This window comes from Muricomes intestini, assembly GCF_004346165.1.
Taxonomy (GTDB): Bacteria; Bacillota; Clostridia; order Lachnospirales; family Lachnospiraceae; genus Muricomes; species Muricomes intestini.
This window is the reverse complement of the sequence record NZ_SLZZ01000025.1, coordinates 1-45,241: the sequence shown is the minus strand read 5'-3', so window position 1 is coordinate 45,241 and position 45,241 is coordinate 1. Positions and strand designations below refer to the sequence as shown.

Below are 45,241 nucleotides of genomic sequence, written 5' to 3'. Positions count from 1 at the left end.
AGGAATTTCGAGTTAAATCGACATCAAAACCAATACATATTTAATTCAAATCAGGCAGTTCTTGACTTGCCAGACACAGAAAAATTTACGCCCTCCCTGTCTTAACAACTTATTGGCAATAAATCTGCAGAGCATCACGGAGAAATTCGGCACATCCTTCTTCAATGTCATCGTAATATTTTTTGAAACGTGGGTCTGCCACATAAGTCTGGGCAAGACCAAGATGGGCTTCCTTTGAGTAATGATTCCAGGAGTATTCCAGCCATTCTCTGTGCATGGCACATACTTGCTGTGCAAGTTCACTTGAAGGGTCTCCCTGCTCAAAGGCAATTTTTAAAGATTCATTGATTTTCCGGGACAGTGCCTGAGCACTTTCATATTGCTCGGCTGTCAGCCCCAACAATTTGGCATTACTGTCATCTATAACAGAATCACCGTATTTTTCACGAATCTCTTTGCCGTACTGTCTTTCATTTTCATCCACCATTTTTTGCTTAAAACTTTCAAACTTTTCCCTATCGCTCATTACTATTTCTCCTTTCGATGCAGCTATGGTCTTTTCCACACTGGCAATCAACGCCTCTATCTGCGTCCTTTTTGCCTTCAAGGCCAGGAGATGACTCTGCAGCGCAGCAATACCATCATAATCTTTTGCGCTGACAATTCTTTTGATTTCATCAAGCGGCACTTCAAGTTCGCGGTAGAATAAAATCTGCTGCAAAAGATCCACTTCCTTTTGTCCATATACCCTGTATCCGTTGCTGCTTATCCGTTGAGGTGTCAACAATTCTATTTGGTCGTAATAGCGCAGGGTACGGGTGCTGACCCCGGCCAGTCTGGCCAGCTTATTGATACTGTACTGCATATGAGAGCCTCCTTTACTTGTATTGTGGAAATAAAAGTGTGTTGTTCATTTACTGAACTAATAAGAGCATAGACTATTACGCAACGTAAAGGTCAATAGTTTTTAAAAAAAGGAAGCAACATATTTGCTGCTTCCCTTAATAGTGGACCTGGCGGGAATCGAACCCGCGTCCAAAAACCTATCCCATGTACTTCTACTATCATAGTCAGTTCTTTTTCATTCCCTCTGCCGTACGGGAACCAACACCCTTACGGTTTCAGTAGCTTCATGATACGCCTATCGGTTCAAAGCTTTGCCGATATCGTTTCCCACATAGTTGGTGCCAGATTCCTAAGGTGCGGGTACCTCAGGGCTGACATGCAGCATTTAGGCTGCAGCTAATTCGAAATTATCGTTAGCGTTTAATTTTAAGTTTGCGATTTGACGCATCAGCCTGCGGATAGCTTCTCCATCTTCAAGATCCCTGTCGAAACCAGTACAAGCCCTTGTATGATGTTCAAAGATACGTGGCAATACCCACACTTCTCTACATATTCATTTTATAAAAAAGAGATTATAAAGTCAAGGTATTCGTAGTAGTTCATATTTTTTTCATAATCAACGGGTTTCTTTATTAAGTTTCTGTGATAATATATAATAAAATGGTAACTGCTCAGAACCAAGCAGACATATTAAAAAATAATTCGTGAAAGCTTGCTTTCTAAGGAGAATTTTTTGATATATCTATTTGGTGAGAGCCAAACAGCGAGAAAACCGTAGTTTTCGAGCTTGGTTCTGAATAGTTACATAAAATGTAAAAAAGAGAGGTTATTGATATGCCGACAACATATGCACATTATAAATTTGGGGGAGACGTCATCAGCGCCCTTCCAAGACCGCTTCAGCGTGCGGTAGAAAATAACAGAGAATTGTTTGATATCGGTCTTCACGGGCCGGATATTTTATTTTACTATAATGCAATTGACAAGTCTAATCCGATAATTCAGCAGGGACACGCAATTCATAAAAAGCCAGCGGCTGAGTTCTTTAAGCGGGCGGAGGATATTCTGAAAAGAGAAGAGGATACTGCAGCGGCCAGAGCATACATATATGGATTTATATGCCATTTTGTTCTGGACAGCGAATGTCACAAGTATATTCAGAAAATGATGTATGTCAGTGGACTTACACATTCAGAGATAGAAAAGGAATTTGACAGGTACCTGCTGACGGAAGACTATATCAACCCGCTGCGTTATCTTGCCACAAATCATATTCATCCAAGTCTGGAAAATGCACAGGTGATTGCACCGTTTTTTAATAATCTGCCGGCAGAGACAGTAAGGAAGTCGTTAAAGGCTATGATATTTTATCATAAGCTGCTTTTGGCACCCGGGAAGAAAAAGAGAAAATTATTGTTTACAAGTATGAAACTTTTGGGTAAATATGAGACCATGCACGGGATGGTGGTAAATGAAGAGCCAAATCCAGAGTGTGAACAGTATTGTCTTTTGCTAAAAAAGCTCTATGCAGGAGCAGTGACGATAGCGGCAGATTTGATTGTTAAGTTTCAAAAATCATTATTCCAGGGTGTTGAACTGCCTGTACGTTTCCAGGAAACTTTCGATGCGGGAAAACACTGGAAGGAATTGCCTCTATAAACAGAAGATATATGATAAAATAAGAAAGGCACCTCAACTATATGAGACTGCTCTGAGAATATAACAATTACACAAGGAGACTAGAATGGAAGATTTCGTAAAATTAGAAAACGTTACCAAGGTATATAAGACAGGAGAAGTGGAAATCCGTGCAGTGGACGGGATAGACTTTGCAATTAAAAAGGGCGAGTTTGTAATTATTGTAGGGCCCAGTGGTGCGGGCAAGACAACTGTCCTGAATATTCTGGGAGGGATGGATTCTGCAACAAGTGGAAAAATCACGGTGGATGGGGCGGACATCACAAGCTGCAACGCGAAACAGCTGACAGGTTACCGGCGGGAGGACATCGGGTTTGTATTCCAATTCTATAATCTTGTTCCGAATCTTACAGCTTTGGAGAATGTAGAGCTTGCTCTTCAGATATGCAAAGAACCGTTGGACGCTGCAAAGGTGCTGGAAGAAGTGGGTTTGGGAGAGCGCCTGAATAACTTTCCGGCCCAGCTCTCCGGGGGAGAACAGCAGCGAGTGTCCATCGCCCGGGCCCTCGCAAAGAACCCTAAGCTTCTTCTCTGTGATGAACCCACAGGGGCATTGGACTACAATACAGGCCGTTCTATTTTAAAGCTTCTTCAGAATATGTGCAGGGAGAGGGGGATGACAGTTATTGTTATCACACATAATTCAGCCCTTGCACCTATGGGGGATCGGTTGATTAAGATTAAAAACGGAAAAGTTTCGAGCATTGAAGAAAACAAAAATCCTGTATCAATTGATGAGATAGAATGGTAGGTTAAGCACATGAGCAGAAAAGCACTGAGAAAAGATTTTTATATGGAAATCCGAAAAAGTTTGGGCCGTTTTTTGTCCATTTTTGCTATTGTTGCAATCGGAGTCGCATTTTTTTCCGGTATCCGTTCGACTGAGCCGGATATGCGTCTGTCAGCGGATGCTTATTTTGACAGGCAGAATCTGATGGACCTTAAAGTTGTCAGCACATTGGGATTGACTGAGGATGATTTGAATGCTCTGGAAAAGGTGAAAGGGATTAAGAAAGTGGAGGCAGGGTACTCCGCAGATGTTCTTTGCACGGTGAAAGACAGCAGCGAGGTAGTGCATATGTCATCTCTTCTTCCATCTATGAATGAGGTGGCCGTAGAAGAGGGGCGGCTGCCAAAGGCGGCGGATGAGTGTCTGGCGGATGTGGATTTCCTTACAGGCAGCGGCTATAAAGTCGGCGATAAAATTACATTTCAGTCAGGAACAAAGGATGACATAAAGGATACACTGAAAACGGATACCTTTACGATTGTAGGGACAGCGAGCAGTTCCGAATACATTTCATTTCAGCGCGGAAACAGTGCAATAGGTACAGGTGTAGTCAGCGGATTTGTATGTGTGCCGGAAAGCAGTTTTGATATGGATGTGTTTACAGAAATGTATGCCTCGGTGGAGGGGGCGAAAGAGCTGACTGCATTTACGGATGCCTATGACGGCAAGGTGGGGGACACTCTGGATGAGGTAGAAAAAATCCGTAAAGAGAGAGAACAGGCCCGGTACCAGGAGATTGTAGATGAAGCTACGGGAAAATTGAATGATGCAAAGAAAGAGCTGGCAGATTCTAAAGCAGAGGCAAATGAAAAACTGGAGGATGCCAGGCTGCAGATTGAGGATGGAAGACAGCAGATTGAGGACGCCAAGGCAGAGATAGCAAATGGCTATGCACAGCTTGACGATTCCAGAAATCAATTGGTTGAAAAGCAGGCGGAACTGGATGCCGGGTATGAGGAATTAAATACCCAGTCGGATACCTTCAATCAGAAAGCAGGGGAGCTGGATGCGGCAAAGGCGCAGTACGATGCTCTGGCTGGGAGTGGGCAGAACGATGAACAGACGCAGCAGATTCTGGCTGCCATGTCCGCCCAGATTACGCAGGGTGAAGCCCAGATTGAAGCAGCCCGTGCACAAATAGAAGGAGCGAAAGCGCAGCTGGATGACGGACAGCAGCAGATCAATGACGGTTGGAGACAGATTGATGAGGCCCAGGCAGAGCTTGTCTCAGCAGAAGCAGAGCTATCTGCTAAGGAGCAGGAATTAAATGATGCTCAGGCCGAGTATGAGGATGCAAAAGCCGAGGCGGACAGTAAAATTGCCGACGGTGAGAAGAAGCTCCGGGATGCCGAGAAGGATATCAAAAAGATAGAACATGCAAAATGGTATATCACTGACAGAAACGATCTATCAGAATATGCAGGCTATGGAGACAACGCGGACCGCATAAAAGCCATAGGAAAAGTGTTCCCCGTGCTGTTCTTTTTAGTGGCGGCTCTGATTAGCCTGACTACTATGACCCGTATGGTGGAAGAACAGCGGACCTTGATTGGAACGTTGAAAGCTCTTGGTTATGAGCGCCATGCAATAGCAGGAAAATATATTGGATATGCTGCCCTTGCTACGGTAAGCGGCAGTGTGTTGGGAATATTAGTCGGCGAAAAAATCTTGCCATATATTATAATCAGGGCCTACGGAATCATATATCAGCACATGGATGCTATGCGTCTCCCATACAATATGTTTTATGGCCTGGCGGCAGCACTGGCAGCACTGGCTTGTACACTCTTTGCTGCAGTCTTTTCCTGTTTTAATGAGCTGCGGGAGCAGGCAGCGGAGTTAATGCGGCCTCCGGCGCCGAAGCAGGGCAAGAGAGTCTTTCTGGAGCGGATACCGTTCATATGGAAGCACTTAAGCTTTACATGGAAGGCGACAGTGCGAAATTTGATACGGTACAAAAAGCGTTTCTTCATGACAGTTTTCGGTATAGGCGGCTGCATGGCGCTGCTGCTGGTCGGGTTTGGACTGAGGAACTCTATATTTGATATTACGGCCCTGCAATATGGTGAGATTCAGCTATACAGCGGAGATATTATTCTCGACACAGATGCTTCCGAGGCAGAACAAGAAGAAGCATATGATAAATTGAATTCGGATGACCGGGTGGAGGACACTGCAAAGAACCTGCTTCGGCAGGTGGAACTGTCTCATGGAAAGACAACAAAGGATGTATATCTGAATGTGCCGGAAGACACAGATAAATTCTCGGATTTTGTTGTATTTCAGAACCGTATAACGAAGGAAAAATATACACTGGACAATTCAGGAGTAATTTTAACAGAAAAAGTTGCAAAGATGCTGGACGTGAAGGCTGGGGATAAGATTACGATAAAAGATGAGGATAAAGGGGAAGCAGAGGCTAAAGTTCACAGTATCAGTGAAAATTATGTCGGACATTACATCTATCTATCTCCGAAATATTATGAAAAGTTATTTGGCAGCGCACCGGAGTATAATTCGATATATTATAACATGAAGCCAGACGAGATAGACAGTGAGGAAAAAGTGGGAGAAGCTGTCCTGCAGTCCGACGGTGCTTTAAGTGTAAGTTATGCCGGTGATATCCGAAAGCAATTTGAAGATATGCTGAGCAGCATGGATATAGTTGTAGTCGTTCTTGTGATGTCGGCAGGACTGCTTGCTTTTGTAGTACTCTATAACCTGAATAATATCAATATCACGGAGCGCCGAAGAGAGCTGGCAACATTGAAGGTTCTGGGATTCTTTAACAATGAGGTGTCGGCTTATGTGTATAGGGAGAACATTATTCTGACAATCATCGGATCCATAGTCGGAATTTTGCTGGGAATTGTTTTGCACCAGTATGTAATTGTGACGGCAGAGATAGACTCGGCGATGTTCGGAAGAACAATAGATTTCAGCAGCTATATTTACAGCATTTTAATTACAATAGCCTTCTCTGTGTTTGTAAATGGAGTGATGTACTTTAAATTGAAAAAAATTGATATGGTAGAGTCTTTAAAAAGTGTGGAATAGAAGCAGAAAAATTCACATTTTTTACATACTTGCCTGTTATTATACAAAAAACAGATAGGGATGTCATTGGATACTGTGTTGTTGGATAGGAGACGATTTCGATGGAAAAAACAAAGATTTTAGTTGTGGATGACGAGAGCAGGATGCGCAAGCTGGTAAGGGACTTTCTCGCCAGGGAAGGTTATGTTGTTCTGGAAGCCGGGGATGGAATGGAAGCGATGGACCTTTTTTATGCGGACAAGGATATTGCTTTGATTATATTAGACGTTATGATGCCCAAGATGGACGGCTGGCAGGTCTGCAGGGAAATACGTGAGCATTCTAAAGTCCCGGTCATTATGCTCACAGCCCGTTCGGAGGAGCGGGATGAGCTTCAGGGATTTGAGCTGGGAGTGGATGAGTATATATCGAAGCCATTCAGTCCTAAGATTCTGGTGGCCAGAGTAGGGGCCATACTCCGCAGGACGAAAGGGCTGGAAGTAGAGGAGATAATGGATGCCGGCGGTATTGTGATTGACAAGACAGCTCATATCGTAACAATAGATGAAAAACCAGTGGAGCTAAGCTATAAAGAGTTTGAGCTTTTGTCTTATTTTGTAGAAAATCAGGGAATTGCTTTGTCCAGAGAAAAAATATTAAATAATGTATGGAATTATGACTATTTTGGAGATGCACGTACCATTGATACCCATGTGAAGAAGCTGAGAAGTAAACTGGGCGATAAAGGCGAGTACATCAAAACCATCTGGGGCATGGGCTATAAATTTGAGGTAGAGGTATGAGGCATTCCATAAGACGGCAGATGATGGTTGTTTTTGTCGGGCTGATCGTCTTTATACTGGTGATCATATTTGCCGTAAACTCAGGCTTTTTGGAGGAATATTATATTCTCCACAAGCAAGCAGATCTGACCGGCACCTACACTGTTCTCGAGAAGGCGGTCGCAAATGAGAATATTGACACCGATTCTGTTATTGAAAAGCTGACACATCAGACCGAGAGAACCAACATTTCGGCAGTTGTGATGAAGACAGATGGAACCATTATTTTTTCTACGGTAAGAGATAAAGACAGTCCGCTGTACCTGAAACTTTTGGCCTATATGTTTGATAAAAATAAGGACACCGGGAAGATACTGGAAAGCACAGATTCTTATCAGATTTATAAAACCCGGGACTTTATGACTCAGATAGACTATCTGGAAATGTGGGGGGCACTCTCCGATAACACCATTTTTGTCATGCGAAGTCCTCTGGAGAGCATTCGGGAAAGTGCAGATTTGGCAAATAAGTTCCTTGTATATATGGGAATGTTTGCAGTAATCCTTGGAAGTGTTCTGGTGAGTTATTTTTCCAGAAAGATTACGGAGCCTATCAAGGAGCTGGTGGGGTTGTCACAGAGGATGGAAAATCTTGATTTTGAAGCCAGGTATACCAGTGGAGGAGATAATGAAATTGGTGTTCTGGGACAGAATTTTAATGCAATGTCGTCACGTCTGGAAAGAACCATCTCGGAACTAAAAGGTGTAAACAATCAGTTACAGGCGGATATTGAGGAGAAAGAGAAACTTGAGGATATGCGCAATGAGTTCCTGGGTAATGTATCACACGAGCTGAAGACACCCATTGCCCTGATTCAGGGCTATGCGGAAGGACTGAAGGAGGGTGTCAGCGATGACTCGGAAAGCCGTGAATTCTACTGCGATGTGATTATGGACGAAGCAAATAAGATGAACCAGATGGTAAGAAATCTCCTGACACTTAACCAGCTGGAATTTGGCGCCCAGGATCTGGAATTTGGGCACTTTGATATTGTGGGAATGATACAAGGCGTGATTGCAAGCTGTGAAATTCTTATCCAACAGGCAGAGGCCTCTGTAGATTTCATTGCAGATGAGAAAGTTTACGTCTGGGCAGATGAGTTTAAGACCGAACAGGTAATACGCAATTATTTAACAAATGCAATTCACCATGTAGAAAATGAAAAACGGATTGAAGTCAGAGTAATTTCTAAAGAAGAGATAGTGAGGGTGACAGTATTCAACAGTGGGAGACCTATACCGGAGGAGGATCTGGGCAAGCTGTGGGACAAGTTTTATAAAGTGGATAAGGCCCACACACGAGAATACGGCGGAAACGGAATAGGGCTGTCTATCGTAAAGGCGATTATGGACTCTTTTCATCAGCAATATGGTGTGAACAATTTTGAGAATGGGGTGGAGTTCTGGTTTGAATTGGATCGGGAGGCCTCGACTAAAAATTCCTTGAAAAACATAAAAAAGTAAGGTAAAATATTTTTATTCCCGCGAGCAACGAGCCAAATAGAAATGCTTTCATTTCCATCTGGCGACTGCCGCGGGGGTCAAAGACCCTGCAGCTTGCTGCGCTGCAGGTTTGATGCCCCGTCAGTTTGCTGCGGGGTCTTTGACTAAGGCATACAATGTGTCAACAACCAATGGAGGTGTCACGTATGCCTTATTTTGGTATTTGTGTCTTGTTTCTGACCGTCATTGAAGGTGGAAAGAGAGAGGAGAAAGACATGTTTGAAAAAGTGAATGCGATAGTGGAGCTGGTAAACGGTAAAGTGTGGGGCTGGGGGATGATCGTCCTGTTGTTCGGAACACACATATTTCTTACTATCCGTACAGGGTTTATTCAGAAAGCGTCAATTACGAAAGGCATTAAGTTATCCGTTACAAAGGACGAGGGGGCGGAAGGCGAGGTCAGTCAGTTTGGGGCATTGACGACAGCGCTTGCGTCTACGATTGGGACAGGCAATATTATTGGAGTGGGAACCGCGGTTGCAATGGGGGGACCGGGGGCTGTCCTCTGGTGTTGGCTCACCGGTGTTTTTGGTATTGCCACAAAATACGCAGAGTCTTTGATTGCTGTAAAGTACCGGGTGAAGACAAAAGATGGGAGAATGCAGGGCGGTGCAATGTACGCACTGGAGCGGGGCTTAAACATGCGCTGGCTGGGAGTGATTTTTGCGGTACTTGCAGGATTTGCTTCCTTTGGAATCGGATGCGCGACTCAGGTAAACGCAATCGCCACAGTCTGCCAGGAGAATCTGGGAATTCCTCCATGGATTGTAGGAATTGTAATCGCAGTTTTGACAGCAGTTGTTATATTCGGAGGAATTAAGAGTATCGCAAATGTCTGTGAAAAGCTGGTTCCCTTTATGGCAATATTTTATGTGTTGGGCTGCCTGATCATTCTTGGGATTAACTATGATTTTATTATTCCGGCAATTGTAACGATCTGTAAGCTTGCCTTCACGCCTGGGGCTGCGGCAGGAGGCCTTGTGGGCGGAGGCTTGCGTCTGGCTATCCAATATGGTGTGGCAAGAGGCCTGTTCTCCAATGAGTCAGGTATGGGCTCTGCGCCTATTGCGGCAGCGGCAGCTCAGACAAGAAATCCGGTTCGCCAGGCACTGGTATCTTCCACGGGAACATTCTGGGATACGGTTGTAGTATGCCTGATGACAGGTCTGGTGCTTGTTACAACAATTATGAAGAATCCGGCAATCAACGCCGACGAAATAGCCAACGGCGGTGTGCTGACCTCAATGGCATTTGCGCAGATTCCGTACATAGGACCTGTTATTCTGGTAGTCGGCATTATTTCATTTGCTTTTTCTACTGTTTTAGGCTGGGCTTATTATGGTGAACGGTGCGTGGAATATTTTGCAGGAAAGAAAGGTCTGGTTCCTTACCGTGTGCTTTATGTAGTTGTTGCTGCGATTGCACCAGTTGTATCTTTGAACCTGGTGTGGCTGATTGCAGATACACTCAATGCACTGATGGCAATCCCAAATCTGATAGCGGTACTTCTTTTGTCACCGATTGTCGTGAAGGAAACAAAGAAATATATCAATAATCTGGATGCGGTGGATGATACCCCGGTTCCGGTCGTTGAGACGGGGCACGGACAAAGGAAAGCAAAGGGATGAGCAGAGGAAGAGTAAAGGAGTCATGTAACATATGATAGCGGTGATTGATTACGGTGCGGGAAATATAAAAAGTGTGGAGAAGGCATTGCTCTTTTTAGGCCAGAATGTTGTGATTACCAGAGATGAAGAGCAGATTCTGAAGGCCGATAAAGTAATTCTTCCCGGTGTAGGAGCCTTTGGAGATGCTATGGAAAATTTAAATAAGTACAGACTTGACCGGGTAATCCGGCAGGTGTCTCAAAAGGGAATTCCTTTTTTGGGAATCTGTCTTGGGCTGCAGCTTTTGTTTGAAAGAAGCGATGAAGCACCGGGTGTCCCGGGCCTGGGCCTTTTAGAAGGAGAAATCCTGCGGATTCCAGGAGGAGAGGGGATTAAGATTCCTCACATGGGATGGAATTCCCTGCAGCTGGAAAACAATGGAAGACTGTTCAGAGGAATTCCCCGGCAGTCATATGTTTACTTTGTACATTCCTATTATTTGAAGGCGAAAGACGAAGCAATTGTAAAAGCAACCACAGAATACAATGTCCGCATTCATGCTTCTGTAGAAAAGAATAATGTGTTTGCCTGCCAGTTTCATCCGGAAAAGAGTAGTGATGTGGGAATTCAGATACTGAAAAACTTCGTGGAATTGGGCCGGGAGGAATTATAATGTTTACAAAAAGGATTATTCCCTGTCTGGATGTGAATGCCGGCAGGGTTGTGAAAGGTGTTAATTTTGTAGATCTTCAGGATGCCGGAGATCCGGTGGAAATAGCGAAAGCGTATGATAAAGCAGGGGCGGATGAACTAGTTTTTCTGGATATAACAGCCTCCTCTGATAACAGAGACACAGTGGTAGATATGGTAAGAAAGGTTGCCCGATGTGTTTTTATTCCTTTTACCGTAGGAGGAGGGATCCGCACGGTGGGAGACTTTAAAACTCTGCTTCGGGAGGGTGCGGATAAGATATCTATTAATTCTTCTGCAATTAATACACCCGGATTAATACAAGATGCAGCAGAAAAATTTGGCAGCCAGTGTGTGGTGGTGGCAATTGATGCGAAGAAAAGGCCAGATGGGTGTGGCTGGAACATTTATAAAAACGGCGGCAGGATAGGTATGGGTATTGATGCGGTGGAATGGGCGAAAAAAGTGGAAGGTCTGGGTGCGGGAGAAATTCTTCTGACAAGCATGGACTGTGACGGGACAAAGGCCGGATATGATCTGGATTTGACACGGACAATAGCTGATAGTGTCTCCATACCAGTGATTGCATCGGGAGGTGCCGGGACACTGGAACATTTTAAGGACGCACTGACAGATGGAAAGGCAGATGCGGCTCTTGCGGCATCGCTCTTCCATTACAAGGAACTGGAAATCAGGGAAGTGAAGGAATACCTGCGTGGGGAAGGAATCTCTGTGAGACTGTAGTTACTGTTGAAAAAAAGAAAAAGATAGGAGTGTATATTTTATGTCAGGATTAAGCGGCGATTGGTATGAAGCATTGAAAGGTGAGTTTAAAAAACCCTATTACAAACAATTGTTTGTCCGGGTAAATGAGGAATATAGGACACACACGATTTTCCCGCCTGCCAATGATATTTTCAATGCATTTCATTTAACACCTCTAAAGGACGTAAAAGTAGTGATTCTGGGGCAAGATCCTTATCACAACGACGGACAGGCCCATGGGCTTTGTTTTTCTGTGAAAAAAGGTGTGGACATACCTCCTTCTTTAGTTAATATTTATCAGGAGCTTCATGATGATCTGGGATGTACGATTCCTAACCATGGCTGTCTGACAAAATGGGCCGAACAGGGAGTATTAATGCTCAACACAGTACTTACGGTTCGCGCACACCAGGCAAATTCTCTCAGGGGAATAGGCTGGGAAGAGTTTACCGATGCGGCGATTGAAGTACTCAATACTCAGGACAGACCTATTGTATTTATCTTGTGGGGAGGTCCCGCACAGCGGAAAAAATCCATGCTGAATAATCCCCGGCACTTGATATTGCAGGCGCCTCATCCAAGCCCCCTCTCGGCATACAGGGGATTTTTTGGCAGCAAACCTTTTAGCCAGACCAATAAATTTCTGGAGGAACATGGACTAGAGCCTGTGGACTGGCAGATAAAATAAAAAACTTGCAGACAATATACTGTCTCATTGATTCCCGCGAGCAACGAGCCAAGCGGAAATGCTTGCATTTCCATTTGGCAACTGCCGCGAGGGTCAAAGACCCCGCAGCTTGCTGCGGGGTCTTTGACTTTGAAGAAAGATCAGTGGGGCAGTTTTTTTGCGAAAAAAGATAATTGTAACCACTTAGAGCAAAGTGTGAAAACCTGCAGCCAATCTTAAGAAAATCTTCACAAATTGTACTGGGAAATATTTTGTTTTTATAAGTATGATATAGGATAAACGTTGAGAAAAGGAGGGGTTCGGTGAATAAGGTCATTGAAGTCGGGAACCTGTATAAGCTGTATCGGGTAGGGGATTCCATAGTGAGAGCACTGGCCGGCGTGGACTTTGAGATATACGAGGGCGAATTTTGTGCGATAGTGGGTACCTCAGGCTCAGGAAAATCTACACTTTTGAATATGCTCGCAGGCCTGGAGAAACCCACAAAAGGGGAAGTCGTTATCGCGGGACAGCATATGGAGAAGCTGAACGAGGACGGGCTGGTGAAATTCAGACGAGAGAATGTAGGATTTATTTTTCAGTCTTTTCATTTGATAGGAACAATGAATGCACTTGAAAATGTAGCATTGCCGCTGTCTTTTAGAGGCGAGGCTAAGAATATCAGACTGCAGAAGGCGGATGAGATGTTGGATTTGGTAAATCTAAAGAAACATAAAAAGCATCTGCCCAGCCAAATGTCAGGGGGACAGCAGCAAAGAGTCGGTGTGGCAAGGGCACTGGTGGCGGACCCCAGAATCATATTCGCGGATGAGCCTACGGGAAATCTGGATTCCCATACATCAGAAGAGGTGATGAGACTCATGCAGCGGATAGTGCGGGAGAGAAAGAAAACACTAGTGATGGTTACGCATGACGATCATCTTGCCACATATGCAGACAGAATATTTCATATCATGGACGGGAAAATCGTAAAGATTGAAAACAATCATAAAGAGAGGGAGGAAAAGGAACATGAAACTGTTTAAGAGGGGGGTGCAGGCTGCGGTAAGCCTTGCACTGGCAGTAACTATGATAATGCCGCTGGGGGTTCGGGCAGAGGATGAAAAGCCGATACCAAATATAACCATATCGGTGGGAAGAGGCCAGCCAACCCCGAAATATGATGCAGAAGCCTCAGGCCAAACGCTGGAATTTGATGTTGAAAACCAAGGGAGCGTAGATGCCAAAAATGTTAAGATCACACCTGTCATTGAGGATGCTTCTGCCTGGCCTTTTGAGATAGAACAGATGAATAATGAGAAAATTCTGGGAGATATTCCTGCGGGGGGAAGAGCAGCAGAACCGCCCCTTTGGGAAGACCTGAAAGTTCGTTCTGATGTGGAGAGCAAATCCTATAGACTGGATTTTCTCATAACTTATGATGACGGAAAAACACAATATCAGACGCCAAAATATATTTATGTGAGGGCAAAAGCAAAACCGGCGGATTCTGGGCCGGAGCAGCCTGCACAACCAGGACAGCCTGCACAGCCAGATTCTGGCGTACCTGATGAAGGGGATGGGGATTTTTACGGCGGCGGCATTTTCAATAGTGATCCCGTTGCTACAGGCGGGGAGGGTTCAGGGGGACTTTCTGTACCTCGGGTTATTGTGACCGGGTTTAATACCGACCCGGGGACAGTCAATGCCGGGGGTGATTTTAAACTGATTGTCCATTTAAAAAACACATCCACAAAAACTGCAGTTTCCAACATGCTTTTTGACCTGCAGGCACCATCCTCCGGGACGGAAGCAGCCACGGAAGCTCCGGCATTTTTACCCTCTTCAGGCTCCAGTTCAATTTATCTTGACAGTATTCCGGCGGGCGGCACCGGAGATATTTCTATTGCCTTAAATTCCAGGGCCGATTTAGTGCAGAAGCCATACAGCATTGCTATGTCCATGAAGTATGAGGATGGCAACGCGGCTCAGTATGAAAGTTCCTCCAGCCTGGCAATTCCTGTGAAACAGGCCGCAAGGTTTGAATTGAGTGATTTGGAAATTGCTCCGGAATCCATAGCAGTGGGCGAGGAGGCAAACATTACAGGGAGCCTTTACAACACCGGACGTATCAAATTGTACAATGTGAAGGTGAAGTTTCAGGGGAAAGGAATCGATGCAAAAGAAGTTTTCATAGGAAATGTGGACTCAGGCGCCACGGGAACAATTGATGGTATCGTAACTGGGACGAAAGAAAATGCAGGGGATCAGAAATTTAAAATGATTGTGACTTATGAGGACGAGGCCGGAAAAGTTTCAACTACAGAAAAAGAGTTTACCTTGGAAATTACACCGCAGCAGGAGCCTGTGAATATGTCACAAATGACAGATGCTCCTGTAGAAAAAGGATTTCCGGTTATTCTCCTTGTGATAGGATTAACAGCTGCCGCGGTGGTTATTGCTGTGATTTTTATAATCAGAAGAAAAAAGAAAAGGATAGAGTCTGTAGAAGAGGAGGATTTGGCAGATGAGGTGGATCGATTTACTGAGGATGAGTAGCGGCAGCCTCAAACGCAGAAAACTCAGAACCTTTTTGACTGTCCTGGGAGTTGTCATCGGGACAGCCTCCATTGTTGTTATGATATCTCTGGGATTGGGAATGCAGCAGTCCATGTACCGTGAGGTAGAACAGTCCGGCGGAATGACAAGCATTACAGTTACGGGTAAGTTGGAGGGAGGAAATATGTATTACAGCTCGGATGGTAGTTCCGAGCAGGAAGAACCTGATAAATATATTACAGATGATGCCATAAAACAGTTTCAGCAGCTTGAGCACGTGAAAAGTGCCAATCCTGTTTTAGATGTCAGTGCAGTAGCGCTGAAAGGAAAATACATCGGTTATCTTCAGTTGGAGGGTATGACCCCGGAAGCCTTGAAAGAGCGTAATATAGAACTGATTCCAGACGGGAGGCTTCCTAACCCGGACAGTACAGATTTAGAATTGCTTTTTGGAAATGGTGTGCTGACTTCATTTTATGAGAAGGCTACTGACAAAGGATATTGGGAGACTGGGGAGGTGCCTGATATTGATTTGCAAAATGACCAGATGTTTCTGATACTGGACTCAGACAATTATTTTCAAAATCAGTCGGCAGACACCGGTGCGACGGAAGAGGGGAACTCTGACTCACCGCAGACTCCGGCACGTCCCCCAAAGAAATATGTCGTGAAAGGCTGTGGAGTCGTTGCCGGCGATATAGATACTTATACTGCCAATTATTATTATGTTTACTGCGATATAAACAAGCTGGAAGATACTTTGAAGAAAGAGTTCCGGGGCAGAGTGATTCCCGGCCAGCCAACCACAAAATCCGGAAAACCATACAGGCAATTTGTCTATACCTCGGCGACTGTACAGGCAGAAAATCTGGAGGATGTAGATGAATTGTCGGCGGCCATTAGAAATATGGGATTTCAGGTGACAACAAATGCAGAATATATGGACAGCATGAAGAAACAGTTTGCTATGATTCAGGCATTGCTTGGAGGGATCGGGGCGGTATCTCTCTTTGTTGCGGCCATCGGAATTGCAAATACAATGATGATGTCTATTTATGAGAGAACAAAAGAGATTGGGGTAATAAAAGTGCTGGGCTGCAGCCTGAAAAACATTAAGCAGATGTTTCTTTTAGAAGCAGCATTTATCGGACTCATCGGGGGAATCGTAGGAAATATACTTAGCTTTGGGATGTCTTTTATCATTAATCTGCTGACAGGAGGCGGAAGTGCCGTGGAACTGGACGGGAATCTTTCATATATACCGCCCTGGCTGGTACTTGCCTCTATGGCATTTGCTGTGTTCGTGGGAATGGCAGCAGGATACTTTCCCGCACTTAGAGCCATGCGGCTGAGTCCGCTGGCGGCAATACGAAATGAGTAGGAGATAATAAAAGGCTTGCTAAAATATAAATAGGCACTATAGTGCCTGAAATTATGGATTACGTAGTAAACAGTTCGCAAGGCTGAACTGTTATGTTGCATAGAATAAGGTTTTTGCAAAATAATAACTAGGAACAGACTGTGTCGGCTGTGACTCAGTCCTATAGAGAGGAGGAGCATAAATGGATATAAGTGAATGGCTGGGAGAGGATAATCAGCTCGGCATTGATATCTGGAGCCGGAAATATTGCAATGAAGGTGAATCTTTTGCACAATGGCTTGACAGGGTTAGTGGCGGCAGTCCAGCTGTCCGGGAACTGATTCTGGAGAAGAAGTTTTTGTTTGGAGGCCGGATTTTGTCTAACAGAGGATTGGAAAGCTCGGGGCAAAAGACAAGTTTATCCAACTGTTATGTCATGACTCCTCCTGAGGATAATATAGAGGATATTTTTGACAGCGCGAAAAAACTTGCCCGGACATATAGTTACGGCGGGGGCTGTGGAATTGATATTTCCAAAATAAGCCCTCAGGGAGCGAAAATCAATAATGCGGCACAGGAAGCTATAGGTGCAATACCATTTATGGATTTATATTCGCTGGTGACAGAATTAATCGGGCAGAGAGGACGCAGGGGAGCCCTGATGATTTCCCTCAGCTGTTCCCATCCGGACATAGAGCGGTTTATTGATTTAAAAACAGACTTGAGCAAGGTTACAAAGGCGAATGTCTCTGTGCGGATCAGCAAAGAGTTTATGGATGCGGTAAAGAAAAACAAGCCTTTTATGTTGGAATATACCAGGGAAACCACAGCAGAACGGATTGAAAGAGAAGTGAATGCAAGGGTGCTTTTCCGCCATATTGCCGAAGTAAACTGGGATTATGGAGAGCCCGGAGCCCTGTTCTGGGATAGGATTGCAGGATGGAATCTGCTGAGCAATACAGAGGATTTCCAATACGCGGGGGTGAACCCTTGTGCTGAGGAACCTTTGCCTGCAGGAGGAAGCTGTCTGCTGGGCAGTCTTAATTTATCTGAGTTTGTAAAGAATCCTTTTACAGATGAGGCTACATTTGATTTTGGCAGATTCAAAGACTGTATCAGAATATGCATAAGGGCACTCAACGAGGTGCTGGATGAGGGAATGGACCTGCATCCTCTTGAAGAACAGAGAAGAAGCGCGGCGGACTTAAGACAGATAGGCCTTGGCATTATGGGCTTGGCTGATATGCTGATTAAACTTGGGATTGCTTATGGAGAAGAGGCCTCGATCATATTGTGTGATGAGTTTGGATTTACCATGGCGGACACAGCCATCGCCGAATCAGCTCTGCTTGCCGAAAAAGAAGGAGCATATCCAAAATGCTGCGCCGGGGAGATTATTGCGGCTCCGTATTTTCAGGCAAACACAACGAAGGAAACGAAAGAACTTGTAAAAAATACGGACTGCGGAACTCTCAGATTCTTACGGTGGCCCCCACAGGGACTATATCGACGATGCTTGGAGTATCAGGTGGAATTGAACCGATTTATGCTAACTACTATGAGAGAAGAACAGAGTCGCTGTATGGAAAAAATGTCTCTTATAAAGTGTACACTAAAATTGTGGAAACTTACATGAAGGAGCATCAGCTGAAAGAAAGCAGTGCACTTCCGGAGTATTTTGTGACGGCAATGAATCTGGACTATCATCAGAGAATCCGGATGCAAACGGGCAGGAATTTTAAGCTTAAATACAGAGGACAAATTAGAGTCAAATCCCCCCGCATTTGAAAATAATTGTACGATCTGTAAAAGCTGTGGATAGGGCTGGCCATGCGGCTATAATGAGCATTATTCCTCAATCACGTGTATCTCCAGGTAGTCGAAATCAATGGAATCTACAAAATTATCCTGGTAGAACCTGGCTTTGGCATGCTTTTTAAAGTCTGCAATAGTAGAGTCAAGCCAGATAGGTTTGCTCAAGTCAAACTCATAGCAGATAGCATCCAAGGCATTAAAAATTTTATGTGTGCGGGTTTCATCTGTCTCATCACAGATGACCGTATCACGAATTAATTTATTATCCTTAAATTCTTTTCCCCATAGACGGAACATATGATAACCCCTTTCTTTTTAGGATATTTCATAGTATAGCATTGTGAGCACAGGATGTAAATGTTTACGTTTTAATAAAAAACTAGTTTATTTTTGTGTCTGGATGCGTTATAGTAGTATCAAAGCAGATACGTAAGATAATACTTGCAACAGGTACTTACACTGCGATAAATCTATAAAACAGGAGGAATTTAAGATGAAGAAATACGTTTGTGAGCCATGTGGTTACGTGTATGACCCGGAAGTAGGCGATCCGGACAGCGGAATTGCTCCGGGAACAGCATTTGAGGATTTACCGGAAGATTGGATGTGTCCACTCTGTGGAGCATCAAAGGACATGTTTGTGGAAGAAGAATAAATCAAGAGGCATTCAAAGGTGTTCAAAGGGGTCTGACCCTTTTGGGCACCTTTTTCAGAATATTCAGAAAATAGCTCAGCCATGCAAATTTTCAGAACCGCGGAATCGAGATGATGACTGCCACCTGTAATAAATAAAAAGCTGGCAGGACAGACAAGGTTATGATAAAATACGAAGTAGTGACAAGACAAGTGTAAATACGAGGAGGATATGAAAGATGAGAAAGCTACTGGACAGGATTTTCATAGATGGTCTGGGTGGAATGGCACAGGGACTGTTCGCTACCCTGATTGTTGGAACAATTATCCAGCAGGTGGGTATATTTATCGGTGGGGCCCCGGGGGAAATGATGTACGCGGTCGGCAGGGTAGCGGCCGCCCTCACCGGTGCGGGGATCGGTGTCGGTGTAGCACGTAAGTTAGAGGGAAGCCAGCTTGTAGTTGCGTCGGCAGCCACAGCAGGCATGGTAGGTGCTTTTGCAGGTAAATTGCTGGCGGGGCAGGTAATCCAGGACGGCTCAATGGTATTTACAGGGCCCGGAGAACCGTTGGGGGCATTTGTGGCTGCTTATATAGCGATTGAATTGGGCATTCTCATTTCGGGGAAGACAAAGCTAGATATTATTCTGACCCCCCTGGTATCTATTGGGACAGGTTCTGCCGTAGGTCTGTTTGCAGGCCCTCCTATATCACGGTTCATGAACTGGTTAGGCTCTCTGGTAAACTGGGGCACGGAACAACAGCCTTTTCTCATGGGAATTGTTGTGTCCGTACTGATGGGGATGATTTTAACTTTGCCGATTAGTTCCGCGGCACTTGGAGTCATTTTGAATCTTTCAGGGCTGGCGGCAGGTGCGGCTACCATCGGCTGTTGCTGCAATATGGTTGGCTTTGCTGTGGCAAGCTATCGTGAAAATAAAATGGGAGGTCTTCTGGCACAGGGAATCGGGACCTCTATGCTTCAGGTTCCCAATATTGTAAAAAAACCGATTATTTGGCTTCCTGCTATATTGTCCAGTGCAATTTTGGGCCCGGTGGGCACCATGATGCTGCATATGACCAGCAACGCAACGGGATCCGGAATGGGAACAGCCGGACTGGTGGGGCCAATTATGACCTGGCAGGTAATGACTCAGACAGAACCAACGACAATCGTGCTGATAAAGATTCTGGTTATCCAGATTTTTCTTCCAGCTCTGGTAACACTTGGAATTTCAGAATTTATGAGGAAGAAAAAGTGGATAAAGCCAGGGGATATGAAGCTTGAATTATAGGGTTTCCCATAAGGAGGCAGCTATCTGCCTGGTTCTGAACAGTTATAAAAAAAGAATGAATAAGCTGACATTATGTGCCTTTTATGCTATACTGTAGGAGGTTGGAAAGGGGGATTTTTCCAAATTGAGAGGAGAACTGCAGATGCATGATGCTGTCAGGAATTATGAGGATGTAGATAGCTGGAAGACAGTCATTTTTCTATACAATGCAGCACTAAAAGAAGTAGGGATAAAACTGGAGATTCTGAATGATGAATTCCAGCATGTCCATCAGTACAATCCGATAGAGCATATCAAGACCCGCATTAAGACTCCGGAAAGCATTGTGAAGAAGCTGAAGAGGTATGGATATGAGACATCCATAGAGAATATGGTAAAGTATATCAATGACATCGCAGGGGTAAGGTTGATCTGTTCTTTTACATCAGATATTTACCAGCTGGCTGAGATGATAGGAAATCAGAGCGACTTGAAGGTTCTTTCTATCAAAGATTATATCAAGAACCCGAAGGAGAGCGGCTATAAGAGTTACCATATGCTTGTCTCGGTTCCTGTGTTTCTTTCGGACAGTGTTGTGGATACAAAGGTTGAGATTCAAATCCGGACCATTGCCATGGATTTCTGGGCAAGCCTGGAGCATAAGATATATTATAAGTTTGAGGGAAATGCACCCGATTACATCAGTGGGGAACTTAAGGAATGTGCCCAGATGGTTTCTGAGCTGGATGACAAGATGCTGTCACTCAATGAGGCAATACAGGCATGTATTGTAGATGAGGCCGAGCATGCAGATAAAGAACGGCTGGACGAGGTGGCGGAAAATGTAATCGGCGGAAGGCGAATACCCAAAAAGCCGGAAATTACAGAAAAAGAATAAGTAAATAAACACCTTTAAAAGACGAATTTAAGGGTGTTTTTGTTTTTTGGCAGATATCTATTGACAAAACGCCGGTATTGTGATTATATGAACATATGAACAGTTATTCATATATAATTATAAACCGGAGGGATCACAATGGCACAACAAACATTAAATAAAAAAATATTTTCTGAAGAGTATTGCGACAAGGAAATACAACCTCAGGAACATATGTATGAGCCTCGTCCGCATGACCATGAGGAAGACTGCTGCTGTGACTGTTGTCAAGAGGAAGAGGAGTCCATGCATGAATGTGAAGAAGACTGTTGTTGTGACGGCTGCCAAGAGGAGGAGTCCATGCATGAGTACGAAGAACACTCTTGCTGTGGTCATAATGAAGACAAATGCCAGCATAAGGAATCTTTAAAGATTAACTATGAGAATAATAATGCTTTTAAAAATGTCCCTAAGCAGGTATATATAGTTGAGAACATTGATTGTGCGAACTGTGCTGCAAAAATTGAGAGAAAGATTCAGCAATTACCCCAGGTTGATTTTGCAAATCTAACTTTTGCCACAAAGCAGCTTCAGCTGGTGACAAACATTGATGAAGACATTCTTCCAATCATTCAGGAAGTGTGCTCTTCTGTTCAGAGTGAAGTTGTTGTTACTAAAAGAGAGAAGAGGCCTTCTCGCCAGGTAAAAAAACAGATTGATATTTTTAGAGAAAATAAGCGGGATTTTCTGGAAATAGTTATAGGTGCTATTTTTTTCATAGGCGGTTCCATGACTAAATCAGTAAATGGATATCTTTCTCTTGTACTATACTTAATCGGATATATTATACTGGGTGGAAAGGTTCTTCTTACAGCGGCCAAAAATCTGGTCAAAGGGCAGGTATTTGATGAGAATTTCCTCATGAGTATTGCGACTTTGGGGGCACTTGTCATAAGGGAATATCCTGAAGCAGTCGGAGTTATGCTATTTTACCGTGTCGGTGAGCTTTTTGAGGAGATTGCGGTGGCCAGAAGCAGAAGCCAGATTATGGATGCGGTAGATATGCGTCCGGAGGTAGTCAACAAAGTAAACGATGACAAGACAGTGGAAATTCCGGCGGAGGATGCCATGATCGGCGATTTATTGCTGGTAAGACCCGGGGACAGAGTTCCTCTGGATGGTATGGTCATGGAAGGAGAGAGCAGAATTGATACATCTCCGGTAACAGGAGAACCGATTCCCGTTGCTGTGAAAACAGGAGATTCTGTGACATCCGGCTGTGTTAACACTTCAGGATTACTGAAAATCCGTGTGGAGAAGGTCCTGGAGGATTCTATGGTCACCAGAATTCTGGACTCTGTAGAAAATGCAGCGGCAGGTAAACCGAAAATTGACCGTTTTATCACAAGATTCTCCAGGGTATACACGCCCTTTGTAGTAATTTTGGCGGCAGCAACGGCCATTATTCCATCGCTGATAACAGGAAACTGGAATTACTGGGTATATACGGCACTGACATTTCTCGTTATAAGCTGCCCCTGTGCGCTTGTATTAAGTGTGCCCCTTGCATTCTTTTCAGGAATCGGTGCAGGCTCCAAGCGGGGCATCCTTTTTAAAGGCGGAGTTGCCATTGAAGCGCTGGAGGGTGTAAAAGCTATTGTCATGGATAAGACAGGAACAATTACCCAGGGCAATTTTGCCGTACAGGAGGCTATGCCGGAAGCAGGGATGACAAAAGAACAGCTTTTTGCGCTGGCCGGAAGCTGTGAGATGACATCTACCCATCCTATTGCAAACAGTATTGTGACTGCTGCGAGAGAAGAAAACATTCAGCTGAAACAGCCTGTATCTGTAGAAGAGATTTCGGGCAGGGGGATTAAAGCAGAGCTGGAAGAAGGAACAGCGCTTTGCGGAAACCGTAATTTAATGGAAGCATATCAGGTTGATCTGTCAGGATACGAGGATACCACATATGGCACAGAGGTTCTGCTTGCTTTAAATGGAGTATATGTGGGCAGGCTGGTTATTGCAGATGCTATTAAGAAAGAGGCAAAATCGGCTGTGATGCAGTTGAAACAAATGGGAGTTGTCACAGCAATGCTGACCGGAGATGCCGAAAGAAGTGCCGACAGCGTAGCAAGGGAAACCGGAATTGATGAAGTGCATGCAAAGCTTCTGCCGGATGACAAGGTAGAGGAATTAAAAAAAATCCGTACAAGCCACGGAAGTGTTATGTTTGTGGGGGACGGTATCAACGATGCCCCGGTTCTTGCCGGAGCAGACGTAGGAGCGGCAATGGGCAGCGGAGCGGATGCTGCGATTGAGGCGGCAGATGTTGTATTTATGACCTCCTCGGTGGCGGCGATACCGCAGTCACTTAAGATAGCCCGGACAACTGCAGTGATTTCAAAGCAGAATGTAGTTTTTGCCCTTACCATTAAGATTTTGGTTATGCTCCTTGGACTGGCGGGGTTGGCAAATATGTGGATGGCTGTTTTTGCAGACACCGGAGTTGCCATGTTGTGTATTTTGAATTCTGTGAGGATACTTTACAAGAAGATATAACAGACAAAAAACAGGAATTTTTTTATAATGGGAGTCCGGACAGCCGGGCTCCTTACTCTGCCCATTGCTTGACCCGGTGCAATATTTTTCGTATAATAAATTCAAACGGATGTTCATTGGAAGGAGATTCGCTATATGGATAAACTAGAAGTGGAAAACTGCGATGTTGTATGCGTACACGATGATGTCGTGAAGAGGGTTCAGGGGCACATGCCGGTGGAGACAGAACTTCAGGGCCTGGCAGATTTTTTCAAAGTGTTTGGAGACTCTACCAGAATAAAGCTTTTGTATGCTCTCTGGCAGTCGGATATGTGTGTATGTGATCTGGCTCAGACACTGGGTATGACTCAGTCGGCCATATCCCATCAGCTCAGAGTGTTGAAGCAGATGAAGCTGGTGAAAAATCGGCGTGATGGGAGGACTGTGTTCTATTCTCTTGCTGATAGTCATATAAAAACGATTATGAATCAGGGAATGGAGCACATCAGAGAATAGAGAGGAACAAAGGAGTTAGTGTGAAAAATATATTGATATGTGCTGTTTTGGCAGCCTTGCTGCTGACGGGATGTCAAAATGCAGTAAAAGAAGGAACCGGTCAATTAGAGAAAGGAGAGTACAAAGAAGCAGTCAGTACCTTTAAGAAAGCTGTGAAGGAGGAAAAGGGTGCGGCTGAAGCATATAGAGGGCTGGGGATGGCTTATTATGAGCAGAAAGATTACCAGCCGGCCAGGGATGCTTTTCTTCAGGTAATAGATAACGGTGGAGATGTTACCTATGTACTTTATAATCTGGTGGGAGTCTGTTCTATGCACCTGGAGGATTATCAGGGTGCCCTGGATGCCTTTTCCAAGGGAGTTGATTTGGCGGAGAAAAGCGGGGACGCAGACACAAAAGAGCAGGATTATACTGACATTGTCCGGGAAATGAAGTTCAACGAAATCGTGTGCCATGAAAAGCTTCTGGACTGGGAAAGCGCCAGGAAGAAAGCAACTGAGTATGTCAGGGACTATCCGGATGACAAAGAGGCACAAAAAGAGGCAGCATTTCTGAATACCAGATAAATTGTAAAATGAAAGGTAAAAGGGTTTGACCCCTTTTAATGGTATTGTATGGCGGTAGTTGAGATTGCGAAAGACAAGGAGCGGGTACTTCTTGTGGGTATCCAATTGATTGAAAATGAGAAGACTGAGGAGTCTCTGGATGAGTTAGCAGAGCTTGTAAAAACTGCCAAAGCGGAAGTGACAGGACTTGTGATACAGAACAGGGAGGCTATCCATCCCACAACATATGTGGGGAAGGGAAAGCTGCTGGAAATTAAGGACATGCTGTGGGAGACTGAGGCTACAGGGATTGTCTGTGACGACGAACTTTCCTCGGTTCAGCTTCATAATCTGGAAAAGGAGCTGGAATGCAAGGTGGTGGACCGCACACTTTTAATATTGGATATTTTTGCAGCGCGGGCCACCAGCAGTGAAGGGAAGATACAGGTGGAGCTGGCACAGTTGAAGTACCGGGCCGCCCGGCTGGTGGGGCTGAGGGATTCACTGTCACGTCTTGGCGGAGGAATCGGTACAAGAGGGCCGGGGGAGAAAAAGCTGGAGATGGACAGGCGGCTGATCAGAGAGCGCATCAGCAAATTGAAATCAGAACTCAGAGAAGTAGAGCAGCACAGGGAGCTTATCCGCACGTCCCGGGCAGCCTCTCATTTAAAGGTGGCAGCACTGGTGGGATATACTTCTGCAGGGAAGAGCAGTATTGAAAATACATTGACTGGGGCCGGGATTTTAGAGGATGCCATGTTGTTCTCCACGCTGGATACAACCACCCGGGTGCTGGAGCTGGAAGGGAAGCAGGAGATTCTATTGACGGATACGGTAGGATTTATCAGGAAGCTTCCCCATCACCTGATAGAGGCGTTCAAAAGCACTCTTGAGGAAGCAAAGTATGCAGATATTATTATTCATGTCGTAGATGCATCAAATCCACAGATGGACACACAGATGTATGTGGTCTATGAGACATTGCGTCAGCTGGGGGTGGAAGGAAAACCTATTATTACTCTTTTTAATAAGCAGGATAAACTGGAGGCAGCCGGCAGGTTCCGGGATTTCCAGGCGGATTATTCTATCCTGACATCGGCAAAAACAGGGCAGGGACTGGAAGAACTCAAAACGACTCTTTTGGAAATTGTACGCAGAGACCAGATTTATATAGAGCGGCTTTATCCTTTCAGTGATGCAGGGAAGATTCAGCTTATCCGCAGATGCGGACAGCTTTTAGAGGAAGAATACACGGCAGAAGGTATTTCTGTAAAAGCGTATGTCACACAAAAAATATATAGTAAAATATGATAACTATTCAGAACCAGGCTCGAAAACCTGCAGTTTTCTCGCTGTTTGGCTCTCGCCAAATAGATATATGAAAGGCACGAAATGGAAAAGACAAACAACACACTGGCTACAGAGCCGATAGGAAAATTAATCAGAAAATTTGCGGTACCGGCGGTAGTCAGTATGCTGGTAAGCTCCATGTATAATATTGTAGATCAGATCTTTATCGGACAAGGTGTCGGAATGCTGGGAAATGCGGCAACCAATGTTGCATTTCCCGTTACAATTATAGCTACGGCTGTCTCGCTTCTATTGGGAATCGGAAGCGCTGCAAATTATAATCTTGAGGCAGGGGCCGGAAAAGATGAGCAAGCTTCTGAAATAGCCGGGACAGGTCTCACAGCTCTTGTGGTAAGCGGTCTGGTAATTGCAGTTATTATATTGGTGTTTCTGAATCCTCTTCTCCATGCCTTTGGCGCTACAAAAGATATTCTTCCGTATGCCAGAGATTATACAAGCATTACGGCTTTGGGAATTCCTTTTTTTGTACTCACGACAGGAGGAAATCATTTAATCAGGGCTGATGGAAGCCCGATATATTCTATGGTATGTATGATGACGGGGGCAGTGCTCAATACTATACTGGATCCCCTTTTTATTTTTGGGTTCCACTGGGGAATTAAAGGCGGGGCAATCGCCACAGTCATCGGACAAGTGGTATCAGGATTCCTTGTTATACTGTATTTTGCAAAATTTAGGAAAATGGAGCTAAAGACGGCATCGTTTCGGCCAAAGGCTTTACACCTGAAGAGGATCGTTTCACTTGGCATGGCATCTTGCATCAATCAGATAGCTATGGCAGCAGTCCAAATAGCAATGAACAATACTTTGCGTCATTATGGTGCTTTGTCTGCTTACGGAAGTGACATCCCTCTGGCATGTGCGGGGGTTATTTCTAAAGTGAACAGTGTATTCATGGCTATTTGTATTGGAATTTCTCAGGGAAGTCAGCCAATATGGGGATTCAACTACGGAGCAGAGGAGTATGGACGTGTCAGAGAGACCTACAAGAAGTCAGCAGTCACCTGCACCGTAATCGCCACAGTATTTTTTTTGGCTTTCCAGATATTCCCGCGTCAGATTGTGAGCATTTTTGGAACAGGAAGTGAAGAATACTTTCACTTTGCAGAAAGATACTTTAGAATCTTTATGTTTATGACTTTTACAAACGGAATACAGCCAATGTCTTCCGGATTCTTTACATCTATCGGCAAGGCAAGGCTGGGTATTGTAATGTCTCTGACGAGACAGGTGATGTTTCTGCTTCCGCTGATATTTATTTTCCCGATATTCATGGGAATTGACGGTGTCATGTATGCAGGCCCCATAGCGGATGCTGCTGCAGCATTTCTTGCCATTTTCTTTGCTCACAGAGAAACGAGAAAGATGAAAATCCTACAGGAAGCCGCCGTCTAATCCGATGATTTGCCCTGTCAGGTAGGGATGTCTCTCTGCAAGTCCAAGAGCCAGATCGGCCACCTCTTTTGGAGAGCCGAACCGTCCGGCAGGGACCTCATCTGTCAGTGATTGTCGCTCTTCTTCTGTCAGCTGAGCATTCATATCAGTATCGATGACACCGCAGGCGATGGCATTCACCTGAATGTTGCTGGGGGCCAGTTCTTTTGCCAGTGCCTTTGTAAGGCCGTTGACTCCCGCTTTTGTTGCAGAATAGGCTGCCTCGCAGGAAGCACCGGAGGTTCCCCACATAGAGGAAATGTTGATGATTTTCCCTGATTTTTGAGATACCATATGGGGGATGGCTGCCCGGGAACAGTAGAAGACTGAGGAAAGGTTCGTTCGAAGTATATTCTCCCAGTCGGAATCTGCCATGTCTGTGAGCAGCCCGATATAAGATATTCCGGCGTTGTTTATCAGGACATCAAGACCTCTGGCAGATTGCTCAATCTGATGGAAAATTCGCTTCACATCTGCAGAACCGCTCACATCCCCGGGAAGAATCCGGCAGCTTCCTCCTGCTGACAGAATCTGTGTTTGAACCTCTTTCAGTTCGCTTACAGAATTCCGACAATTTATGAAGACTTGATAATCCGCCCGGGCAAAGGCAAAAGCACAGGCCTTTCCGATACCTCTGGATGCCCCGGTGACCAGCACACATTTCTCATGCATATACAAAAAACCCTCTTTCTCATGTTTTATGGATCCTATTATACCATAAACACTAAGCTCGTGAACTACCTCGCTAAGTGATTAGGTGTATGTCTTTCTAGGCTCGGGAAAACCTTGCCAAGTAAGAGCATTATACCATAAGCTCCAAGTTGGTGAAAGGCAATGTTTTTGGTTGTGATTCCGAAGTGTGTATGATATGATTTCTTTAAAAGAGGTCGCACAAAAGCATATGGAGGAACCGGGAAGATGATTGATGAAGCGTTGGAGTTTGCATCAAAGGCACATGAAGGACAGTTCAGGAAAGGAACAAAGAGACCATATATTGTTCATCCTGTGGAGGTCGCAGATATAGTGGCGGCGATGACCAAAGACGAAGAGGTTATATCCGCAGCTGTTCTTCATGATACAATAGAGGATTGTCAGGATGTAACGGAGGAAATACTGGAAAGAACATTCGGAAAGCATGTGGCCTCTCTGGTTGTACAGGAAAGTGAAGATAAATCCAAGACATGGGAAGAAAGAAAGGGCGCTACAATCCGGCGTTTAAAGTCGGCTCCAAAAGAAGTACAGATGATTGCCCTGGCGGACAAGCTGTCGAATATGCGGGATATTGACAGGGAATACCCCACTTTGGGAGAAGAACTGTGGAAAAGATTCCGCATGAACAGCAAATCCGCTATCGGCTGGTATTACAAGGGTGTTCGGGATTCTCTTAAAGAGGATTTCCAGGGCGTTGAGGCTTATAAAGAATACTGTACTCTGGTGGAGAAAAATTTCGGCAAAGAGCCGGCATCGCTGGAGTGGTAATTATATCAAGGAGAAGCTATGAAAAAACAAATTTTAATGATAGGAACCGGTGGGACGATTGCCTGCAAGCGGACGGAGGAAGGCCTGACACCTGCTATCACTACGGAGGAACTCATTGGATATATTCCGGACGTGAAAAAGGTATGTGATGTACACACGCTTCAGGTGTGCAATGTGGACAGTACCAACATGACGCTGCATCACTGGAAATTGATCAGCCGTACAATTGAAGAAAATTATGAGAAATATGACGGGTTTGTAGTCTGCCACGGAACAGATACACTGGCATATACGGCTGCTGCTTTATCCTATATGATACAGAATTCCAGGAAGCCTGTTGTGATAACCGGGGCGCAGAAACCGATTAACGAGGAAAATACAGATGCCAGGACCAATCTGCTGGATAGCTTTATCTACGCTTCCGATGAGGAATCTCATAACGTAAATATTGTGTTTGACGGAAAAGTGATAGTGGGAACCAGGGCAAAAAAGGAGCGTGCAAAGAGTTACAATGCATTTTCAAGCATTAACTTTCCCTATCTGGCTGTCATCAGAGGACAGGAAATACTGCGGTATATACCGGAAGAAGAGTATGTGGAGGATGTGCAGTTTTTTCACGAAATGAGTGACAGTATTTATGTGCTCAAGCTGATACCTGGGCTGGATCCGGAGGTTTTGACATATTTGTTTGGGAAATATAAATGTATTATGATTGAAAGTTATGGTGTGGGGGGTATCCCCGAATATCTCACACAAAAGTTCTATGAAGTTATGGAGGGCTGCCGTGAGCAGGGAAGACTGGCTATTGTTGCAACACAGGTCGCGAGAGAAGGCAGCGATATGACGGTATACGAAGTAGGAAAGAAGGTAAAACAGGATCTGGATTTGCTTGAGACCTATGATATGACACTGGAGGCTGCCATGACAAAAGCAATGTGGCTGATGGCAAGATCTGATATGGATTATGAGGAGATGAAAACAGAATTTTACCGTACAGTGAACCATGATATACTTGGATACAGAAAGAAGAAAAATTAAGGCAGATACGGAGGCGTGAAAGTGAGAAAGACAAAAGTGATATGTTTTGCAAATAACAAAGGAGGAAGCGGAAAATCTACCACTTGCGGCAATGTGGGATATGGTCTGACTCAGCTTGGCAGGAAGGTACTTTTGATTGACGGAGACATGCAGCTGAATCTTTCCTTATCCTTTTTTGATGAGGAGCGGGTTCTGGAATTTGCAAAGGGTGGTAAGAACCTGTACGAAGGAATCAAAAGGCAGGAGGATTTAACCGGATATATTGTTCATTCTTCTTATGATAACCTTGATTTAATTCCCTCTTCAACTTTGATGAGCTCCATAGAATACGAATTATTTACCAAATGGCAGAGAGAATATATTTTGAAGAAATGCCTGGAGAATATCAGGGAATCACAGGGCTATGACTATATTCTTATAGATGCCCCGCCCACACTGGGAGGCTGGGTAATGAATATTCTCTGTGCCTCTGATGAGGTGATTATACCTGTGGAGTCAACTCCCTGGGGGCTGTTTGGCCTGGGAAATATGTTTGAGTTTCTGGAACAGGTGAAGCAGATTGTCCCGGAGCTTAAAGTAGGCGGGATTGTGATTACAAAAGTAGACACCAGAAAGAACTACTTTAAACAGACCTTTGCGGCCCTAAAACAACTAAATGATGTAAAAGTCTTTGATACATATATCCGGGTGGACAGCAGCATTGAATGGTCCCAGGACAATAATGCTCCCGTTATGGCATATAAAAAAGGCAGCAGAAGTGCAGCGGAGTACATGGAGCTGGCAGGAGAGATTGCCGGTGTACCGGATAGAGATACATAAGTAGAAACGGGTGAGTGCATGGATGCAGAATTATTAAAGGAACTGTCGGTAATTACAGAGGAAGAACAGAGAATTTTAGATGGAAGGGACGGGATCGATCAGAACATCTATACCGAAAACAAGGAATGGATTATAGATTGTGAAAAGTTGCTCAAGAAAGGCAAACTGATCCAGGTCCGGCCCCACACCCGTTTTGTTCATTTTCCAAAGCACCGCCACAATTATGTGGAGGTGATTTATATGTGCCAGGGTTCAACGACTCATATATTAAATGGCAACCGGGTTGTTCTGGAGCAGGGAGATCTGTTGTTTCTGAACCAGAATGCAGAACAGGAAATTCTGCCGGCGCAGGAGAATGATATTGCAGTGAATTTTATTATATTGCCGGAATTTTTCAATATGGCGTTTTCCATGATGGGTGCTGAGGACAACATATTAAAAGAGTTTCTGGTTGGTACTCTGTGCGGAAAAAATGAGATGACTTCCTATCTGTATTTCCATGTGGCAGATGTGCTTCCAGTGCAGAATCTTGTGGAAAATATGGTTTGGACTATTTTTTATAACATGCCTAATAAGCGCAGTCTGAATCAGATTACTATGGGGCTTTTGCTGCTGCAGTTATTAAATTATATGGATAAAATGGAAACAGGCAGCAGACAGTTTGACAAGGAACTGACAGGAGCTGTTCTGAGTTATGTGGACGAACACTATAAAAACGGAAGTCTGTCAGAGCTGTCAGAAATGCTGGGCTATGATATATATTGGCTGAGCCGTGAGATTAAAAAGCTGACAGGCAGAACCTACAAGGAGCTTCTGCAGGTGAGACGCATGAGTCAGGCGGCGTATCTGCTGGCAAGCAGTGCTCTGCCTGTAGCCGATATTATACAATCAGTGGGCTATGACAATACAAGCTATTTCTATAGAAAGTTTAAAGAAAAATACAAAATGAGTCCAAAGGAATATAGAGAGAAGGAGAAATTATATGCTAAAGACATTGGCAAAAAGCATCAGAGAACATAAAAGAAATTCTATTCTGACGCCTATATTGGTTTCGCTTGAGGTACTTATGGAGGTTATCATCCCTCTGCTTATGGCAAAACTGATTGATTATGGAATTGACGAAGGAAATATGGGATATATATGGAAAGTGGGAATTTTTCTGTTGCTCGCAGCCTTCCTATCATTGTTTTTCGGGGCAGCGGCGGGAGGAACAGCCGCCTATGCGTCGGCGGGACTTGCAAAGAATCTGAGAACAGATATGTATGCCAACATACAGAAATTTTCATTTTTTAACATCGATAAGTTTTCAGCATCTAGCCTTGTGACGAGAATGACAACAGATGTGACTAATTTACAGAGCGCCTATCACATGATGATCCGTATGGCAATGCGGGCACCGATGATGCTGATTTTTTCTCTTGTTTGCGCCCTCAGGGTGAATGCGAGACTGTCTGCTGCATTTTTAATCTGTATACCGGTTCTCGGCATCGGACTGTATTTGATTATGTCTGGTGTGCACCCAATTTTCAGAAGAGTTTTCAGAACTTATGATAAATTGAATAATGTTGTGCAGGAGAATGTGAGAGGCGTTCGCGTTGTAAAATCATTTGTCCGGGAGGACTACGAGAAGGAGAAATTCCAGAATATTTCCGGCTCTATCTATAAAGATTTCGCAAAGGCAGAGAAGATGCTTGCCTTCAATATGCCCCTGATGCAGCTTTGTATGTATGCGTGCATGCTTGCTTTCTCTTGGTTTGGAGCGAGAATGATTGTGGCAAGTGGCGGGGATGCGGCGAAGGGCTTAAGTACAGGCGGGCTGATGAGTTTGATAACTTACTCCATGCAGATTTTGATGAGCTTGATGATGCTTTCTATGGTTTTCGTTATGCTTACGGTTTCCAAGGCATCTGCGGAAAGAGTTGCGGAAGTTTTGACAGAAGAGAGTAACCTGAAGGACAGGGAAAACCCTGTTATGGAAGTGAAGAACGGCTCTATAGAGTATGAGAGTGTTTCCTTCTGCTATTCAAGAAAGGCGGATAAGAATTGCCTGTCAGATGTTACCTTAAAAATTGCTTCTGGGGAGACAATCGGCATTATAGGCGGAACAGGTTCTTCTAAATCTACTCTGGTACAGCTTATACCAAGACTCTATGATGTGACAGAGGGGAATCTGAAGGTCGGCGGCGTGAATGTGCGGGACTATGATGTGGAGACTCTGCGAAATCAGGTGGCTATGGTACTTCAGAAGAATGAGCTCTTTTCCGGCACCATTAAGGAGAATCTCCGCTGGGGGGATGAGCAGGCGACAGATGAAGAACTGATTCATGCCTGCCGTCTTGCCCAGGCAGATGATTTTATCAGAGAATTTCCGGCTGGATATGATACTTATATTGAGCAGGGAGGTTCCAATGTGTCTGGCGGACAGAAGCAGAGAATCTGTATTGCAAGAGCCCTCTTAAAAAAACCTAAGATTTTAATCCTGGATGATTCTACCAGTGCGGTAGATACCAGAACGGATGCCCTGATCCGCCAAGCCTTCAGGGAGGAAATCCCGGACACTACCAAGCTTATCATTGCCCAGAGAATTTCTTCTGTTCAGGATGCGGACAAAATTATTGTCCTTGATGACGGCAAGGTTGACGGCTTTGGGACACATGAAGAATTGCTTGAAAATAATTTGATTTACCGGGAAGTTTATGAATCTCAGCAGAAGGGAGGAGTCAAAGATGAATAGTGGGAAAAAGCAAAAACTGGATACACAGACATTAAAACGTCTTCTCTCCTACTTAAAAGCATACAAGGGAAGATTTCTCTTTGTACTGATATGTATACTGATAAGTGCAGGGGCAGGTGTGCTGTCATCTCTATTCCTGCAGGTGCTGATTGACGATTATATCACCCCGATACTAGTCCAGGCCGTACCTGATTTCAGCGGTCTGCTGCAGGCAGTAATGATATTAGCCGGCATATACCTGCTCGGTGTGCTGGCCACCTTGTTCTATAACAGGACAATGGCAGTGATATCTCAGGGGGTTTTAAAGAATATTAGGGATGAGATGTTTTCCCATATGCAGACATTGCCGATTAAGTATTTTGACACCCATTCACACGGTGATATCATGAGTCATTACACCAACGATACCGATACACTCAGGCAGATGATGTCTCAGAGTGTGCCCCAGCTTTTTTCATCGGTAATTACACTGGTTGCTGTGTTCTTCGCCATGCTCTCAGTCAGTGTGTGGCTTACTTTGTTTGTTCTGGCGTTCGTAGTGATCATGCTTCTGACTGCAAAAAAGATAGCGGGAAATAGTGGAAAATATTTTGTCCGGCAGCAGATTTCTATCGGAGATGTTAACGGATATATTGAAGAAATGATTAACGGGCAGAAGGTTGTAAAAGTGTTCTGTCATGAAGAAAAAGCGAAAGAAGATTTTGAAAAGAAAAATGAAAAACTATTCAATGAATCTGCAAAGGCATTTACCTATTCAAATATTCTCATGCCGGTCATGGGAAATCTTGGATATGTTTTATATGTTCTGGTAGCTATTGTGGGAGGAGTTCTGGCAATCAGCAAGGTGACGAATATCAGCCTTACTGGTGTGGATGTGCTTACTCTTGGTATGATTGCTTCCTTTTTGCAGCTCTCAAGGAGTTTCTCCCAGCCTATTGGACAAGTTTCTCAGCAACTGAGTTTCATTGTAATGGCACTGGCCGGCGCAAAACGGATATTTCAGCTTTTAGATGAGAAAGGTGAGAGGGATGAAGGCTATGTCACATTGGTCAATGCCAGGTACAAGGACGGTATCTTGACAGAAACAGCAGAACATACCGGAATGTGGGCGTGGAAACATCCACACGAGGACGGTACTGTGACTTATACCGAGCTAAAAGGCGAGGTGAAACTGTTTGACGTGGATTTTGGGTATGACAAAGATAAGACTGTACTTCATGATATTACCGTATATGCGAAGCCAGGTCAGAAGGTGGCGTTTGTCGGTGCCACAGGTGCAGGCAAGACGACCATAACAAATCTGATCAATCGATTTTATAATATTTCAGACGGAAAGATATGGTATGATGGTATTAATATCAATAAGATAAAAAAGGAAGATCTCCGGCGCTCGTTAGGTGTGGTACTGCAGGATGTTAATTTATTTACCGGGACAGTCATGGATAATCTGAAATATGGAAATCTGGATGCCACCGAAGAAGAGTGTATTGCGGCGGCAAAACGTGCAAATGCGGATGGATTTATCCGGATGCTTCCCGATGGCTACAATACAGTACTGTCAGGAGACGGAGGCGGCCTTTCCCAGGGACAACGTCAGCTGATATCGATTGCCCGGGCGGCGGTAGCGGATCCTCCGGTTATGATATTGGACGAAGCAACATCGTCTATAGATACAAGGACGGAAAATATTGTGCAGAGAGGTATGGATGCCTTGATGAAGGGGCGAACTGTGTTTGTAATTGCCCACAGACTTTCTACCGTGCAGAACTCGGATGTCATTATGGTGCTGGAACAGGGGCGCATTATTGAGAGGGGAAACCATGAAGAACTGATTGCGAAAAAGGGCAGATATTATCAACTGTATACTGGAGCCTTTGAGTTATCATAGAGAAAGCAGCCCGAGTAGGGCGGATTTCGAATGTTTTTAGGATTGCGGGAGCACAAAGTGCGGAGCAATCCGTAGGTATCAGGGGGCAAAATACCTTTTGACCCTCGTATCATAATATCAGGAAAAAGAGGACATGCATATGTTTAGGATTTATAATAGACGGTATACTGGAAGTAAATACAAATTACTGGATTGGATTGAAGAATTAATTGAAGAAAAGTGTGAAGGAGATGTATTTTTTGATGTTTTCGCAGGAACCGGCGTTGTCAGTGACAGAATGAAAAGCCACTTTACAAAGGTAATTATGAATGATTTTCTTTTTTCAAATGAAGTAATTTACAAAGCATTCTTTTCGAATGAATTTTATGATGAATCAAAGATTATAGAATATAAGGAAAAGTATCAGAGCCTGAAAGCAGAGGATATAGAGGCTAATTACTTTTCGGATAATTTTGGTGAGAAATACTTTTCAGAAAACGATTCCAAAATAATCGGATATATTCGTGAAGATATTAGTTCGAATAAAGAAGTTTTATCAGACAGGGAATATAATATTTTGTTAGCATCATTGATATTTTCTATGGACAAAATTGCAAACACTGTGGGTCATTATGACGCTTACAGAAAAATAGGCAGGTTAGAAGACCGTTTCATTTTTGAATTGATAAACCCGGAGATCTGTGGCGGCAAATTTGAGATTCACCGGGAAGACGCAAATAAGTTGGCAAGAAGAGTAAAATCGGATGTTGCATTTATTGATCCGCCATATAACAGCCGGCAGTACAGCAGGTTTTACCATGTACTTGAGACAATTACTCAGTGGAAAAAACCAAAGCTGGAGGGCACCGCTCTTAAACCGCCGGCGGAGAATATGAGTGATTACTGCAGAAACTCTGCACCGGAGGTTTTTGCTGACCTTATAGAAAATATTGATGCTAAATATATTGTTGTCACTTACAATAATACCTATCATTCAAAGAGCAGTTCTTCAAGAAATAAGATTACCCTAGAGGAGATACAAGGGGTGTTGGAGAAGAAAGGTAAAACAGAAATACACGAGAGGAAGCATCCATGTTTTAACGCGGGAAAAACGGAGTTTAATGATCATAAAGAGTTTATATTTATTACGAGGACAGGTGTGCATAATGAAGAATAATGTGATCAGATCTCCATTTTTTTATGTGGGAGATAAATATAAATTAATGCCGCAGCTAAAACAACTTATGCCGAAAACAATTGGGCAGTATATTGAACCTTTTGTCGGGGGAGGCAGCTCTTTTTTAAATGCTGAAGGGACCTCGTTCGTATTGAATGATATTGATTCGTATATAGTAGGACTTCATATAGAAATAGGTAAATTTGCAGCAAATCCAGAAGATTTATTCAAACAATTATTTGAAATGATTGATTTTTATGGATTGTCCTGCTCCTACAGAGGGGTTTGTGTGCCGGATGACTTGAAGATAAAGTATGTGAAAACCTATTACTCGCGGTACAACAAAGAAGCATATAATATGCTCCGAAAAGACTTTAATGAAGATAAGTCCGATTTATTAAAACTATATCTGCTCTTAATATATGGATTCAATCATATGATAAGGTTCAATGGAAAGGGTGAATTTAATCTCCCGGTAGGGAACGTGGATTTTAATAATAATGTATACCAGGCTTTAAATAATTACTTGAATTTTGTGGGAGAGCATGAGATTGAGTTTTTTAACATGGATTATATTTCGTTTTTAGAAATAATCAAGTTTGAAAAGGATTCATACGTATTTTTAGATCCTCCTTACCTTATTTCGATGAGTGAATATAATAAGCTCTGGAACGATCAAAAAGAGAATGAATTGTGCGAATACCTTGATGGGCTAAATGATAAGGGAGTTAAATTTGGCATAACTAATTTAATAACACATAAAGGCAAAATAAATCATAGCTTTCTTGAATGGTCAAAGAAATACTGCGCATTTGATGTTAAAAGTAATTATATTAGCTTTAATGATAATACAATTAAGGCAGATTCACAGGAAGTGTTTGTAACAAACTATGTGTGGCAGAAAAGTTTAGTTTTATGATAACCTGAAACGGTAATTTTACAAAAAGAGGAGAATTGCATGGCGATCAACCCTACAGCAAGAAAGATTTTGAAGGCACTTTCCTTTGACGGAATCGAAGTCGAGGCTTCTAGGCACCTGGCGGATTTAAAGAGACTGGATCCCCTGAAGATTTTTTACAGGAAGATAAATTATCCAATATATAACGGGGAGTTTGAAATACCGACCAGAATATTTTTTCCCCATGAGAGTGCATTTGAGAATGGGGGACCTAATCTGTATAAAGTGATGCTTTTTATTCATGGCGGAGGCTGGGTAACGGAGAGCGTGGACAACTATGAGAGAATCTGTGCCAGGCTGGCAAACGCCACGGAACAGGTAGTTGTTTCAATCGACTACAGACTGGCACCGGAGAATAAATTTCCAACAGGATTGGAAGACTGTTATGCAGTTGCAAGAGCTGTTTTTACAAACCGGTTTATCCTGAACACTGACCCGGAGGATATTACGCTGATCGGGGACAGTGCAGGGGGAAATCTGACGGCCGCACTGTCACTGATGGCCAGGGACAGGGGGGAGTTTATCCCAAAGCGGCAAATTTTGATCTACCCGGCTGTTTACAATGATTATTCCGAGAATTCTCCATTTGACTCTGTGAGGGAGAATGGGACAGACTATCTGCTGACAGCAGGAAAGATGCGCGATTATATAGATTTTTACGCAGGAAGCGAGGAGGATAAAAAGAATCCCTATTTCGCCCCTCTGCTGGAGGAAGATTTGTCAAATCAGCCGGACACTTTGATTATTACAGCGGAGTATGATCCCCTCAGGGATGAAGGAGAAGCGTATGGACTGAGGCTTGAGGAGGCAGGAAATCATGTGGAAATCAGGCGGATAAAGGATGCCTTGCATGGTTACTTCGCTCTGGGAATTAAGAACTTCCATGTGAAAGAAAGTTTTGATTACATTAACCGGTTTCTGGGAAATGAGCCGGAAGGGGAGGTGTAACAGGTGCAGCAGACGAGAGAATATTGGCGGAAGCTGGACAATGCGGCAAAGTTGTACTCGGCGACCAGTAATAAAAAGGATACACGGGTGTTTCGGTTTTATTGTATATTGAAAGAGGAAGTGAATCCGGAAAAGCTGCAGGAAGCTCTTGATAAAACTTTGAATATTTATCCGGTGTTTTTGTCTGTTATGAGGAAAGGGATGTTCTGGCACTATCTGGAAAAGAGCGGACTCAGACCGGCAGTGGCAAAGGAACACAGGGAACCCTGCAGTAATTTGTATGTGAGGGATAAAAAAGCTCTTTTATTTGAAGTGACTTATTATGGAAAAAGGATTAATTTTGAAGTATTCCATGCATTGACTGACGGCACAGGGGCCACTGAATTTTTGCGGGAATTGGTAAAGAACTATTTATATTTAAGCCATAAAGCTGATGGCCTGTCTGATGTGGTCTTAAGAGATGAGAACATGACAGTCCAGGATCAGGAAAATGACAGCTTTTCTAAATATTATTCGGAGGTAAAAAGGACAAAGGATAAAAAGCCCGGGGCAATTCAATTGAAGAAGCTCCGCAAAGAAGCGGGTATGCTTCAGATAAATGAAAGAGTGCTCTCCGTGAAGGCTGTACTTTCCCGTTCCAGAGAGCTGGGAGTCTCTATGACGGTATTTCTGGCAACTGTATATATGATGGCAATTCATCGGGAAATGTCCAGGCAGCAGGAAAAGCATCCGGTGGTTCTTATGGTGCCGGTCAATCTCAGGAAGTTTTTTCCTTCGGATTCCATGCTGAATTTCTTTAACTGGATTGAGCCTGGGTATGACTTCAGCAGGAATGAGAAGAGCTTTGAAGCGGTACAAAACCGGGTAAAGGAATACTTTGAGACAGAGCTGACAACAGAACGTATTGCAGAGCACATGAATGAACTGATTGCTCTGGAAATGCATCCTGTTCTCAGACTTGCTCCGCTGGAACTGAAGAATCTGTGTATTAAGGCGGGAGCACATTATGCGGAAAAAAATGTGACGGCTATATTCTCTAATATGAGTGCGGTTCATATGCCGGAAGAATATATTCCCTACATTGACAGGTTTGGTGTTTTTACCAACACACCTAAGATGGAGCTTTGTATGTGCTCCTTTGGGGACAAGCTTTCTCTGGGATTTACCTCCAGATATGACACGGAGAATATTCAGCGGAATTTTTACCGGATTTTGAAGGAGCAGGGAATTCAGGCGGAGAAGGTTGAACCGGAATATCCGCAGCCGGATGTGCCGCGGGAATTGGAAATCAAAATCTTTCGTATCTATTCCTTTTTATGCCTGGCTGCCGCAGTGGCCTTTGTGGCGGTGGATTTCAGCTTTCATCCCCAGGTACGCTGGCCACTGTTTACCGCTGCAGGAATAGGTAGTATGTGGCTGGCAACTTGGATTGGGTTTGCAAAGCGGTATAACCTGATGAAAAATGTTATGTGGCAGCTCATTATCGTATCGCTGGGCTGCATTTTGTGGGATATTTCTACTGGCTGGCATGGGTGGTCCGTAGATTTTGTACTTCCCATTGTCTGTATGTCTGTGTTGCTTTCTATGCTTATCATCGCAAAGATTCAGAGGCATACCGCCAGAGAATATATGATTTATTTTGTTATGGCAGGAGGATACGGGGTTATACTCCCTCTGATACTGCTGTTGACGGGGGTAACAAAGCTGCAGATTATTTCTATAGTATGTGTTGTCGTATGTTTTTTGGTTTTGGCGGCATTGATTATATTTAGGGAAAAAGAATTCCGGGAAGAAATGCATAAGAAGTTTCATGTATAGTTTATTTGTGATATTATGATGTAGGAGTCAAAAGGTACTTTGCTCCCCTGATACCTACGGATTGTTCCGCACTTTCTGTTGCCGCAATCCTACTATAACCTATAGTAATAACCTGAGACACATTGTTTCTTAAAGGAAGGATAAAAATTATATTTATGAAATTATTGATTCAGAATGGACATGTTTTGGACCCGCTGACAGGACTAGACGATATCAGTGATGTGCTCATAGAGGGAAGTCTGATCGTGAAAGTGGAAAAGGATCTTTCTGTACCTGCCGACAGGGTTATTGATGCCTCTGGCTGTTATATTATGCCGGGTTTTATAGACCTCCACGTACATCTGCGCGATCCCGGGCTGACCTATAAAGAAACATTGGGGACCGGTGGAAGGGCTGCGGCACACGGAGGAGTCACGACGCTCTGCGCCATGCCAAATACAACACCCATTACAGATACAAAGGAAATGGTGGAAGAGCTGCACAGAAGGGCAGAGGTGGAATCTCCGGTACATGTGATTCAGCTTGGGGCTGTCACAAAGGGAGAACAAGGAGAAGAACTGGCAGATATACAGGGGATGGCTGAAGCGGGCTGCCATGCAATAAGCGAGGATGGCAAGTCGGTGATGACGGCATCCCTGTACAGAAAGGCTATGCGCCTGGCAGAAGAAAACGGACTCTCTGTTTTTGCACATTGCGAAGACATTACCATGGTGGAAGGCGGAGTGATGAATGCCGGACAAAAGGCAAAAGAACTGGGAGTAAAAGGGATTACCAACAGTGTGGAGGACGTGATTGTGGCAAGGGATATACTGCTGGCAAAAGAGACAGGAGTGCGGCTGCATTTGTGCCACTGCTCCACGGCGGACAGCGTAAAGATGATTGAGGCCGCAAAGAAAGAAGGCCTGCCGGTGACAGGCGAGGTATGTCCTCATCATTTTATCTTGTCGGATGAAGACATTGACGTGAATAATGGACAGTACAAGATGAATCCGCCCCTCCGCTCAAAAGAAGATGTGGAGGCACTGCGGGAAGGCCTAAAGAATGACATCATGGACGTCATATCCACGGATCACGCACCCCATGCCGAAGAAGAAAAGAATCTCCCCATGGAAAAGGCAGCCTTTGGGATTGTGGGACTGGAGACATCCGCATGCCTGACCTACACGGAACTGGTGGAAAAAGGTATACTGACACCCATGCAGATGGCAGAAAAAATGAGTTATAATCCGGCCCAAATACTGGGGCTTAAAGACAAAGGCTCCGTATCATCCGGAAAGACAGCAGACCTGGTAATATTTGACCCAGCTGCCAAATACAGCATTGATAAAAACACATTTCTGTCAAAAGGCAGAAATACACCCTTTGACGGATATCCGGTGAAAGGAAAAGTACGCTGCACAATAGTCGATGGAAAGATTGTGTATAATCAAAAAGGGGTCTGACCCTTTTGCGGTTCATTTTCAGAAAATTCAGATTATTTTGGAGGGCTTTATGATTAACAAACTGGTGAAAAAAATTAAGGAGACAGGGGCACCCATTGTTGTAGGGCTGGATCCTATGCTGGATTATATTCCGGAGCATGTACAAAAGAAGGCATTTGCAGAGTATGGAGATACTCTGGAGGGAGCCGCCGAGGCCATCTGGCAATTTAATAAAGAAATTGTGGACAAGACTTATGATATAATTCCGGCTGTGAAACCGCAGATTGCCATGTATGAGCAGTTCGGAGTACCGGGCTTGATTGCTTTTAAGAAGACGGTGGATTATTGTAAGAAAAAAGATCTTATTGTGATAGGTGACATTAAGAGAGGGGATATTGGATCTACCTCGAAGGCCTACGCTGTGGGACACCTTGGAAAAGTGAAAGTAGGAGGCTGGGAATATGCTCCTTTTGATGAAGATTTTGCGACTGTAAATCCATACCTTGGCTCCGATGGGGTGAAGCCCTTTATTGATGTGTGCAGGGAGGAGAAGAAAGGATTGTTTATTCTGGTGAAGACCTCCAATCCTTCCAGCGGAGAATTTCAGGACAGGCTGGTTGACGACAGGCCCCTTTATGAACTGGTGGGAGAGAAAGTTGCCCAGTGGGGCACACAGTGCATGGGCGACGACTATAGTTATATAGGCGCGGTTGTGGGAGCTACATATCCGGAAATAGGAAAGGTACTCCGGAAGGTGATGCCTAAGTCTTATATTCTGGTTCCCGGGTATGGTGCTCAGGGCGGCAGGGGAAAGGATCTGGCTCATTTTTTTAACGAAGATGGTCTGGGGGCTATTGTAAACTCCTCTCGCGGCATTATTGCAGCATACAAACAGGAGGCATACGGAAGGTTTGGGGCAGAAAACTTTGGCGATGCTTCAAGGGCAGCCGCAGAGGATATGATTTTGGATATCCGGGATGCGCTGGCCGGGAAATAAGTGCAGGAGGAAGAAATAAATGTCTGGTAGACGAAAAGAATCTGCTGTAATTATATCCCAGGAGGGCATTGCCCTAGATATCTACAGTATGTGGATTCATACGGAGAAAATTGCTGAGTCGGCTGTACCGGGACAATTTATCTCTATGTATACAAAGGATGGGAGCAAATTGCTGCCTCGTCCTATCAGTCTGTGTGAAATAGACAGGCAAAAAAGCGGTATCCGTGTTGTGTACCGTGTGACCGGAACAGGAACTGGGACAGAACAGTTCGCAAAACTCCTGTCTGGTGACACTATAGATATACTGGGACCTCTGGGAAACGGCTTCCCGCTGGATGTAACAGAGAACACAGGAAAAAACACGAAAGATTGCCGGGCAATGCTGATAGGTGGTGGTATCGGTGTCCCTCCGATGCTGGAGCTGGCAAAACAGCTGAATACAGAAAAAATTATGGTTATGGGATACCGAGATCAGCAGTTTTTGAGAACAGAGTTTCAAAAGCAGGGCAGCCTTTATATTGCCACCGAGGATGGCAGTGCCGGAACCAAAGGAAATGTGATGGATGCCATTGAGGGAAACGGATTGTCCGCTGATATCATTTATGCCTGTGGACCCGCCCCCATGCTGCACGCAATCAAGCGGTATGCGGAAGAAAAAAGCATAGTATGCTATATATCTATGGAAGAGAAAATGGCCTGTGGTATTGGCACCTGCCTTGCCTGTGTGTGTCAGTCGAAGGAAATTGACGGACACAGTCATGTGCACAATAAGCGTGTCTGTAAAGACGGGCCTGTATTCTTATCTACGGAGGTGGAGATTTAATGAACACAACAGTGAACCTTGCTGGCATAGAACTGAAGAATCCGGTAATGACAGCTTCCGGTACCTTTGGCTCCGGGGAAGAATACAGTGAATTTGTAGATTTGAACCGGCTTGGCGCAGTGGTGACAAAAGGGGTCGCAAATGTACCATGGCCAGGAAATCCTACGCCCAGGATTGCCGAGACCCACGGGGGCATGCTCAATGCAATAGGACTTCAGAATCCGGGGATGGAAGTGTTCTGTGCAAGGGACATTCCCTTTTTAAAACAATTTGATACGAAAATTATTGTCAATGTCTGCGGGAAATCTGCAGAAGATTATTGTGAGGTTGTGGAACGTTTGGCAGACGAACCTGTAGATATGCTGGAAATTAACATTTCCTGTCCCAACGTGAAAGAGGGAGGCATTGCTTTTGGACAGAACCCGGCATCGGTGGAAGCAATTACAAGAGAAGTGAAGAAACACGCAAAACAGCCGGTCATCATGAAACTCAGCCCCAATGTGACAGATATTACAGCTATGGCAAAGGCGGCAGAGGCCGGGGGAGCAGATGCATTGTCCCTGATCAACACCATAACAGGGATGAAAATTGATGTCCACAGACAGAAATTTGCGTTGGCAAACCGGACAGGAGGGCTGTCAGGACCTGCAATAAAGCCGATTGCCGTACGCATGGTATATCAGGCGGCAAATGCAGTGAGACTTCCGATTATCGGCATGGGTGGAATTGCGACTTGGGAAGATGCTATTGAGTTTATCCTGGCTGGGGCCACGGCGGTTTCGACAGGGACGGCAAACTTCTATAATCCTTCGGTGACTGTGGAGATTGTGGAGGGGATCGAAAAATACATGGAAAAATACCATATTGAAAATATAAGTGATATAATTGGGATGGTGAAATAAAATTATATGGAGGCTTTCGAAAAATATGCAACAATATAAGCAAGAGTTTATTGAATTTATGATTGACTGTGAGGTCTTGAAATTCGGAGATTTTGTTACGAAAAGTGGGAGAAAGACTCCTTTTTTTGTGAACACGGGTTTCTACCGCACGGGAACCCAACTCAGAAAGCTGGGAGAATATTATGCAAAAGCGATTGAGAAGAAATTTGGATTAGACTTTGACGTATTGTTCGGACCGGCATATAAGGGAATTCCCCTCACTGTAGCGACTACGATGGCGATCAGTGAGTTTTACGGAAAAGATATCCGGTACTGTTCAAACAGAAAAGAAATAAAAGACCACGGTGACAAGGGGATTCTTTTGGGAAGTCCAATTCAGAACGAAGATAAGATTGTCATTATTGAGGATGTCACCACGGCAGGAACCTCCATTGCAGAGACCCTTCCGATTATCAGGGCTTTTGGGGATGTGTTACCTGTCGGACTTGTAGTATCTGTGGACCGCATGGAGCGCGGCCGGGGAGAGAAAAGTGCACTGGCTGAGATTCAGGAAACTTATGGTCTTATGACAACGGCAATTGTGACGATGGAAGAGGTCGTAGAACATCTGTATAATAAACCTTATAAGGGAAAAATCATAATTGATGATACACTAAAAGCTGCAATTGATGCATATTACAAACAATATGGCGTAAAGTAAGGAGAGATTTTAAGTAATTAAAAATATATACAAATATACTCAAATGCGATATAATGTGTTTATGAAGGAGGTAATATAATAATCATGAACACAACGAATATCACAAACTACAAGCCAAAGGATTTTGCAGAGTTACTAGGAGTATCAGTAAAAACACTCCAACGTTGGGACAGAGACGAAATACTTAAA

At 44.2% G+C, this 45,241-nt stretch carries 39 protein-coding genes, 1 other RNA gene and 2 pseudogenes; 38 read left to right on the top strand and 4 right to left on the bottom strand.

The window, feature by feature from the left end; translation table 11 throughout:
- Positions 1-109: 109 nt before the first annotated feature.
- Both EDD59_RS14235 and ssrA read right to left on the bottom strand, forming a co-directional pair.
- Entirely contained in the window at positions 110-865 is a 756-nt protein-coding gene (locus EDD59_RS14235) for a MerR family transcriptional regulator (protein ID WP_132383030.1), read from the bottom strand.
- A gap of 140 nt (positions 866-1,005) precedes the next feature.
- Positions 1,006-1,350: a transfer-messenger RNA gene (gene ssrA / locus EDD59_RS14230) on the bottom strand.
- A 330-nt stretch (positions 1,351-1,680) separates the two neighbouring features.
- Here ssrA and EDD59_RS14225 point away from each other — a divergent pair.
- The 14 genes and pseudogenes from EDD59_RS14225 to EDD59_RS18610 all read left to right on the top strand — a co-directional run bounded on the left by EDD59_RS14225 (position 1,681) and on the right by EDD59_RS18610 (position 18,150).
- Positions 1,681-2,505, top strand: coding sequence for a zinc dependent phospholipase C family protein (locus EDD59_RS14225; protein ID WP_132383028.1), 825 nt, complete (start codon positions 1,681-1,683; stop codon positions 2,503-2,505).
- An 85-nt stretch (positions 2,506-2,590) separates the two neighbouring features.
- Complete coding sequence (locus EDD59_RS14220) at positions 2,591-3,295, top strand: ABC transporter ATP-binding protein (RefSeq protein ID WP_132383026.1); 705 nt, start codon at positions 2,591-2,593, stop codon at positions 3,293-3,295.
- Between the two features lie 9 nt (positions 3,296-3,304).
- Positions 3,305-6,391, top strand: a complete 3,087-nt coding sequence (locus EDD59_RS14215; RefSeq protein WP_132383024.1) for an FtsX-like permease family protein — start codon at positions 3,305-3,307, stop codon at positions 6,389-6,391.
- 101 nt (positions 6,392-6,492) lie between these two features.
- Positions 6,493-7,173: a response regulator transcription factor gene (locus tag EDD59_RS14210; RefSeq protein ID WP_132383022.1), complete on the top strand. Its 681-nt coding sequence runs from the start codon at positions 6,493-6,495 to the stop codon at positions 7,171-7,173.
- Positions 7,170-8,675 (top strand): sensor histidine kinase, encoded by a 1,506-nt coding sequence (locus tag EDD59_RS14205; RefSeq protein WP_132383020.1) that lies wholly within the window; start codon positions 7,170-7,172, stop codon positions 8,673-8,675. The genes EDD59_RS14210 and EDD59_RS14205 overlap by 4 nt, the downstream gene beginning before the upstream one ends.
- A 254-nt stretch (positions 8,676-8,929) precedes the next feature.
- Positions 8,930-10,342, top strand: coding sequence for an alanine/glycine:cation symporter family protein (locus EDD59_RS14200; RefSeq protein WP_132383036.1), 1,413 nt, complete (start codon positions 8,930-8,932; stop codon positions 10,340-10,342).
- Positions 10,343-10,373: 31 nt separating this feature from the next.
- Positions 10,374-10,994: an imidazole glycerol phosphate synthase subunit HisH gene (gene hisH / locus EDD59_RS14195; protein ID WP_132383018.1), complete on the top strand. Its 621-nt coding sequence runs from the start codon at positions 10,374-10,376 to the stop codon at positions 10,992-10,994.
- A complete protein-coding gene (hisF, locus tag EDD59_RS14190) occupies positions 10,994-11,755 on the top strand; it encodes an imidazole glycerol phosphate synthase subunit HisF (protein WP_132383016.1) in 762 nt (253 codons plus the stop codon). The genes hisH and hisF overlap by 1 nt, the downstream gene beginning before the upstream one ends.
- Positions 11,756-11,795: 40 nt before the next feature.
- A complete protein-coding gene (ung, locus tag EDD59_RS14185; RefSeq protein ID WP_132383014.1) occupies positions 11,796-12,464 on the top strand; it encodes a uracil-DNA glycosylase in 669 nt (222 codons plus the stop codon).
- A gap of 302 nt (positions 12,465-12,766) precedes the next feature.
- Positions 12,767-13,489 carry an ABC transporter ATP-binding protein gene (locus EDD59_RS14180; protein ID WP_132383012.1) on the top strand — a complete coding sequence of 241 codons (723 nt, stop codon included), beginning with the start codon at positions 12,767-12,769 and terminating at the stop codon, positions 13,487-13,489.
- On the top strand, positions 13,476-15,002 hold the full coding sequence (locus tag EDD59_RS14175) for a COG1361 S-layer family protein (protein WP_132383010.1): 1,527 nt from the start codon (positions 13,476-13,478) through the stop codon (positions 15,000-15,002). The genes EDD59_RS14180 and EDD59_RS14175 overlap by 14 nt, the downstream gene beginning before the upstream one ends.
- Positions 14,971-16,383, top strand: a complete 1,413-nt coding sequence (locus EDD59_RS14170; protein WP_132383008.1) for an ABC transporter permease — start codon at positions 14,971-14,973, stop codon at positions 16,381-16,383. Before EDD59_RS14175 ends, EDD59_RS14170 begins: the two co-directional genes overlap by 32 nt.
- Positions 16,384-16,564: 181 nt before the next feature.
- A pseudogene (locus EDD59_RS18490) lies at positions 16,565-17,710 on the top strand (adenosylcobalamin-dependent ribonucleoside-diphosphate reductase); the annotation flags it as partial.
- Positions 17,711-17,739: 29 nt separating this feature from the next.
- The gene (locus tag EDD59_RS18610; protein ID WP_279233367.1) at positions 17,740-18,150 is read left to right on the top strand and encodes a ribonucleotide reductase barrel domain-containing protein; all 411 of its coding nucleotides are present in this window, start codon (positions 17,740-17,742) and stop codon (positions 18,148-18,150) included.
- Positions 18,151-18,210: 60 nt separating this feature from the next.
- Here EDD59_RS18610 and EDD59_RS14160 read toward each other — a convergent pair whose 3' ends face one another.
- The gene (locus EDD59_RS14160; RefSeq protein ID WP_132383006.1) at positions 18,211-18,474 is read right to left on the bottom strand and encodes a hypothetical protein; all 264 of its coding nucleotides are present in this window, start codon (positions 18,472-18,474) and stop codon (positions 18,211-18,213) included.
- A 196-nt stretch (positions 18,475-18,670) separates the two neighbouring features.
- Here EDD59_RS14160 and rd point away from each other — a divergent pair, with 196 nt between their 5' ends.
- From rd to EDD59_RS14120, 8 genes are all read left to right on the top strand, one after another.
- The gene (gene rd, locus EDD59_RS14155; RefSeq protein ID WP_132383004.1) at positions 18,671-18,832 is read left to right on the top strand and encodes a rubredoxin; all 162 of its coding nucleotides are present in this window, start codon (positions 18,671-18,673) and stop codon (positions 18,830-18,832) included.
- Between the two features lie 217 nt (positions 18,833-19,049).
- The gene (locus EDD59_RS14150) at positions 19,050-20,105 is read left to right on the top strand and encodes a PTS sugar transporter subunit IIC (protein WP_132383002.1); all 1,056 of its coding nucleotides are present in this window, start codon (positions 19,050-19,052) and stop codon (positions 20,103-20,105) included.
- Between the two features lie 142 nt (positions 20,106-20,247).
- Positions 20,248-20,982 carry a GTP pyrophosphokinase gene (locus EDD59_RS14145; RefSeq protein WP_132383034.1) on the top strand — a complete coding sequence of 245 codons (735 nt, stop codon included), beginning with the start codon at positions 20,248-20,250 and terminating at the stop codon, positions 20,980-20,982.
- 138 nt (positions 20,983-21,120) lie between these two features.
- The gene (locus tag EDD59_RS14140; protein ID WP_243117440.1) at positions 21,121-23,526 is read left to right on the top strand and encodes a heavy metal translocating P-type ATPase; all 2,406 of its coding nucleotides are present in this window, start codon (positions 21,121-21,123) and stop codon (positions 23,524-23,526) included.
- Between the two features lie 135 nt (positions 23,527-23,661).
- Entirely contained in the window at positions 23,662-24,021 is a 360-nt protein-coding gene (locus EDD59_RS14135) for an ArsR/SmtB family transcription factor (RefSeq protein WP_132383000.1), read from the top strand.
- A 20-nt stretch (positions 24,022-24,041) separates the two neighbouring features.
- On the top strand, positions 24,042-24,587 hold the full coding sequence (locus tag EDD59_RS14130) for a tetratricopeptide repeat protein (RefSeq protein WP_132382998.1): 546 nt from the start codon (positions 24,042-24,044) through the stop codon (positions 24,585-24,587).
- Between the two features lie 48 nt (positions 24,588-24,635).
- Positions 24,636-25,877, top strand: coding sequence for a GTPase HflX (gene hflX / locus EDD59_RS14125; RefSeq protein WP_132382996.1), 1,242 nt, complete (start codon positions 24,636-24,638; stop codon positions 25,875-25,877).
- An 81-nt stretch (positions 25,878-25,958) separates the two neighbouring features.
- Positions 25,959-27,332: an MATE family efflux transporter gene (locus EDD59_RS14120; RefSeq protein ID WP_132382994.1), complete on the top strand. Its 1,374-nt coding sequence runs from the start codon at positions 25,959-25,961 to the stop codon at positions 27,330-27,332.
- Here the strand turns inward: EDD59_RS14120 and ymfI are convergent.
- Positions 27,312-28,043, bottom strand: a complete 732-nt coding sequence (gene ymfI, locus EDD59_RS14115) for an elongation factor P 5-aminopentanone reductase (RefSeq protein ID WP_132382992.1) — start codon at positions 28,041-28,043, stop codon at positions 27,312-27,314. The genes EDD59_RS14120 and ymfI overlap by 21 nt on opposite strands.
- Positions 28,044-28,289: 246 nt before the next feature.
- Here ymfI and EDD59_RS14110 point away from each other — a divergent pair, with 246 nt between their 5' ends.
- From EDD59_RS14110 to EDD59_RS14035, 16 genes and pseudogenes are all read left to right on the top strand, one after another.
- On the top strand, positions 28,290-28,850 hold the full coding sequence (locus EDD59_RS14110; protein WP_132382990.1) for an HD domain-containing protein: 561 nt from the start codon (positions 28,290-28,292) through the stop codon (positions 28,848-28,850).
- A gap of 18 nt (positions 28,851-28,868) precedes the next feature.
- Positions 28,869-29,888: an asparaginase gene (locus EDD59_RS14105; protein WP_132382988.1), complete on the top strand. Its 1,020-nt coding sequence runs from the start codon at positions 28,869-28,871 to the stop codon at positions 29,886-29,888.
- 21 nt (positions 29,889-29,909) lie between these two features.
- Complete coding sequence (locus tag EDD59_RS14100) at positions 29,910-30,707, top strand: ParA family protein (protein ID WP_132382986.1); 798 nt, start codon at positions 29,910-29,912, stop codon at positions 30,705-30,707.
- An 18-nt stretch (positions 30,708-30,725) separates the two neighbouring features.
- Complete coding sequence (locus tag EDD59_RS14095) at positions 30,726-31,727, top strand: AraC family transcriptional regulator (RefSeq protein ID WP_132382984.1); 1,002 nt, start codon at positions 30,726-30,728, stop codon at positions 31,725-31,727.
- Positions 31,690-33,441: an ABC transporter ATP-binding protein gene (locus tag EDD59_RS14090; protein ID WP_132382981.1), complete on the top strand. Its 1,752-nt coding sequence runs from the start codon at positions 31,690-31,692 to the stop codon at positions 33,439-33,441. The genes EDD59_RS14095 and EDD59_RS14090 overlap by 38 nt, the downstream gene beginning before the upstream one ends.
- On the top strand, positions 33,434-35,329 hold the full coding sequence (locus tag EDD59_RS14085) for an ABC transporter ATP-binding protein (RefSeq protein WP_243117439.1): 1,896 nt from the start codon (positions 33,434-33,436) through the stop codon (positions 35,327-35,329). The genes EDD59_RS14090 and EDD59_RS14085 overlap by 8 nt, the downstream gene beginning before the upstream one ends.
- A 139-nt stretch (positions 35,330-35,468) precedes the next feature.
- Complete coding sequence (locus EDD59_RS14080; protein WP_207670413.1) at positions 35,469-36,485, top strand: DNA adenine methylase; 1,017 nt, start codon at positions 35,469-35,471, stop codon at positions 36,483-36,485.
- A 25-nt stretch (positions 36,486-36,510) separates the two neighbouring features.
- On the top strand, positions 36,511-37,404 hold the full coding sequence (locus tag EDD59_RS14075) for a Dam family site-specific DNA-(adenine-N6)-methyltransferase (protein ID WP_207670412.1): 894 nt from the start codon (positions 36,511-36,513) through the stop codon (positions 37,402-37,404).
- 39 nt (positions 37,405-37,443) lie between these two features.
- Positions 37,444-38,391, top strand: a complete 948-nt coding sequence (locus tag EDD59_RS14070) for an alpha/beta hydrolase (RefSeq protein WP_132382973.1) — start codon at positions 37,444-37,446, stop codon at positions 38,389-38,391.
- 3 nt (positions 38,392-38,394) lie between these two features.
- Positions 38,395-40,209, top strand: a complete 1,815-nt coding sequence (locus EDD59_RS14065) for a DUF6320 domain-containing protein (RefSeq protein ID WP_132382971.1) — start codon at positions 38,395-38,397, stop codon at positions 40,207-40,209.
- Positions 40,210-40,364: 155 nt separating this feature from the next.
- Positions 40,365-41,651 carry a dihydroorotase gene (locus tag EDD59_RS14060; protein ID WP_132382969.1) on the top strand — a complete coding sequence of 429 codons (1,287 nt, stop codon included), beginning with the start codon at positions 40,365-40,367 and terminating at the stop codon, positions 41,649-41,651.
- A gap of 49 nt (positions 41,652-41,700) precedes the next feature.
- Positions 41,701-42,627, top strand: coding sequence for an orotidine-5'-phosphate decarboxylase (gene pyrF / locus EDD59_RS14055; protein ID WP_132382967.1), 927 nt, complete (start codon positions 41,701-41,703; stop codon positions 42,625-42,627).
- A gap of 19 nt (positions 42,628-42,646) precedes the next feature.
- Entirely contained in the window at positions 42,647-43,450 is an 804-nt protein-coding gene (locus EDD59_RS14050; RefSeq protein ID WP_132382965.1) for a dihydroorotate dehydrogenase electron transfer subunit, read from the top strand.
- A complete protein-coding gene (locus tag EDD59_RS14045) occupies positions 43,450-44,352 on the top strand; it encodes a dihydroorotate dehydrogenase (RefSeq protein WP_132382963.1) in 903 nt (300 codons plus the stop codon). Before EDD59_RS14050 ends, EDD59_RS14045 begins: the two co-directional genes overlap by 1 nt.
- Before the next feature lie 25 nt (positions 44,353-44,377).
- The gene (gene pyrE, locus EDD59_RS14040) at positions 44,378-45,052 is read left to right on the top strand and encodes an orotate phosphoribosyltransferase (RefSeq protein WP_132382961.1); all 675 of its coding nucleotides are present in this window, start codon (positions 44,378-44,380) and stop codon (positions 45,050-45,052) included.
- A 99-nt stretch (positions 45,053-45,151) separates the two neighbouring features.
- A pseudogene (locus EDD59_RS14035) lies at positions 45,152-45,241 on the top strand (MerR family transcriptional regulator); the annotation flags it as partial.

Excerpts from the sequence above, each read along its gene's own strand:
- EDD59_RS14215 (WP_132383024.1), top strand. The coding sequence starts at position 3,305 with ATGAGCAGAAAAGCACTGAGAAAAGATTTTTATATGGAAATCCGAAAA.
- EDD59_RS14045 (WP_132382963.1), top strand. The coding sequence starts at position 43,450 with ATGAACACAACAGTGAACCTTGCTGGCATAGAACTGAAGAATCCGGTA.
- ymfI (WP_132382992.1), bottom strand. The coding sequence starts at position 28,043 with ATGCATGAGAAATGTGTGCTGGTCACCGGGGCATCCAGAGGTATCGGA.
- EDD59_RS14080 (WP_207670413.1), top strand. The coding sequence starts at position 35,469 with ATGTTTAGGATTTATAATAGACGGTATACTGGAAGTAAATACAAATTA.
- EDD59_RS14200 (WP_132383036.1), top strand. The coding sequence starts at position 8,930 with ATGTTTGAAAAAGTGAATGCGATAGTGGAGCTGGTAAACGGTAAAGTG.
- EDD59_RS14135 (WP_132383000.1), top strand. The coding sequence starts at position 23,662 with ATGGATAAACTAGAAGTGGAAAACTGCGATGTTGTATGCGTACACGAT.
- EDD59_RS14160 (WP_132383006.1), bottom strand. The coding sequence starts at position 18,474 with ATGTTCCGTCTATGGGGAAAAGAATTTAAGGATAATAAATTAATTCGT.
- EDD59_RS14210 (WP_132383022.1), top strand. The coding sequence starts at position 6,493 with ATGGAAAAAACAAAGATTTTAGTTGTGGATGACGAGAGCAGGATGCGC.
- ung (WP_132383014.1), top strand. The coding sequence starts at position 11,796 with ATGTCAGGATTAAGCGGCGATTGGTATGAAGCATTGAAAGGTGAGTTT.
- EDD59_RS14120 (WP_132382994.1), top strand. The coding sequence starts at position 25,959 with ATGGAAAAGACAAACAACACACTGGCTACAGAGCCGATAGGAAAATTA.
- EDD59_RS14050 (WP_132382965.1), top strand. The coding sequence starts at position 42,647 with ATGTCTGGTAGACGAAAAGAATCTGCTGTAATTATATCCCAGGAGGGC.
- EDD59_RS14105 (WP_132382988.1), top strand. The coding sequence starts at position 28,869 with ATGAAAAAACAAATTTTAATGATAGGAACCGGTGGGACGATTGCCTGC.
- hisH (WP_132383018.1), top strand. The coding sequence starts at position 10,374 with ATGATAGCGGTGATTGATTACGGTGCGGGAAATATAAAAAGTGTGGAG.
- EDD59_RS14235 (WP_132383030.1), bottom strand. The coding sequence starts at position 865 with ATGCAGTACAGTATCAATAAGCTGGCCAGACTGGCCGGGGTCAGCACC.
- pyrE (WP_132382961.1), top strand. The coding sequence starts at position 44,378 with ATGCAACAATATAAGCAAGAGTTTATTGAATTTATGATTGACTGTGAG.
- EDD59_RS14220 (WP_132383026.1), top strand. The coding sequence starts at position 2,591 with ATGGAAGATTTCGTAAAATTAGAAAACGTTACCAAGGTATATAAGACA.
- EDD59_RS14090 (WP_132382981.1), top strand. The coding sequence starts at position 31,690 with ATGCTAAAGACATTGGCAAAAAGCATCAGAGAACATAAAAGAAATTCT.
- hisF (WP_132383016.1), top strand. The coding sequence starts at position 10,994 with ATGTTTACAAAAAGGATTATTCCCTGTCTGGATGTGAATGCCGGCAGG.
- EDD59_RS14070 (WP_132382973.1), top strand. The coding sequence starts at position 37,444 with ATGGCGATCAACCCTACAGCAAGAAAGATTTTGAAGGCACTTTCCTTT.
- EDD59_RS14060 (WP_132382969.1), top strand. The coding sequence starts at position 40,365 with ATGAAATTATTGATTCAGAATGGACATGTTTTGGACCCGCTGACAGGA.
- EDD59_RS14205 (WP_132383020.1), top strand. The coding sequence starts at position 7,170 with ATGAGGCATTCCATAAGACGGCAGATGATGGTTGTTTTTGTCGGGCTG.
- EDD59_RS14150 (WP_132383002.1), top strand. The coding sequence starts at position 19,050 with ATGAGAAAGCTACTGGACAGGATTTTCATAGATGGTCTGGGTGGAATG.
- EDD59_RS14145 (WP_132383034.1), top strand. The coding sequence starts at position 20,248 with ATGCATGATGCTGTCAGGAATTATGAGGATGTAGATAGCTGGAAGACA.
- EDD59_RS14095 (WP_132382984.1), top strand. The coding sequence starts at position 30,726 with ATGGATGCAGAATTATTAAAGGAACTGTCGGTAATTACAGAGGAAGAA.
- EDD59_RS14225 (WP_132383028.1), top strand. The coding sequence starts at position 1,681 with ATGCCGACAACATATGCACATTATAAATTTGGGGGAGACGTCATCAGC.
- EDD59_RS14085 (WP_243117439.1), top strand. The coding sequence starts at position 33,434 with ATGAATAGTGGGAAAAAGCAAAAACTGGATACACAGACATTAAAACGT.
- rd (WP_132383004.1), top strand. The coding sequence starts at position 18,671 with ATGAAGAAATACGTTTGTGAGCCATGTGGTTACGTGTATGACCCGGAA.
- hflX (WP_132382996.1), top strand. The coding sequence starts at position 24,636 with ATGGCGGTAGTTGAGATTGCGAAAGACAAGGAGCGGGTACTTCTTGTG.
- EDD59_RS14140 (WP_243117440.1), top strand. The coding sequence starts at position 21,121 with ATGGCACAACAAACATTAAATAAAAAAATATTTTCTGAAGAGTATTGC.
- pyrF (WP_132382967.1), top strand. The coding sequence starts at position 41,701 with ATGATTAACAAACTGGTGAAAAAAATTAAGGAGACAGGGGCACCCATT.
- EDD59_RS14170 (WP_132383008.1), top strand. The coding sequence starts at position 14,971 with ATGAGGTGGATCGATTTACTGAGGATGAGTAGCGGCAGCCTCAAACGC.
- EDD59_RS14110 (WP_132382990.1), top strand. The coding sequence starts at position 28,290 with ATGATTGATGAAGCGTTGGAGTTTGCATCAAAGGCACATGAAGGACAG.
- EDD59_RS14175 (WP_132383010.1), top strand. The coding sequence starts at position 13,476 with ATGAAACTGTTTAAGAGGGGGGTGCAGGCTGCGGTAAGCCTTGCACTG.
- EDD59_RS18610 (WP_279233367.1), top strand. The coding sequence starts at position 17,740 with ATGCTGCGCCGGGGAGATTATTGCGGCTCCGTATTTTCAGGCAAACAC.